Source organism: Streptomyces sp. CG 926 (genome assembly GCF_003148825.1).
In the GTDB taxonomy this organism is placed as follows: Bacteria; Actinomycetota; Actinomycetes; order Streptomycetales; family Streptomycetaceae; genus Streptomyces.
This window is the reverse complement of record NZ_QGGZ01000002.1, coordinates 1-54,553: the sequence shown is the minus strand read 5'-3', so window position 1 is coordinate 54,553 and position 54,553 is coordinate 1. Positions and strand designations below refer to the sequence as shown.

At 71.4% G+C, this 54,553-nt stretch carries 59 protein-coding genes, 1 rRNA gene and 1 pseudogene (1 of these 61 cut by a window edge); 27 read left to right on the top strand and 34 right to left on the bottom strand.

Annotated elements, in window-relative coordinates:
- Positions 1–227: the end of a phage tail protein gene (locus BCL76_RS05260; RefSeq protein WP_109778393.1), read on the top strand. It extends 337 nt beyond the left edge of the window; only the last 227 of its 564 coding nucleotides appear in the window; its start codon lies beyond the left edge, outside the window; its stop codon occupies positions 225–227.
- 73 nt (positions 228–300) lie between these two features.
- On the opposite strand, the gene BCL76_RS38795 is transcribed toward BCL76_RS05260, so the two are convergent.
- Complete coding sequence (locus BCL76_RS38795) at positions 301–771, bottom strand: hypothetical protein (protein ID WP_181382445.1); 471 nt, start codon at positions 769–771, stop codon at positions 301–303.
- A 349-nt stretch (positions 772–1,120) separates the two neighbouring features.
- Here BCL76_RS38795 and BCL76_RS05250 point away from each other — a divergent pair, with 349 nt between their 5' ends.
- Positions 1,121–2,101, top strand: coding sequence for a zinc ribbon domain-containing protein (locus BCL76_RS05250; protein ID WP_258309334.1), 981 nt, complete (start codon positions 1,121–1,123; stop codon positions 2,099–2,101).
- A gap of 39 nt (positions 2,102–2,140) precedes the next feature.
- Positions 2,141–2,749 carry a GNAT family N-acetyltransferase gene (locus BCL76_RS05245; protein WP_109778392.1) on the top strand — a complete coding sequence of 203 codons (609 nt, stop codon included), beginning with the start codon at positions 2,141–2,143 and terminating at the stop codon, positions 2,747–2,749.
- Here BCL76_RS05245 and BCL76_RS05240 read toward each other — a convergent pair.
- On the bottom strand, positions 2,733–3,629 hold the full coding sequence (locus BCL76_RS05240) for an NADP-dependent oxidoreductase (protein ID WP_109778862.1): 897 nt from the start codon (positions 3,627–3,629) through the stop codon (positions 2,733–2,735). The two genes, BCL76_RS05245 and BCL76_RS05240, sit on opposite strands and share 17 nt — an antisense overlap.
- 146 nt (positions 3,630–3,775) lie before the next feature.
- Between BCL76_RS05240 and BCL76_RS05235 the strand changes: the two genes are divergently transcribed.
- Positions 3,776–4,192: a winged helix-turn-helix transcriptional regulator gene (locus BCL76_RS05235; protein ID WP_109778391.1), complete on the top strand. Its 417-nt coding sequence runs from the start codon at positions 3,776–3,778 to the stop codon at positions 4,190–4,192.
- A 55-nt stretch (positions 4,193–4,247) separates the two neighbouring features.
- Positions 4,248–4,976, top strand: coding sequence for a Mut7-C RNAse domain-containing protein (locus BCL76_RS05230; protein ID WP_109778390.1), 729 nt, complete (start codon positions 4,248–4,250; stop codon positions 4,974–4,976).
- A 45-nt stretch (positions 4,977–5,021) separates the two neighbouring features.
- Here BCL76_RS05230 and BCL76_RS05225 read toward each other — a convergent pair whose 3' ends face one another.
- Complete coding sequence (locus tag BCL76_RS05225) at positions 5,022–5,471, bottom strand: hypothetical protein (protein WP_258309333.1); 450 nt, start codon at positions 5,469–5,471, stop codon at positions 5,022–5,024.
- Positions 5,472–5,610: 139 nt separating this feature from the next.
- On the opposite strand from BCL76_RS05225, the gene BCL76_RS05220 reads away from it, so the two are divergent.
- Both BCL76_RS05220 and BCL76_RS05215 read left to right on the top strand, forming a co-directional pair.
- Entirely contained in the window at positions 5,611–5,955 is a 345-nt protein-coding gene (locus BCL76_RS05220; RefSeq protein ID WP_109778388.1) for a YnfA family protein, read from the top strand.
- A 54-nt stretch (positions 5,956–6,009) separates the two neighbouring features.
- Positions 6,010–6,774 (top strand): SDR family NAD(P)-dependent oxidoreductase, encoded by a 765-nt coding sequence (locus BCL76_RS05215; protein ID WP_109778387.1) that lies wholly within the window; start codon positions 6,010–6,012, stop codon positions 6,772–6,774.
- Here the strand turns inward: BCL76_RS05215 and BCL76_RS05210 are convergent.
- Complete coding sequence (locus BCL76_RS05210) at positions 6,771–7,247, bottom strand: polysaccharide deacetylase family protein (RefSeq protein WP_258309332.1); 477 nt, start codon at positions 7,245–7,247, stop codon at positions 6,771–6,773. The genes BCL76_RS05215 and BCL76_RS05210 overlap by 4 nt on opposite strands.
- Before the next feature lie 12 nt (positions 7,248–7,259).
- On the opposite strand from BCL76_RS05210, the gene BCL76_RS05205 reads away from it, so the two are divergent.
- Together BCL76_RS05205 and BCL76_RS05200 are read left to right on the top strand one after the other, a co-directional pair.
- A complete protein-coding gene (locus BCL76_RS05205) occupies positions 7,260–7,871 on the top strand; it encodes a Uma2 family endonuclease (protein ID WP_109778385.1) in 612 nt (203 codons plus the stop codon).
- A gap of 146 nt (positions 7,872–8,017) precedes the next feature.
- A complete protein-coding gene (locus tag BCL76_RS05200; RefSeq protein WP_109778384.1) occupies positions 8,018–8,836 on the top strand; it encodes a hypothetical protein in 819 nt (272 codons plus the stop codon).
- Positions 8,837–8,915: 79 nt separating this feature from the next.
- Here BCL76_RS05200 and BCL76_RS05195 read toward each other — a convergent pair whose 3' ends face one another.
- Positions 8,916–10,109 (bottom strand): RtcB family protein, encoded by a 1,194-nt coding sequence (locus tag BCL76_RS05195; protein WP_109778383.1) that lies wholly within the window; start codon positions 10,107–10,109, stop codon positions 8,916–8,918.
- A 190-nt stretch (positions 10,110–10,299) separates the two neighbouring features.
- Between BCL76_RS05195 and BCL76_RS38460 the strand changes: the two genes are divergently transcribed.
- From BCL76_RS38460 to BCL76_RS05180, 3 genes are all read left to right on the top strand, one after another.
- Complete coding sequence (locus BCL76_RS38460; protein WP_258309331.1) at positions 10,300–11,163, top strand: DUF3558 domain-containing protein; 864 nt, start codon at positions 10,300–10,302, stop codon at positions 11,161–11,163.
- A gap of 115 nt (positions 11,164–11,278) precedes the next feature.
- Positions 11,279–12,049 (top strand): DUF3558 family protein, encoded by a 771-nt coding sequence (locus BCL76_RS05185; protein ID WP_109778381.1) that lies wholly within the window; start codon positions 11,279–11,281, stop codon positions 12,047–12,049.
- A 152-nt stretch (positions 12,050–12,201) separates the two neighbouring features.
- Positions 12,202–13,560 carry a DUF2637 domain-containing protein gene (locus tag BCL76_RS05180; protein ID WP_181382444.1) on the top strand — a complete coding sequence of 453 codons (1,359 nt, stop codon included), beginning with the start codon at positions 12,202–12,204 and terminating at the stop codon, positions 13,558–13,560.
- A 102-nt stretch (positions 13,561–13,662) separates the two neighbouring features.
- Here the strand turns inward: BCL76_RS05180 and lysS are convergent, their stop codons facing one another.
- Together lysS and BCL76_RS38790 are read right to left on the bottom strand one after the other, a co-directional pair.
- Positions 13,663–15,390, bottom strand: a complete 1,728-nt coding sequence (gene lysS / locus BCL76_RS05175; protein ID WP_109778380.1) for a lysine--tRNA ligase — start codon at positions 15,388–15,390, stop codon at positions 13,663–13,665.
- 175 nt (positions 15,391–15,565) lie between these two features.
- Positions 15,566–15,721: a hypothetical protein gene (locus BCL76_RS38790; RefSeq protein WP_181382443.1), complete on the bottom strand. Its 156-nt coding sequence runs from the start codon at positions 15,719–15,721 to the stop codon at positions 15,566–15,568.
- Between the two features lie 118 nt (positions 15,722–15,839).
- Here BCL76_RS38790 and argS point away from each other — a divergent pair, with 118 nt between their 5' ends.
- From argS to BCL76_RS39595, 4 genes and pseudogenes are all read left to right on the top strand, one after another.
- On the top strand, positions 15,840–17,609 hold the full coding sequence (gene argS / locus BCL76_RS05170; RefSeq protein ID WP_109778379.1) for an arginine--tRNA ligase: 1,770 nt from the start codon (positions 15,840–15,842) through the stop codon (positions 17,607–17,609).
- Between the two features lie 447 nt (positions 17,610–18,056).
- Positions 18,057–20,171 (top strand): hypothetical protein, encoded by a 2,115-nt coding sequence (locus BCL76_RS38785; protein WP_181382442.1) that lies wholly within the window; start codon positions 18,057–18,059, stop codon positions 20,169–20,171.
- Between the two features lie 108 nt (positions 20,172–20,279).
- A complete protein-coding gene (locus tag BCL76_RS05160) occupies positions 20,280–21,077 on the top strand; it encodes a VOC family protein (RefSeq protein ID WP_109778860.1) in 798 nt (265 codons plus the stop codon).
- 81 nt (positions 21,078–21,158) lie between these two features.
- A pseudogene (locus BCL76_RS39595) lies at positions 21,159–21,494 on the top strand (DUF3995 domain-containing protein); the annotation flags it as partial.
- A gap of 26 nt (positions 21,495–21,520) precedes the next feature.
- On the opposite strand, the gene BCL76_RS05150 reads toward BCL76_RS39595, so the two are convergent.
- The gene (locus tag BCL76_RS05150; protein WP_109778378.1) at positions 21,521–22,048 is read right to left on the bottom strand and encodes an ATP-binding protein; all 528 of its coding nucleotides are present in this window, start codon (positions 22,046–22,048) and stop codon (positions 21,521–21,523) included.
- 62 nt (positions 22,049–22,110) lie between these two features.
- Here BCL76_RS05150 and BCL76_RS05145 point away from each other — a divergent pair, with 62 nt between their 5' ends.
- Genes BCL76_RS05145 through BCL76_RS05130 form a run of 4 tightly spaced genes read left to right on the top strand, consistent with a single transcriptional unit; the run spans position 22,111 to position 25,102 of the window.
- Positions 22,111–22,896: a helix-turn-helix domain-containing protein gene (locus BCL76_RS05145; protein ID WP_258309329.1), complete on the top strand. Its 786-nt coding sequence runs from the start codon at positions 22,111–22,113 to the stop codon at positions 22,894–22,896.
- Entirely contained in the window at positions 22,893–23,075 is a 183-nt protein-coding gene (locus BCL76_RS05140; protein ID WP_109778377.1) for a DUF397 domain-containing protein, read from the top strand. The genes BCL76_RS05145 and BCL76_RS05140 overlap by 4 nt, the downstream gene beginning before the upstream one ends.
- Before the next feature lie 31 nt (positions 23,076–23,106).
- Positions 23,107–24,345 (top strand): hypothetical protein, encoded by a 1,239-nt coding sequence (locus BCL76_RS05135; protein ID WP_109778376.1) that lies wholly within the window; start codon positions 23,107–23,109, stop codon positions 24,343–24,345.
- Complete coding sequence (locus tag BCL76_RS05130) at positions 24,329–25,102, top strand: alpha-ketoglutarate-dependent dioxygenase AlkB (protein ID WP_109778375.1); 774 nt, start codon at positions 24,329–24,331, stop codon at positions 25,100–25,102. Before BCL76_RS05135 ends, BCL76_RS05130 begins: the two co-directional genes overlap by 17 nt.
- On the opposite strand, the gene BCL76_RS05125 is transcribed toward BCL76_RS05130, so the two are convergent.
- On the bottom strand, positions 25,085–25,846 hold the full coding sequence (locus BCL76_RS05125; protein ID WP_109778374.1) for a TetR/AcrR family transcriptional regulator: 762 nt from the start codon (positions 25,844–25,846) through the stop codon (positions 25,085–25,087). The two genes, BCL76_RS05130 and BCL76_RS05125, sit on opposite strands and share 18 nt — an antisense overlap.
- A 101-nt stretch (positions 25,847–25,947) precedes the next feature.
- Between BCL76_RS05125 and BCL76_RS05120 the strand changes: the two genes are divergently transcribed.
- Positions 25,948–26,883 (top strand): ABC transporter ATP-binding protein, encoded by a 936-nt coding sequence (locus tag BCL76_RS05120; RefSeq protein WP_109778373.1) that lies wholly within the window; start codon positions 25,948–25,950, stop codon positions 26,881–26,883.
- On the top strand, positions 26,880–27,635 hold the full coding sequence (locus tag BCL76_RS05115) for an ABC transporter permease (RefSeq protein ID WP_109778372.1): 756 nt from the start codon (positions 26,880–26,882) through the stop codon (positions 27,633–27,635). The genes BCL76_RS05120 and BCL76_RS05115 overlap by 4 nt, the downstream gene beginning before the upstream one ends.
- A 44-nt stretch (positions 27,636–27,679) precedes the next feature.
- Here the strand turns inward: BCL76_RS05115 and BCL76_RS05110 are convergent, their stop codons facing one another.
- From BCL76_RS05110 to BCL76_RS05075, 8 genes are all read right to left on the bottom strand, one after another.
- Complete coding sequence (locus tag BCL76_RS05110) at positions 27,680–27,952, bottom strand: DUF1876 domain-containing protein (protein WP_109778371.1); 273 nt, start codon at positions 27,950–27,952, stop codon at positions 27,680–27,682.
- Positions 27,953–28,033: 81 nt separating this feature from the next.
- Entirely contained in the window at positions 28,034–28,690 is a 657-nt protein-coding gene (locus BCL76_RS05105; RefSeq protein WP_109778370.1) for a contact-dependent growth inhibition system immunity protein, read from the bottom strand.
- A 12-nt stretch (positions 28,691–28,702) separates the two neighbouring features.
- Complete coding sequence (locus BCL76_RS05100; protein ID WP_030757865.1) at positions 28,703–29,002, bottom strand: RNase A-like domain-containing protein; 300 nt, start codon at positions 29,000–29,002, stop codon at positions 28,703–28,705.
- A gap of 12 nt (positions 29,003–29,014) precedes the next feature.
- Positions 29,015–29,590 carry a hypothetical protein gene (locus tag BCL76_RS05095; RefSeq protein WP_109778369.1) on the bottom strand — a complete coding sequence of 192 codons (576 nt, stop codon included), beginning with the start codon at positions 29,588–29,590 and terminating at the stop codon, positions 29,015–29,017.
- Positions 29,591–29,609: 19 nt separating this feature from the next.
- Entirely contained in the window at positions 29,610–30,200 is a 591-nt protein-coding gene (locus tag BCL76_RS05090) for a hypothetical protein (RefSeq protein ID WP_109778368.1), read from the bottom strand.
- Between the two features lie 16 nt (positions 30,201–30,216).
- Positions 30,217–32,010, bottom strand: coding sequence for an RNase A-like domain-containing protein (locus tag BCL76_RS05085; RefSeq protein ID WP_109778367.1), 1,794 nt, complete (start codon positions 32,008–32,010; stop codon positions 30,217–30,219).
- On the bottom strand, positions 32,010–32,315 hold the full coding sequence (locus tag BCL76_RS05080) for a WXG100 family type VII secretion target (protein ID WP_030757858.1): 306 nt from the start codon (positions 32,313–32,315) through the stop codon (positions 32,010–32,012). The genes BCL76_RS05085 and BCL76_RS05080 overlap by 1 nt, the downstream gene beginning before the upstream one ends.
- A 23-nt stretch (positions 32,316–32,338) precedes the next feature.
- The gene (locus BCL76_RS05075; RefSeq protein ID WP_109778366.1) at positions 32,339–32,725 is read right to left on the bottom strand and encodes a WXG100 family type VII secretion target; all 387 of its coding nucleotides are present in this window, start codon (positions 32,723–32,725) and stop codon (positions 32,339–32,341) included.
- A gap of 127 nt (positions 32,726–32,852) precedes the next feature.
- Here BCL76_RS05075 and BCL76_RS05070 point away from each other — a divergent pair, with 127 nt between their 5' ends.
- Positions 32,853–33,197: a hypothetical protein gene (locus BCL76_RS05070; protein WP_109778365.1), complete on the top strand. Its 345-nt coding sequence runs from the start codon at positions 32,853–32,855 to the stop codon at positions 33,195–33,197.
- 9 nt (positions 33,198–33,206) lie between these two features.
- Here BCL76_RS05070 and hemB read toward each other — a convergent pair whose 3' ends face one another.
- Together hemB and BCL76_RS05060 are read right to left on the bottom strand one after the other, a co-directional pair.
- Positions 33,207–34,208, bottom strand: coding sequence for a porphobilinogen synthase (gene hemB / locus BCL76_RS05065; protein WP_109778364.1), 1,002 nt, complete (start codon positions 34,206–34,208; stop codon positions 33,207–33,209).
- 90 nt (positions 34,209–34,298) lie between these two features.
- Entirely contained in the window at positions 34,299–35,369 is a 1,071-nt protein-coding gene (locus BCL76_RS05060) for a saccharopine dehydrogenase NADP-binding domain-containing protein (RefSeq protein WP_109778363.1), read from the bottom strand.
- 116 nt (positions 35,370–35,485) lie between these two features.
- Between BCL76_RS05060 and BCL76_RS05055 the strand changes: the two genes are divergently transcribed.
- Positions 35,486–36,436 carry a GlxA family transcriptional regulator gene (locus BCL76_RS05055; RefSeq protein WP_109778857.1) on the top strand — a complete coding sequence of 317 codons (951 nt, stop codon included), beginning with the start codon at positions 35,486–35,488 and terminating at the stop codon, positions 36,434–36,436.
- 37 nt (positions 36,437–36,473) lie between these two features.
- On the opposite strand, the gene BCL76_RS05050 is transcribed toward BCL76_RS05055, so the two are convergent.
- The 6 genes from BCL76_RS05050 to BCL76_RS05025 form a co-directional block, all read right to left on the bottom strand.
- Entirely contained in the window at positions 36,474–37,895 is a 1,422-nt protein-coding gene (locus BCL76_RS05050) for a HEAT repeat domain-containing protein (RefSeq protein ID WP_109778362.1), read from the bottom strand.
- 190 nt (positions 37,896–38,085) lie between these two features.
- Positions 38,086–39,753, bottom strand: a complete 1,668-nt coding sequence (locus tag BCL76_RS05045; RefSeq protein ID WP_109778361.1) for a uroporphyrinogen-III synthase — start codon at positions 39,751–39,753, stop codon at positions 38,086–38,088.
- Entirely contained in the window at positions 39,750–40,718 is a 969-nt protein-coding gene (hemC, locus tag BCL76_RS05040) for a hydroxymethylbilane synthase (RefSeq protein ID WP_109778360.1), read from the bottom strand. Before hemC ends, BCL76_RS05045 begins: the two co-directional genes overlap by 4 nt.
- On the bottom strand, positions 40,715–42,433 hold the full coding sequence (locus BCL76_RS05035; protein WP_109778359.1) for a glutamyl-tRNA reductase: 1,719 nt from the start codon (positions 42,431–42,433) through the stop codon (positions 40,715–40,717). The genes hemC and BCL76_RS05035 overlap by 4 nt, the downstream gene beginning before the upstream one ends.
- Positions 42,430–43,236, bottom strand: coding sequence for a redox-sensing transcriptional repressor Rex (locus tag BCL76_RS05030; RefSeq protein WP_030757834.1), 807 nt, complete (start codon positions 43,234–43,236; stop codon positions 42,430–42,432). The genes BCL76_RS05035 and BCL76_RS05030 overlap by 4 nt, the downstream gene beginning before the upstream one ends.
- Before the next feature lie 273 nt (positions 43,237–43,509).
- Entirely contained in the window at positions 43,510–43,797 is a 288-nt protein-coding gene (locus BCL76_RS05025) for a glutaredoxin family protein (RefSeq protein ID WP_030757832.1), read from the bottom strand.
- Between the two features lie 98 nt (positions 43,798–43,895).
- Here BCL76_RS05025 and BCL76_RS05020 point away from each other — a divergent pair, with 98 nt between their 5' ends.
- From BCL76_RS05020 to BCL76_RS05010, 3 genes are all read left to right on the top strand, one after another.
- A complete protein-coding gene (locus BCL76_RS05020; protein WP_109778358.1) occupies positions 43,896–44,870 on the top strand; it encodes an HAD family hydrolase in 975 nt (324 codons plus the stop codon).
- Positions 44,871–45,231: 361 nt separating this feature from the next.
- The gene (locus tag BCL76_RS05015) at positions 45,232–46,047 is read left to right on the top strand and encodes an ECF subfamily RNA polymerase sigma factor, BldN family (protein ID WP_030757828.1); all 816 of its coding nucleotides are present in this window, start codon (positions 45,232–45,234) and stop codon (positions 46,045–46,047) included.
- Positions 46,048–46,275: 228 nt separating this feature from the next.
- Positions 46,276–47,481 carry a DUF5667 domain-containing protein gene (locus BCL76_RS05010; protein WP_109778357.1) on the top strand — a complete coding sequence of 402 codons (1,206 nt, stop codon included), beginning with the start codon at positions 46,276–46,278 and terminating at the stop codon, positions 47,479–47,481.
- Between the two features lie 62 nt (positions 47,482–47,543).
- Here the strand turns inward: BCL76_RS05010 and BCL76_RS05005 are convergent, their stop codons facing one another.
- The 9 genes from BCL76_RS05005 to rrf form a co-directional block, all read right to left on the bottom strand.
- A complete protein-coding gene (locus tag BCL76_RS05005) occupies positions 47,544–48,524 on the bottom strand; it encodes a lysophospholipid acyltransferase family protein (RefSeq protein ID WP_109778356.1) in 981 nt (326 codons plus the stop codon).
- Entirely contained in the window at positions 48,524–49,609 is a 1,086-nt protein-coding gene (locus BCL76_RS05000; RefSeq protein ID WP_109778856.1) for an NAD-dependent epimerase/dehydratase family protein, read from the bottom strand. The genes BCL76_RS05005 and BCL76_RS05000 overlap by 1 nt, the downstream gene beginning before the upstream one ends.
- Before the next feature lie 95 nt (positions 49,610–49,704).
- Complete coding sequence (locus BCL76_RS04995; RefSeq protein ID WP_003948845.1) at positions 49,705–49,803, bottom strand: 30S ribosomal protein bS22; 99 nt, start codon at positions 49,801–49,803, stop codon at positions 49,705–49,707.
- 142 nt (positions 49,804–49,945) lie between these two features.
- The gene (locus tag BCL76_RS04990) at positions 49,946–50,155 is read right to left on the bottom strand and encodes a helix-turn-helix domain-containing protein (protein ID WP_008738568.1); all 210 of its coding nucleotides are present in this window, start codon (positions 50,153–50,155) and stop codon (positions 49,946–49,948) included.
- 114 nt (positions 50,156–50,269) lie between these two features.
- Positions 50,270–51,100 (bottom strand): phosphatase, encoded by an 831-nt coding sequence (locus tag BCL76_RS04985; protein ID WP_109778855.1) that lies wholly within the window; start codon positions 51,098–51,100, stop codon positions 50,270–50,272.
- Between the two features lie 96 nt (positions 51,101–51,196).
- On the bottom strand, positions 51,197–52,345 hold the full coding sequence (locus tag BCL76_RS04980; RefSeq protein WP_109778854.1) for an acetoin utilization protein AcuC: 1,149 nt from the start codon (positions 52,343–52,345) through the stop codon (positions 51,197–51,199).
- On the bottom strand, positions 52,317–53,543 hold the full coding sequence (locus tag BCL76_RS04975; protein ID WP_109778355.1) for an MFS transporter: 1,227 nt from the start codon (positions 53,541–53,543) through the stop codon (positions 52,317–52,319). The genes BCL76_RS04980 and BCL76_RS04975 overlap by 29 nt, the downstream gene beginning before the upstream one ends.
- 43 nt (positions 53,544–53,586) lie before the next feature.
- Entirely contained in the window at positions 53,587–54,252 is a 666-nt protein-coding gene (locus BCL76_RS04970; RefSeq protein WP_030757807.1) for an HAD family hydrolase, read from the bottom strand.
- A 208-nt stretch (positions 54,253–54,460) separates the two neighbouring features.
- Positions 54,461–54,553, bottom strand: a 5S ribosomal RNA gene (gene rrf, locus BCL76_RS04965); the annotation flags it as partial.

Sequence of the window (54,553 nt, the reverse complement as noted above, 5' to 3'; positions counted from 1 at the left end):
GCCTGTCCGCCGACGTCATCGGGGACGGCGGGGCCACCTGGTCCCGCACGGCCGGTGGCGAGCTGCCCGCCGCCCCGGCCGACGAGGTCCTGGTCCGGGTGTGGCCGGGCCGCGAGACGACGGTGGACGTGGACCGGGTCCACGCGCTCGTTCGCACCTTGTGCCCCGTCCACACGGTCTGCCGCGTCGAGGTCCTGTCCGGACCGCCCGCGGACGAAAGGAAGTGACAGCGGTGCGAGCGTGTCCCGTGTGCGGGGCGTCCAACGGCGAGACGGACGACTTCTGCGGCAACTGCGGCGCCTACCTGGGCTGGTCGGGCTCCACGCCCGCACGGAGCTCGGCGGGCTCGGCGGGCTCGGCGGGCTCGGCGGGCTCGGCGGGCTCGGCGGGCTCGGCGGGCTCGGCGGGCTCGGCGGGCTCGGCGACCGACGCCCCCGACCGGGGCGACGACGCCCCGCCCGCTCCCGCCGCCCCGGAGCCGGCGACCGCGACCGCCGCGACCGAACCGCCCCCCTCCGCGCGCCCCGGGACCGCGCCCGCCCCACCCGCACCCCTGGGAGCGGAGCCGGTTCCCTCCGCACCCCCCAGGGTGGAGCCGGTTCCCTCCGCATCCCCTGGCGCGGAGCCGGTCCCCTCCGCACCCCCCAGGGTGGAGCCGGTCCCCTCCGCATCCCCCAGGGTGGAGTCGGTTCCTTCCGCGCTCCCCGGCGCGGAGCCGGTTCCTTCCGCGTCCCCCAGGGTGGGGTCCGTTGCCTCCGCATCGCCCGGCACGGCGCCCCCCGCGGCGGGGGCGGCAGCGCCGCAGGGGGCGACCGGCTCGGCAGCACCCGCGGGCTCCCCGGCGGGGTCGGCCCCGCCCGCGACGGCCGACGCGGATCGCCGGCACGGACCCCACCCCGAGGACGCGGGCGCCGATCGGCGGCTGCCCTGGAAGCGCCGGCGTTCCGCACCTTCCACCCCCGCCGACGCCGGATCCGGCCCGCCGCCCGCACCCCCGGGGGAATCCGCACCCCCGGAAGGGGAATCCGCGCCCCCGGGCGGGGAACCGGCCCGGTCCGCGCCGACCGCGTCGGACCGGCGGCGCGGGCCTGCCCCCGCCGACGCGGGACCGACCTCGGCCATGCCCTCGGCGGCAGCTCCCTCCCCGACCGAGCCCGATCCGGCAGGGCCCCGACCGCCCGCGGGCCGGCAGGACCGGACCGGCCGCGGCGCGCCCGGCGCCCCCGAAGCCGCCGCCCCCCGCGCCGTCGCACCGCGAGTACCGGCACCCGCCGCCCCGCCGCCGGCCGCCGCCCCCCGGGCCGTCGCGCCGCGGGTACCGGACTCCCCGCAGCCCGTCCGGCCCGCGAAGGCCGTCGCGCCGCGCCCGGTCGTGCGTACCGCCGCGGTGAGCGACTCCGGGTCCGGCGTGCCGTGCCCCGCCTGCGGCACCCCCAACCCGCCGGACCGCCGGTTCTGCCGCCGCTGCGCCGCTCCCCTGACGCCCGCCACCACGGCGGCCCCCCTGCCCTGGTGGCGGACGGTATGGCCGCTGCGCCGCCGCACGCGCGGGGGTTCGGGCCGCGCGACGCGCTTCCTGGTGGTGCTGGCCGTCGTACTGGCCCTGTGCGCGGGCGGTTTCCTGCTGCTGCCGGCCGGACGCCACCTGATCGAGGACACCCGCGACAAGCTCGGCAAGGCCAAGGAGGTGACCGCCACCCGGGTCGAGGCGAGCGCCGAGCTGCCCGGGCATCCGGTGGGCGACAGCACGGACGGGCTCAACAACCGCTACTGGGGCGCGCCCGGCCTCGGCGCATCGGCGACGTACACCTTCGCCGAGCCGTTCCGCCTGGTCGACGTGATCATCACCAACGGCGCGTCGGCATCGCCCGAGGAGTACGCGCGGCAGGCGCGGGCGCTGCGCATCGACATGGAGGTGACGACGCGGGACGGCCGGAAGGTCCACAAGAGGCTCGACCTGAGTGACAAGCCCGGCCCCCAGACCTTCCCCACCGGCATCAGCGACGCCCTCACGATCCGACTGACCCTGGACGCACCCGCCGGGGCCGCACCAGAGCGTCATCTCGCGCTGGCGGAGGTGGAGTTCTTCCGGCGCGGCTGACGCCCCCCGGGCCGGGCCCCGCCGCAGTAACGTGGCCGGATGGAGACGCACGTACGACTGGAGCCCTGGTCCGCCGGGGACTTCTGGCTGCTGGAACGCAAGAACGAGCCGATCATGACCCAGTTCCTGGGCGGCCCCGAGCCCGCCGCGAAGCTCGTGGACCGACAGCGGCGCTACGAGGCGATGAGCGCGCGGGAGCCGGCCGCCGGCCGGATGTTCCGCGTGGTGTGGACGCCCGCCGGACAGGGCACCGAGGACGGCGGAAGCTCCGACGGGCGCCCCGACGGACGCCCCGACGACGGCCGACGTGCCGAGAGCGTCGGTAGCGTCGGCTTCTGGGAGCGGGAGTGGCAGGGCGAGCCGGTCTACGAGTCCGGCTGGGGCATCCTGCCCGAGTTCCAGGGCCACGGGCTGGCCGTGGCGGCGCTCACGGAGCTCCTGGCGTACGTCCGTGCCCACGGCTCCCGCGACAGCGTCCACGCCTTCCCCGGCACCGACCACCCGGCGTCCAACGCGGTGTGCCGGCGGGCCGGGTTCGAGTACCTGGGCGACGTCGACTTCGAGTACCCGCCCGGCGTGCCCCACCCGAGCTGCGACTGGCGCTACCGGGTGGAGCGTCCGCGGGCCGGGCTCACACCGTCAGGATGACGCGGCCGCGGACCCCCGGCGTCTCCAGGTGCGCGTGGGCCTCGGCGACCTCCGCGAGCGGGAACGTGGCGGCGATCCGGAGCGTCAGCGCGCCCTCGTCCACCAGCGCGACCAGCCGGGCCAGGTGCGCCCCGTCCGCCGCGACCTCCTGTTCCACGACCCGGACACCGCGCTCCGCGGCCGGGGCGTGGTTCGGGATCAGGCCCACGTAGACCCCGCCGTCGCGTACGGCGCCCAGCGCGGCGTCGCCCAGCACCGCCGCGTCCAGGGCCCCGTCCACGGGTCCGGCCGGCGCCGTGCCGCGCGGGACGAACCCGGTCGCGCCCAGGGACCGTACGAACTCCTCGTCCTCGGCGCCCGCCAGGGCCGTCACCACCAGCCCGGCCCGCACGGCGAGCTGGACAGCCAGCCCGCCGACGACGCCCGCGGCTCCGGTGATCAGCACCGAGGAGCCGGGGGCGAGCCCCAGCAGGTCCACGGCGCGGGCGGCGGTGAGGCCGGCGAGCGGGAGTCCGGCCGCGGCCACCGCGTCCACGGTGGTCGGGGCGGACGCGACGGCGAAGGCGTCGAGCACCACGTACTGCGCGTGGGTGCCCAGCGGCTTCACCGGCCCGTGGTGCAGGCCCACGACCCGCTCACCGATGCGCCGACCGGTCACGCCGGCGCCGATCTCGTCGATCTCCCCGGACACGTCCCAGCCGAGGCCGAGCCGCTGCCCGGCGCCACCGAAGATCCCGGCACGGACGGCGCCGTCCACCGGGTTGAGACCGGCGGCGGTGACCTTGACGCGAAGCTGACCGGCCGCAGGGCGGGGCACCGGGACCTCGGCCAGCACGACCCGCTCCGGGCCGCCGAACTCGCTCACCACGGCCGCCGACATCGTCTGCTCGCTCATCTTCGTCTCTCCCGTTCACTGATGCGCACGCTCGTTCGCGCGTTCTCGATGAGCACTAACTTATGGAGAGGTACTCTCTTTTCGTAAGTACGCACTCGAAGGTGCGTACCCGACCCGGAAGTGGGGCACCCATGGCCACCAGCACCGCCGCGGCCCGCCGCGAGGAAGCCCGATCCGCCTACGACGCCTTCCTCAAGGAATGCCCCACCGGCCAACTCCTGGCCCGCATCAGCGACAAGTGGGTCGGCCTCATCGTCAGCGCCCTCGGCCAGGCCGAGAACCGCTCCCTGCGCTACAGCGACCTCGGCCGCAAGATCCCCGGCGTCAGCCAGAAGATGCTCACCCAGACCCTGCGCTCCCTCGAACGCGACGGCCTCGTCACCCGCACCGTCACCCCCACGGTCCCCGCCCGCGTCGACTACACGCTCACCGACCTCGGCAGCAGCCTCGGCTGCCTCCTGTCCTCCGTGAAACTCTGGGCCGAAAACCACTTCGACGAGGTCAGCGCCCACCGCGACACCTACGACCGCGCCACCACGACGACATGATCGCGACGACATAATTCGGCCGCACCCGCCACCCCGGCAATGGCATGCTGAGCCAGTGAACGGACCCGGCATTCAGCTCACCCTCGCCCCCGAACTACGCCTCTTCGCCCCGCCCAACCGGCGCGCCGAACGCGTACCGACCACCACCGACGGCGCATCCAGCCTCGGCCACGTCGTCGAATCGGCCGGCGTCCCGCTCACCGAGGTCGGCCGCCTCCTCGTCGACGGCCACGAGGTACCCGTCTCCTACGTCCCCCAGGACGGCCAGAACGTCGAGGTGTTCGCCGTCGAGCGACCCCAAAAGGTCCCCGGCGCCCCGCTCCGCTTCCTCCTCGACGTCCATCTCGGCACCCTCGCCCGCCGCCTACGCCTGCTCGGCGTCGACGCCGCCTACGAGAACGAGGACATCGGCGACCCCGCCCTCGCCACCCGCTCCGCCGCCGAGCGCCGCGTCCTGCTCTCCCGCGACCGCGGCCTGCTGCGCCGCCGCGAACTGTTCGCCGGCGCCTACATCTACAGCGACAACCCCGACGAACAACTGCGCGACGTACTGGGCCGGTTCGCACCCACCCTCGCCCCCTGGACCCGCTGCACCGCCTGCAACGGCCCGCTCCGCGAAGCCGACAAGGAGAGCGTCGGCGACCGCCTCGAAGACGGCACGCACCGCTCCTACGACGTCTTCGCGCAATGCACCGCATGCGAACGCGTCTACTGGCGCGGCGCCCACCACGCCCGCCTGGAACGCATCGTCGACGAGGCCCTCGTGGAATTCGGCACCGCCTAGGCCGGGAGAGCGACCCCGGGGACGCCCGGCGCCCTGACGGACGACCTAGAACGCGTACGTGTCGCCCGTGTCCAACGCCAGCACCACATGCTCGTTGTTGGTGTGGTTCCGGTCGGTCGCACCACCGTTCCACCACGTGTCCACCCGCACCGCCACCTCCGGGGCCGGCTCCCGCAGCTCCAGCAGCAGCGCGACATGCCGGCCCCGCCCGTGCAGCGGCAGCGGACCCGTCTCGCACACCACCTCACGCGAACCCGCCCGCGCACACCCCTCCGCCAGCCGCTGCCGGTCCGCGAGATCGGCCGACAGCCGCACCCGCAACGTCGCGTTCGGCAGCGCGGCCGGCCCGTCGTTCTCCGGCACGAGCCAGATCCGCAACCGCGCCCCCGACAGGGCCACCCGACCGTGGTACGCCACATCGGCCTCCGGCCCGTCCGCCACCGACGCCTGGGCCGACCCGGGAACACCCGCGCCGAGCGCCAGCAAACCCGCCACCACCACACTTCGTACGGCACCACGGCGCACCGACACCACCTCCTCGCGCGGAGGCTAGCCACCGACCACCCCCCACCGGTCGGACCATCACACGAACGAGGGCGCGCCCACCCCCATCTGCCATGCGTACCTTTGAGCCATGCCGATCACCCTCCTGGCCCGCTCCGCCGCCCTCTTCCTCCTCGCCGCCCTCCTGGAGATCGGCGGCGCCTGGCTCGTCTGGCAAGGCATCCGCGCCCACAAGGGCTGGGCCTGGATCGGCGCCGGAGTGATCGCCCTCGGCCTCTACGGCTTCGTCGCCACCCTCCAGCCCCAAGGCGACTTCGCCCGCGTCCTCGCCGCCTACGGCGGAGTCTTCGTCGCCGGATCCCTCGTCTGGGGCGTGGTCGCCGACGGCTACCGCCCCGACCGCTGGGACATCACCGGAGCCCTGGTCTGCCTCGCCGGCATGGCCGTGATCATGTACGCCCCGCGCGGCCGCTGAGCCACGCCTATGCTGGCGGGTAATCGCCCGTACGAACGACCGAGGAGCCCGCACATGAGCACGGCCGCCACCCGAACCGCCGTAGTCACCGGCGCGAGCAGCGGCATCGGCGCGGCCACCGCCCGGCAGCTCGCCGCAGCCGGCTACCACGTCGTCCTCACCGCCCGCCGCAAGGACCGCATCGAGGCCCTCGCCGCCGAGCTCACCGAGGCCGGCCACCAGGCCACCGCCTACGCCCTCGACGTCACCGACCGCACCGCCGTCGACGCCTTCGCCGCCTCCCTCGACCGCTGCGACGTACTCGTCAACAACGCCGGCGGCGCCATCGGAGCCGAACCCGTCGCCACCGGCGACCCCGCCGACTGGCGCACCATGTACGAGGTCAACGTCATCGGCACGCTCCACGTCACCCAGGCCCTGCTCCCCGCCCTCACCGCCTCCGGCGACGGCACGGTCGTGGTCCTCTCCTCCACCGCCGGCCACTCCACCTACGAGGGCGGCGCCGGCTACGTCGCCGCCAAGAACGGCGCCCGCGTCCTCGCCGAGACCCTGCGCCTGGAGATCGTCGGCCAGCCGGTCCGCGTCATCGAGATCGCCCCCGGCATGGTCAAGACCGAGGAATTCGCGAAGACCCGCTTCCGCGGCGACGCGGAGAAGGCGGAGAAGGTCTACGCGGGCGTCGCGGAGCCCCTGTCCGCCGACGACGTGGCCGACACCATCACCTGGGCCGTGACCCGCCCCAGCCACGTCAACATCGACCTCCTGGTGGTCCGCCCCCGCGCCCAGGCCTCGAACACCAAGGTCCACCGCGAGCTCTAGAACACCCCCGCCGCCTCCAGGTACGACACAAGGGCCGCCGACTCCACCCCGGCGGCCCTCGCCGCGCCCAGAGCCCGCCGCAGGTCCGCCGCCGGCGTCGGGGTGAAGTGCAGCAGCACGATGTCCCCGGCCCGCAGCCGCGGCGTGGGCGAGGTCTCGCCCCAGGTGGTGAAATCGTGCGTCCAGGTGATCAGCGCCTTCACCCCGCACGCCTTGGCCGCGAGCCGCACCCCGTCGTCCACCGCCCCGTACGGCGGCCGCAACAGCTTCGGCTCCCGCCCGAAGACCTCCTGCAGCCGCTCCCCGGCCCCGCACACCTCGGCGTCCTTGCCGGCCGCGTCGAGCGGGGTGAGGTCGGGGTGGCTGACGGTGTGGTTCTCGACGCCCGCCCGCCCCTCCTCCCCGGGCTCGAACGAGTGGATACACGCGAAACACCGGCGGCCATGACTACGCCCCGGCAGCGTGATCCCCAAGAGGGAGGAAGCATGACCCCGACGCACCACCGGACCACGATCTCCGAGGCCGCCGACCGCCTCACCTACGAGCTTCCCGGACACCGAGTAGAGATCCTCCAGGGAAGACTCACCGCAACACCACCCGCGGACGGGTCACACGCACTGTCGCTCAGCCGGCTCATCGAGAAGTTCTACGACGCCGGCGCCCGAAAGGCGGGGCTGAGATACGTCCAGGGGATCGGCCTCCGGCTGCCGACCGGCTCCGACGACTACGCCATCCCGGACTTCGCCCTCGTCGAGGCCGACTTCCGCGACCACAAGGTCCAGAAGAACTGCTACGCGGCCGACGTCTTCCGCCTGGTCGTCGAAGTGACCTCGTCGAACTGGTCCGACGACATCGGGGTCAAGGTCGACAGCTACGCGAAGGCCGACATCCCGGTGTACGTCATCGCCGACCGCCACCACGACGAGGCCGTCCTCTGCAGCGACCCCCGCAACGGCGCGTACCGCCTGCGCAGAACCTACAAGCGAGGCGAATCCATCCCGCTGCCCCGATCCATCGGAGTCTCCGTCGACCTCCCGGTGGACCTCCTCCTCGACGGCGACGAGCACCGAGAGCCGGACTCCTCACAGGCCATGTGACATTCCGCCATACGTTCGAGTGAACGGCGTTCGTTCGGCCCGCGCCCACCCCGAACCCACACCTACGTTCAGCCATACCAAGCGGCCCCCGACCGGGATAGCAGTCCCGCCCGGGGGCCTCACCATCGAAGGAACGGAACTTCCTCATGGCTGAACAGGACCCTAGCGCCGTCGCGCGCTTCATGGACCTCACGGACCCGCGGTATGCCTACATGTTCGGCTTCCTTCAGGCCGACGGGCACCTCGCACACGGAGCGGGACAGAAGGGCCGACTGACTGTGGAGATCAGCGAGCGCGACATCCACATCCTGCGCGACTTCCAGGCCCTCACCCCGTACTACAGCTCCATCACCGAGCGCACTCGCGCGACCAACTTCACCGAGTCGCACAGCTCCGCGACCTGGACCCTGTGCTCCCTCGAAGCCCGAAGCGTGATCAACGAACTCGGCATCCCCTACGGACGGAAGTCCACGATCATCAGGCCGCCGCGCATCGAGTTCTCCCGCCGCGACTACTTGCGAGGGGTACTCGACGCCGACGGATCCGTAGGTTTCACCGGCAAGGGTCTTCCGTTCGTCTCGCTCACCACCGCCAGCACCGCACTGGGTGCCTACCTGTGCCATTTCGCCAAGAAGATCACAGGAGCGGATCGGACCATCAAGCGCAATGCACGAGACGGCATCTACAACATCCTGTACACCAAGGAGGCGGCACAGGAGCTGGCCGCGCACCTGTACTACGACGATTGTCTGGGCCTGGAGCGTAAGAAGACCAAGGCCTCCGAGATCCGCGGCTGGGTTCGACCGGCGGACATGCGGGTCGCCGCACCCCGCCGCCGTTGGACTCCCAAGGACGACGAGGCCCTGTTGCGCCTGAACGACCCCGCGGGGGCGGCAGTCGCGCTCGACCGGACCGCGCAGAGTTGCGCCATGCGCCTCTGGCGCCTGCGTACCGGCAAGGCTTAGAAGGTAAGACGGAGGGGCCCGGCCCGGTCGTGACGACCGGGCCGGGCCCCTCCATTCCCCCGACATCCGCGCCCGGGTCTCAGCCCTTGATGCAGATGACCTGCTTGAGCTTGGCCACGACCTGGACCAGGTCGGTCTGCTGGTCGATGACCTGCTCGATGGACTTGTAGGCACCCGGGATCTCGTCCACGACGCCCGAGTCCTTGCGACACTCGACGCCCTTGGTCTGCTCCGCCAGATCCCGCGCCGAGAACCGCTTCTTCGCCGCCGTCCGGCTCATCTTCCGGCCCGCTCCGTGCGAGGCCGAGTTGAAGGACTTCTCGTTGCCGAGCCCCTTCACGATGTACGAGCCCGTGCCCATGGAACCCGGGATGATCCCGTAGTCACCGCTGCCGGCACGGATCGCGCCCTTTCGCGTGACCAGCAGGTCCATCCCGTCGTACCGCTCCTCCGCCACGTAGTTGTGGTGGCAGCTGATCTCGCGGTCGAAGGAGACCTTCGCCTTCCGGAACTCCTTCCGGAACACCTCCTTGAACAGGCTCATCATCACGGCGCGGTTGTACTTCGCGTATTCCTGGGCCCAGAAGAGATCGTTGCGGTACGCCGCCATCTCCGGCGTGGCCGCAAGGAAGACCGCGAGGTCCCGGTCCACGAGGCCCTGGTTATGAGAAAGCCCCCGTGCCACCTCGATATGGAACGCGGCCAGTTCGTTGCCGATGTTCCTCGACCCCGAGTGCAGCATGAGCCACACCGAACCGGACACATCTATACAAACCTCACAAAAGTGATTTCCTTGGCCAAGGCTTCCCATTTGCCGCATCGCCCGGTCACGCCGGAACTTCACCGCATCCGTGACGTAGTCGAAGCGCTCCCACAGGTCCCCGAAGCCCGCCTCCGAGAAGCCGTAGAGCCGCGACGGGTCCACCGCCTCCTTGTGCATCCCCGCCCCCACCGGGATCGCCCGCTCGATCTTCGAGCGCAGGCCCGACAGGTCCCCCGGCAGGTCGTTCGCCGTCAGGGACGTCTTCACCGCCGACATTCCGCAGCCGATGTCCACACCCACCGCCGCCGGGCAGACCGCGTCCTTCATGGCGATCACCGAGCCGACGGTGGCGCCCTTGCCGTAGTGGACGTCCGGCATGACGGCCAGGCCCTTGATCCAGGGGAGGGTGGCGACGTTGCGCAGCTGCTGCATCGCGCTGTCCTCGACCGACGCCGGGTCGGTCCACATCCGGATCGGGACCTTCGCCCCAGGTACCTCTACGTACGACATAAGGAATCAATCCCCCGAAAACCACAGAAAAGTCAGAATGCGCAAAAGCCTCGCTCTTGATCCCAAATACGACAGGAGACCGGCGCCGGCACCAGCGTGTGCGATAGACATTGTGTCCAGCCGCGCCCAAGTCGCGGCAACGTATTTTCCTGACCGTCGGGGGCCCGCCGGTCGAAGGGAGCCAGTGGACGTGCAGCGCAAGGCGGTACGGCGGCGAGTCCTGCCAGGCATCGCGATGCTCACCGCGCTCGCGGCCGGGGCGGCCGGTCTGACCGGGTGCACCGGCGGGAGCGGCGGCGGAAGCACCAGCGACTCGAAGGCCGGCGGCGGCTCCGCCGCGCCCGCCCAACCGGGGAAGTACCGCAGTCTGCCCGCGCCCTGCAAGGCAGGCGTCGACAGCAAGAAGATCAAGGGCATGCTCCCGGCCGGCGACAGCCTCACCCCCGAACAGCGCGACCAGATGTACGCCGGGGTCGCCGACACCTCGTACGACGGCGACCGGCACGTCGGCTGCCGCTGGACCGGGCAGAGCCCCGAGGAGACCCGGCTGCTGTCGGTCGGCTTCGAGCGAGTGGTCTCGTACGACCGGACCACGAGCAGCGACGACGACAAGGCCAAGCAGGTCTACGTACGCCGGCTCACCGACGCGAAGCTGCCCTTCCCCGGCCCGACCGCGAATCCCACCCCGGCGGCTCCGACCCCCGCCGCGCCGACCCCCGCCGCGCCGACCCCGGCGGCACCGAACCCGAGCGTGCCCGCGGCCCCCGGGGCGCCGGCGTCCCCCGCCGCGAGCCCGTCGGCCCCGGTCGAGCTCGGATCCCGGGTCCTGGAGGACCTCGGCAGCGACGCCTTCCTGGAGGACAAACTCAGTCCCGCCGGGGCCAGCGCCGCGCAGTCCCGCACCGTGCGCATTGTGTTCCGTACCTCGAACGTCATCGTCACCATCGAGTACAGCGTGCAGCCGGCGCTGCCCGGAACGGTGCCGCCGAGCGCCGAAACCCAGGACAGGGCACAGCAGTTGGCGCAGGCTCTGGCCGAGCGTCTCACCGAGTGAGTGGTGCGCGCCACGCTCTCGCGTGATGGCGCGCACAGCAGGCGGGTACCCGATCGGGCTACCGTTGCCCGGGTCCCGCGTCCGAAGAACAACCGACAATCGTACTGAAGGAACCATGCACCGATCAGCCTCGCGCCTCACCCGCGTTCTCGCCTGCGCAGCCGTCCCGGTGATCCTCACCGTCGCCGGGTGTTCGTCCGACTCGGGCAAGGAGTCGGGCTCGAACGGGGAGAAGAAGTCCGGTTCGTCCTCTTCCTCGTCCTCCAAGCCGAACCCGAAGTCGTCCAAGACCCTGGAGAAGCCGGCCTTCGCCGCGCTCCCGGATCCGTGCAAGGCGCTCGGGACGCCGACGATAGACACGCTCGTCCCGGAGTCGAAGGACAAGGCCGGGACGGCGCCGAAGTCGAACGACCTGGCCACGCGTGCCAGCTGCTCCTGGAACGGTCTGGACGAGGACGGTCTGAAGGGTTCGCAGTACCGCTGGCTGTCGCTCTCCTTCTTCCGCTACGACTCCCAGGCCACGCTCGGCGACGCCAGCAAGCGTGCCGAGGAGCAGTACAACAAGGAGGTCGAGGCGGCGAAGACCGCCGAGGGCGCGCAGAACCCGAAGGCGGAGGCCGTCGGTGAGGTCGGCGACCAGGGGACGTCGGTCGTCTACACGGTGAAGAAGGACGGCAACGACCACTACAACACGACGGTCGTGGCGCGTACCCAGAACGTGGTGGTCACGCTCGACTACAACGGTGCGGGGCTGGAGGGTGCCGCGGCGCCGGACCACGGGAAGCTGCTGCAGGACGCGATCGCTGCCGCCAAGGAGGCCGTGACCTCGGTGGGCGCGGCGAACAAGGCGCCGGCGGAGCAGCCGCAGTCCCCGCAGCCCCAGTAGGAACGGTCGCGGGGCGGGGCCGCCTTGGGCGTTGACATCGGGTCACCCGTACGCTGTGCCTGCTGCCGCTCGGTAAAGGCGCGGTAAGTGCCTGGTACGCAGCGCCGGCAGTCTGCGCTCGGTATGTGCTCGACAAGGGGAGGGGATCGCGGGTGGCCGCGATGCAACTGACTCGTACGCACCGGATACTCATCGGCGTGGTGGTCGCGGGAGCCGTGGTCATCGCGGGGATCGGGTTCGCGGGTTCGTACTCCGCGGTGCGTGCCCTCGCCCTGCAGAAGGGGTTCGGCAGCTTCTCGCTGGTGTTCCCGATAGGTATCGACGCGGGCATCTGTGTGCTGCTCGCGCTGGACCTGCTGCTGACGTGGCTCCGGATCCCCTTCCCGTTGCTGCGCCAGACGGCGTGGCTGTTGACGGCGGCCACGATCGCGTTCAACGGTGCGGCCTCCTGGCCGGATCCGCTGGGTGTCGGGATGCACGCCGTGATCCCGATGCTGTTCGTGGTGACGGTGGAGGCCGCCCGGCATGCCGTGGGTCGGATCGCGGACATCACCGCGGACCGGCACATGGAGGGTGTGCGCATCACGCGGTGGCTGCTGTCGCCGATACCGACCTTCAAGCTGTGGCGCCGGATGAAGCTGTGGGAGCTGCGCTCCTACGAGCAGGCGGTCGGTATGGAGCAGGACCGGCTGATCTACCAGGCTCGGCTGCAGGCGCGGTACGGGCGTTCGTGGCGGCGGAAGGCTCCGGTGGAGGCGCTGATGCCGCTGAAGCTGGCCAAGATCGGTGTGCCGCTCGCGGAGACGACCGCGGAGGCGCTGGCGGCGACGGGCATCGAGCCGGCGGTGTTGCCGCCGGTGGAGCAGCAGGGTCAGCAGCAGCTCCAGCAGGCTCTGGCGCCGGCGGCCGCGGTGTCGGGGCCGGCGCAGCAGGCGCAGCAGGCGCAGCAGGCCGTCGCGCAGGGGCAGCCGGGGCAGCAGGCTCAGCCGGGGCAGCCGCAGCCGCAGCAGGGCCCGGCCGGTGCTCCCGGTGTCGCCCAGCACGCCCCGCCGGCCTTCGCGGTGGACCCGACGGCCATGCCCGCGGCCCACAACAGCGCGTGGTTCGCCGCTCCGCTGGCGCCGCAGGCCGCGTACGAGGGTGGCTACAACCCCCAGTACGTGGAGGGTCTGGAGCCGACCCCGGTCCTGCCCCCGATGGGCCCGGACGAGGAGCGGCCCGCGCAGCAGGAGCTGCCGATCCCGGCTCCGCGCCAGGAGGAGGTCCCGGCACAGGCTCCGGCGGACGGTCCCGAGACGCCGGACGAGGCCGAGTTCGCGGAGGCCGCGTACAAGGTGTTCTGCGCGCTGTCCGACGAGAAGCAGGACTACCCGTCGGTCGAGGCGCTCGACATACACCTGTCGGACGGTTACGGCGTGACGCACCCGCGCAGCGGTTCGCTGCTGCGCCGGATGATCCCGGCGTTCAAGCTGCGGTACAACAAGGACCGCGAGGCCGAGCACATCGCCTGACGGTGACGGTGGTCGCCTCACGGTGATGGTCGGAAGTACATGCGGAAGGGCCCGCACCCCGAGGGGTGCGGGCCCTTCCGCATGTACTTCGGTCCGAGCGGCTCAGACGGCGAGCAGCTTGCGCACGCGGTCGGCGCCCACCGCCAGCAGCAGGGTGGGCAGGCGCGGGCCGGTCTCCCGGGTCACCAGGAGGCGGTAGAGCAGTGCGAAGAAGGTGCGCTGCGCGACCTTGAGTTCCGGGGTGGGCTTGGCGTCGGGTTCGAGGCCGGCCATGACCTTCGGGACGCCGTAGACGAGGGTGGTCAGCCCGTCCAGGGACCAGTGCGAGTCGAGCCCGTCGAGGAGCAGCCGCAGCGATTCGCGGCCTTCGTCGTCCAGGGACGACAGCAGCTCGGTGTCGGCGTCCTCGCGTACGAGGGTCCGCTGGTCGGCCGGGACCTGGGTGGTGATCCAGTTCTCGGCGCGGTCCAGGCGCGGCCGTACCTCGTCGAGGGAGGTGAGGGGCTGCGTCGGGTCGAGGTCGGTCAGGATGCGCAGGGTCTGCTCGTCGTGGCCGGCGGTGATGTCGGCGAAGGAGGCGAGCGTCCGGTACGGGAGCGGGCGCGGGGTGCGCGGCAGCTCGGCGGCGGCGGTGCGCACGGCGCGGGTGTGCGCGGCGGCGTCGGCGGGCAGGACGGAGCCGTCGGCGACCTTGGCCTCCAGCTTGTCCCACTCGTCGTAGAGCCGCTGGATCTCCTGGTCGAAGGCGATCTTGAAGGACTGGTTGGGGCGGCGGCGGGCGTAGAGCCAGCGCAGCAGCTGCGGCTCCATGATCTTCAGCGCGTCGGCCGGGGTCGGGACCCCGCCCTTGCTGGAGGACATCTTGGCCATGCCGCTGATGCCGACGAAGGCGTACATCGGTCCGATCGGCTGCTCGCCGCCGAAGATGTGCACGATCTGGCCGCCGACCTGGAAGGACGAGCCGGGCGAGGAGTGGTCGACGCCGGAGGGCTCGAAGATCACGCCCTCGTAGGCCCAGCGCATGGGCCAGTCGACCTTCCAGACGAGCTTGCCGCGGTTGAACTCGCTGAGCTTGACCGTCTCGGTGAACTCGTCCTCGGTGCAGACGTAGGTCATCTCGGTGGTCTCGTCGTCGTACGAGGTGACCTTGGTGAAGTCCTTGCCGCACTGGCCGCAGTACGGCTTGTACGGGAAGTACCCGCCCTCGCCGGTGCTGCCGTCGTCCTCGGCGGCCGCGCCGGAGCCTTCCGCGGCTTCCAGCTCGGCCTCGTCGACCTGCTTCTGCTGGGGCTTCTTGCCGCCGGGCTTCTGCTTGGTGCGGTACTGGTCGAGGACGGCGTCGATGTCGCCGCGGTGCTTCATCGCGAACAGCACCTGCTCGCGGTAGACGCCCGTCGTGTACTGCTCGGTCTGGCTGATCGGGTCGTAGTCCACGCCCATCTCGGCCATGGCCTCGACGAAGGCGGCCTTGAAGTGCTCGGCCCAGTTCGGGTACGCGGATCCGGCCGGCGCGGGCACGGAGGTCAGCGGCTTGCCGATGTGCTGGGCCCACGACTCGTCGATGCCGGGCACGCCGGCGGGCACCTTGCGGTACCGGTCGTAGTCGTCCCAGGAGATGAGGTGGCGGACCTCGATGCCCCGGCGGCGGATCTCGTCCGCGACCAGGTGCGGGGTCATGACCTCGCGGAGGTTGCCCAGGTGGATGGGGCCGGAGGGGGAGAGTCCGGACGCGACGACGACAGGTTTGCCGGGTGCTCGGCGCTCCGCCTCGGCGATGACCTCGTCCGCGAAACGGGAGACCCAGTCGGTCTCGGTGCTGCTCTGAGCCACGACACGTCCTTCTATCTCGAATGCTGGCTTCAGCCATTCTCCCAGACGGAAGGGGCCGCTTCGGGGTTGCCTGCCGGGCCGCACCGGACCTGTCGTTCGGCGGCGAGCGGGATCCGTCCGAGGCGCCGCGCGGCGGCGAGGATCTGCGGCTACGTGGCGTCCGGCGCCGTGGGCATCAGCACGAGCGGGCCGCCGTACGAGCAGCACGGCGGACGTACGTCGCGGCTCGGCGTTCGGGCCGGCGTTCGGGCCGGCCGGAGCCGGCCGCGCGGAGTTCCAGCGGTCCGACGTCGGGGAGATTCGCTGCTCCGGGCAGGGTGATCCGGTCCATGGCGTCACCGTAGCGGCGGGGAAATGCTGGAATCCGGTCGGTCCCTCCGTGGGATACTCGGCACTTGTCGGAACAACCAAGTGCACCCACCGGCACAACCTCACAGGAACGGCAGCTCATGGCCTCGGTCCCTTCCCTCGCTTCTTCCGTCAATCAGCGCGTCGCGGACGCCCTTGCCTCCGCCCTGCCGGAGGCCGGTGCCGCGGACCCGCTGCTGCGACGAAGCGACCGGGCCGACTTCCAGGCCAACGGCATCCTGGCGCTCGCGAAGAAGGCGAAGGCCAACCCGCGCGAGCTGGCGGCGACCGTGGTCGAGGGCATCCCGACGGGTGACCTGATCCAGGAGATCGAGGTCTCGGGCCCCGGCTTCCTCAACATCACCATCACCGACCGGGCGATCGTCGAGACGCTGGCCGCGCGGGCCGGCGACGACCGCCTCGGCGTGCCGCTCGCGGCGAACCCGGGCACCACGGTGATCGACTACGCGCAGCCGAACGTGGCCAAGGAGATGCACGTCGGGCACCTGCGTTCGGCCGTGATCGGCGCGGCGATGGTGGAGATCCTGGAGTTCACGGGCGAGAAGGTGGTCCGTCGCCACCACATCGGCGACTGGGGCACCCAGTTCGGCATGCTGATCCAGTACCTGCTGGAGCACCCGCACGAGCTGGACCACAAGTCGGACGAGGAGGTCTCCGGCGAGGAGGCCATGTCCAACCTGAACCGGCTCTACAAGGCCTCGCGCGCGCTCTTCGACTCGGACGAGGAGTTCAAGACGCGGGCTCGGGCCCGGGTGGTGGACCTCCAGGCCGGTGACCCGGAGACCCTCTCCCTGTGGCAGCGGTTCGTGGACGAGTCGAAGATCTACTTCTACTCGGTCTTCGACAAGCTGGACATGGACATCCAGGACCCCGACGTGGTCGGCGAGTCCGGGTACAACGACATGCTGGTGGAGACCTGCAAGCTGCTGGAGGACTCGGGCGTCGCCGTCCGTTCCAACGGCGCGCTGTGCGTCTTCTTCGACGACGTCAAGGGCCCGGACGGCAACCCGACCCCGCTGATCGTGCAGAAGTCGGACGGCGGCTTCGGCTACGCGGCGACCGACCTGTCGGCGATCCGTGACCGGGTGGGCAACCTGGGCGCGACCGAGCTGATCTACGTGGTCGACGCCCGTCAGTCGCTGCACTTCAAGATGGTCTTCGAGACGGCGCGCCGGGCGGGCTGGCTGAACGACGAGGTCAAGGCCGTGCAGCTGGCGTTCGGCACGGTGCTCGGCAAGGACGGCAAGCCGTTCAAGACCCGTGAGGGTGAGACGGTCCGGCTGGTGGACCTGCTGGACGAGGCGGTGGAGCGGGCGACGGCGGTGGTACGGGAGAAGGCCGCGAAGGTGGGCCTGACCGAGGCGGAGATCGTCGAGAACGGCCAGTACGTGGGTATCGGCGCGGTGAAGTACGCCGACCTGTCGACTTCGGCGGCGCGTGACTACAAGTTCGACCTGGACCAGATGGTCGCGCTGAACGGCGACACCTCGGTGTACCTGCAGTACGCGTACGCCCGGATCAAGTCGATCCTGCGCAACGCGGGCGACCGCAAGCCGGTCGCGCACCCGGAGCTGGAGCTGGATCCGGCCGAGCGTGCGCTGGGTCTGCACCTGGACCAGTTCGGGGAGCTGATCGCCGAGTCGGCCGCGGAGCACGCCCCGCACAAGCTGGCGGCGTACCTGTACCAGCTGGCGTCGCTGTACACGACGTTCTACGACCAGTGCCCGGTGGTGAAGCCGGAGCCGGAGCTGGTGGTGGGCGAGAACCGCCTCTTCCTGTGCGACCTGACGGCCCGCACGCTGACGAAGGGCATGTCCCTCCTCGGTATCCGCACGCCCGAGAAGCTCTGACCTCGGTCTCGCGCAACCCGCTCAACCCGCGCCAAATACGTACGGCCCCGGCAGCTGCTGCTGGGGCCGTACGCATTTCGTGACCTCCGAGATCTCCGCAGCCTCTTCGGCGCCGTCAGCCTCTTCTCCTGGGGCTCGTCCCAGGTCGGCCCGGACACCCCGACGCCGTGGGCGGACTCGCGTTCCAGGGGCCGCCTGACGACCATCGTCGCCGGCACCGGTCGCCGCCGCTGCACCACCGCCTGAGGCACGACACGCGTTCACCCGTACGGCCCGACCCGGGCCGTACGGGGCCGCGCGGCCCCGTGGACACGGGCGGCGGAGGGACCGTACATATTTCGCAATCCTGTAGCCCTCTGCAAGCCCCGCCGGCCTCACTAACCTTGGCGCCTCCCAAGGGGTTTGGGGTGGCTCCGGACATGTCCGGAGCCCGGGGAGGTAAAGAGCATGCAGTTCAAGCGCATGGCCGTCGTGGCAGCAGCCGCGGTGGCCGGCCAAACACTCCTGATGGCCGCACCCGCGATGGCCGAGGAGCATCCGGCGGTGACCGCGCCGGACGTGGTACCCGCGGACACCGCCGGGCCGACAGGCGAGGCGCAGGCCCCGGCGAAGGAGAAGAAGAACCAGGGGCAGGGACAGGAGAAGGCCGAGAAAAAGGCCGAGCAGAAGGCCGCGGAGAAGGCCCCGGCGAAGCCGGAGCAGAAGACCGGGGGGCAGGCCGAGGAGAAGTCACCGGCCGAGGACACCGGCGCGCAGCAGCCCGCCGTACAGGCCGTGGCGGTACCGGCCGCACCCGCGGCGCCGGCCGCGCCCGAGGCACAGGAGCAGGCACCGGCCCAGACGCCGGCGCAGGCCGCCGCGCCCGAGGCCCTCGAAGCCGATGAGGACACCGGGTCCGACCGGATCCTGATGGGGCCCGAGGTCACGGTCCAGGGCATCCCGGCGGCCGGTTTCACCGCCGACGGCAGCTGGACCCCGCTCACCGTGACCGTCGACAACTCGGGCCACGTCGCGGTCGACGACTACACCCCGATGCTGGGCGTCTCGCAGGCCGCCGGACAGTTCGGGCCGTCCCAGGTCCACGTCGAGTACCGCACCGCGGGCGGGGCTTGGACCGCCGCCGCGTCGGTCCCGAGCGCGGCGCCCACGCTGGGCTACGCCCTCGGCAGCGCCGCCGCGGTCCCCGCCGGCCAGATCCGGACCATCGACGTACGGATCAGCTTCGCCGCCGACACCCCCGTCGTGCCGTTCGACCTGACGGCGGACGGCACGGGCCGGGTCGGGACCTCCACGGGCAGCTCCCCCACGTCCTCGTACGCGACCAGGATCACGGGCGCGCCCGGCGGCGACGAGGACCCCGTGCACGTCGAAGGGCCCGCCCTGACGGTGAGCGGGGTCCCGGAATCGGTACGGGCGGGCGGTGACTGGACGGAACTCTCCGTCCGCGTCGACAACGCGGGGAAGGGCGAGCTGGCCGCGTTCGACCTGGGCCTGGTGCTGGCCCGGCCCGACTTCGTCTCCATGCAGGTCTCGCAGATCACGGTCGAGGTCCTTCGGCCCGCCGCGGACGGACAGCCGGCGGCCTGGCAGTCCGTCGAGATCACCTCGGACGAGGACGGCTACTTCTTCGCGGGCGGCCTCGTACGCGGCCCGATCGGCGCGGGCGCGGCTTTCGACGTCCCGGTCCGCGTCCGCTTCGCCGCCGACGCCCCGACCGGCTCGGTCTCCTTCTTCGCCTGGGGCACGTCCCAGATCGACGCGGAGACACCCCCACCGTGGGCCGGCTCCCGCTCCCCCCGCCGCCTGACCACCCTCCTGGAACCGGCCCCGGCCCCGGGCGGGGAGACTCCGGGCGGCGGGACCCCCGGCGGCGAGACGCCCGGCGGAGGCACCCCCGGCGGGGAAACTCCCGGCGGAGGCACCCCGGGCGGCGAGACGCCTGGCGGAGGGACCCCCGGCGGGGAGACTCCGGGTGGCGGGACCCCCGGCGGGGAAACTCCCGGAGGCGGGACCCCGGGCGGGGAGACCCCGGGCGGAGGCACTCCCGGCGGCGAGACCCCCGGAGGCGGGACCCCGGGCGGAGGGACCCCGGGCGGAGGCACCCCGGGCGGGGAAACTCCCGGTGGAGGGACCCCGGGCGGAGGCACGCCCGGCGGTGAGACTCCCGGCGGAGGCACCCCGGGCGGGGAGACCCCGGGCGGAGGGACCCCGGGCGGAGGCACGCCCGGCGGTGAGACTCCCGGCGGAAGCACCCCGGGCGGGGAGACCCCCGGCGGGGAAGCCCCGGGCGGCAGCACCCCCGGCGGCCAGACGCCCGGCAGCAACACCCCGGGTGGCGTGCCCGGCGGCAACGGGCCGGTGCCGAACGGCGGTACCGGCAGCACCCCGATCAGCAGCGGGAGCAACACCGGCACCACCGCCACCGCCACCCCCAGCGGGAGCGCCCTGGCCGCCACCGGCGCCGACCCCGCCACCAGTTGGGCCCTGAACGGCGCGGGGGTAACCCTCGCCCTCGGCGCCGCGCTGGTCGCCGGCACGGGTCGCCGCCGCCGCACCAACTGACGCCGCCCCACCCGGTTTCACCCGTACGGCCCGATTCGGGCCGTACGGGCCGGGTAGGGGACGGCCCGTCCTTCCCCCCACCCACCATCGGAGGCCTCCGTGCCCGACATGAACGGCCCCTACAAGCCCGGCACTCCCTGCTGGATCGACCTGATGGTCCCCGACCAGCAGGCCGCCCTCGACTTCTACTGCGACCTGTTCGGCTGGCAGGGCGAGGTCGGCCCGGCCGAACAGGGCGGCTACTCCGTCTGCACCCTCAAGGGCCGGCCGGTCGCCGGCATCATGAAGGCGAGCAACCCGGACGGCACCGTCCCGGACCCGATGCCGCCGACCGTGTGGACCACGTATCTGGCCACCGACGCCATCGATCCCACCCTCAAGGCCGTCACCGACGCCCACGGCACGGTCATGATGGGCCCGATGGACGTCATGGACCTCGGCCGGATGGCCGTCGTTGCCGACCCGACCGGTGCCGTGTTCGGCCTCTGGCAGCCGGGCTCCTTCGACGGCGCAGGCATCGTCAACGAGCACGGCGCCCTCATCTGGAACGAGCTCAGCACCAGCGACGTCCCGGCCGCCGCCGCGTTCTACTCCGCCATCCTGCCGATCACCACGGCCGCCTCCCACATGCCCGGCGCCGAGGGGTACACGGAGTTCAAGGCCTCCGGTCGCGTGGTGGGCGGAATGATGAACCTGGACAAGGCTCCCCCCGGCACTCCCCCGAACTGGCTGCCGTACTTCCAGGTCGACAACGTCGACGAGATCCAGGCCGCCGCCGTACGGGCCGGGGCCACCGTCCTCGCCCCCGCCTTCGACATGGTGGCGGGCCGCATGGCCGTCATGACCGACCCGCAGGGCGGCCCCTTCGCCGTCATCACCTCGACGGTCACGGAGCAGCCCGCCTGATGTGACCGGGCCCACAGGAATGTTCCTCCTGTGGGCCTCCTCCTTCTCGGTGACGGTTCGTCCATCACGAAGGGGGCTCACATGAGGAACAAGCGCGCGGGAACGGCTGTGGCCGCACTACTGGCGGCCGACGGACTGGTCCACCTGTACTGGGCCACCGGCGCGACCTGGCCCGCCCCCGACGAACGGAGCCTGTCCCTGGCCGTCCTCGGCCTGGACACCTCCTTCGGGCCGGGCACGGTGCTCCCCCTGGCCGCCGTGCTGCTGACGGGAGCCACCGCCGTACTCGCCCACACCCGAGGCCGCGACGGCCGGGCGACCCGCGCCGTCACCGGGGCGGTCGCGGCCGGCCTGGCCGTACGGGGCCTCGCGGGCCTGGGCTGGGCCGCCGGCCTCCTCGACAGCCCGGCGGACAGCGCCTTCTACGTACTCAACCTGGCGCTCTACACCCCGGTCTGCCTCGCGGCGGCCTGGGCGGCGGCCCAGGTGGCCGCGCAGCGGAACTCGCACCAGACGACCTTCCCGGGGGTCCGGGCCAACACCCCCCAGTCGTCGGAGAGCGCGGCGACGAGCGTGAGCCCGTGACCGTGCGGCCGCTCGGTGATCCGCGAGAACCCGGGCCCGCTGTCGTGCACCTCGACGCGGACGGTCGCGTCCTCGAAGCCGTACATCCGCAGCAGATAGCCGCGGCTCGGCGGGACGCCGTACCGCAGGGCGTTGGTGGCCAGCTCGCTCACGCAGAGCAACACGTCGTCGAGGCGTTCGGGCGCTGCCCATGCGTGCAAGGTGTCACGTGTGAACTGCCGCGCAGCTGCGACGGTTCGGGGTGAGCGCAGGTAGAGACGTTCGCGGACGAGCGCTGCCTGGATAGTTGGATTCACCGGACGATCGTCGCGTTCCGTGACTAGCGTGTGGCTGAGCGCCGACCCGTACTCCTTGATGAGTACGGGTCCGCACGGGGTATTCCGCATGCGTGGGTGGGGAGTTCGCTGTCATGCCACCGAGGAAACGAGTACGGCCGAACGCGACGACCATGAAGATGGTCGGTACGCAGGTGGCCGCCGCCCGCACCGCCAAGAACCTGACGCAGCGGCAGCTCGGTGAGCTGGTCCGGCTCGATGCGGAGACCATCGCGTCGATCGAACAGGGCCGTCGGGCCCTGATGCCGAACGTCGCCGAGTTGATGGACCTGCACCTGGGGCTGCCGGGACTGCTGACCGTGGCGGCACTGGAGCTACCCGACATCGACACGACACCGCCATGGGCCGAGGAGTATCTATCCCTTGAGCTCAAAGCCATCGCCTTGTCCTGGTACGAAGGCCAGCGTGTTCCTGGGCTACTGCAGACAGAGCGCTACGCCCGGGCCCTCTTCAAGTGCCGCGTCCCGGCCCACCCCGAGGAAACGATCGAGGATCTGACCGCCCGCCGCATGGCGCGGCGGGAGATCCTGCACCGCAAGACGCCACCGACCCTCAGCTTCGTCATCTGGGAGCCTGCCGTCCGCCACCGCATCGGCGGCCGAGAAGTACACGAGGAACTGCTTCGGCACCTGCTCGCCTGTACGGAACTGCCGGATGTTTCCATCCAGGTGATGCCATTGGACCAGTCCACCCACGCAGCCCTCGACGGCCCCTTCATCCTCCTGGAAACCCCCGCCCACCAGCACCTCGGATACTCGGAGAGTCAACGTGGCAGCAGGCTCATCTCAGACCCCGACGATGTCAGCATCATGGCTCGCCGATATGCGATGCTGCGGACTCAGGCCCTCAACACCGTCCAGACACAGGGCTTGTTGGACCGCCTGCTAGGAGAGCTATGAGCACCGAACTGAAGTGGTTCAAGTCCAGTTACAGCGGCGGCGACGGCGACGCGTGCGTCGAGGTGGCCCCCGGCCCGGCGGCCTTGGTGCACGTCCGGGATTCGAAGGTGCAGGACGGGCCGATCCTGGCGCTCGCGCCGGCGAGCTGGGCGGCGTTGACCGGCTGGCTGGCTCGATAGCCACGGATTCGGAAAGGGCAGGTGCCGTTCGATGTACCCGGCAGAGCAGGCGGAAGCCTGCATAGATGACGCGCGCAACATCCTGGTCGCGCCGTCGGCATTGCACGGCAGCGACCTGATCAGGGACTTCTTCGGGTCCACGATCACACCGGAGGACCTCGCCTCCGGCTCCCCCGACCTCGCGCGCAAGACCGTCTACCTGTGTGGCGACGTGTCCGGGGTCGATGTCCGCCAACTATCGGCGGCTGAGCGGGTGTTCGTCGTCCGGGAGCTGTCGCACGGCTACGACGGGGACATCGAGGCGGCACCTTGGACCCTGGTCGATGTCGGACGGGTTCCCATCCAGGTGCACGGCGCCGGCGTGTATTACCGCCGCTTCTTCGATCTCGACGCCGATCACTTCGGGCGGATCCGGGCGGAGCACGCCTTCCAGTCCCTGACGGAGTCCACCAAGCCTGGTACGGCCCATCGCAGCGGCATCTATCTGACGCCCGTCGAGCAGAGCGGTGACGAGCTGCATTTCCGCCTGCTGCGGTGTTCCACGAATCTGTCGGGGCCGACCGAGGGATTTCGCGCGACCGACACCCTCATCGTCGAGGCTCTGAATCGCGAGGCCGCCACCGTTTTCCGGGGCCAGGCGCCGCTGAATCATGTGCTCGCGCAGATCTACCACAACACCGGTGCCACGGCCGAGCGCAAGCAGTCCAAGGCCAGGATTTCGGCCCATGCCGACAAGACGAAGGACATGCCCCTCAACGGCGTCATGGCCTTCTGCACCTTCTATGAGGGGCTGGGTCACCTGCGACCCCTGGCCGATGACGCCTTCGACTACGGCCTGAAGCGTGCTGGCGGGCTGACCCAACTTCGTTTCCGCCTCAAGGAGCCGATGGCGGAAGCGGAACATGACGGGGTCGTACTCCCCCCGCAGTTCGACCTGACCCTCTATCCCGGCTCCGTCTTCTTCATGCCGTTGTCCACCAACCGCCTCTATACGCACGAGATCCGGCCCTCGACGTTGGGCGCCGATGTGCTCCCGACCCGCCTCGGGTACGTGGTGCGCTGTTCGAACGCCGAAGCCGTTCACAAGGACGGTCGGACGTTCCTCAAGGCGGGCGGCGATCCGGTGGAGTTGGGACCGCCCACACCGGAGGGCATGGACGAGCTGCGCAGGCTGTACGCCGAGGAGAACAGGACTTCGTCCTTCATCGACTACGGCGGGAAGTTCCTCTTCAGCATGAACACGGGAGACTACGTTGCCCCCCGTGTCTAGGATCTCGGACGAGATCATCTCGCACTCGTTCCCGGCCGATCAGGATCTCTTCGCGGAGCTGTCCGCGTCGGCTCGGCTGGAAGACGTGGGGAAGGGCCGGCAGGGTGCCGTGCTCACCCGGATCGACGAGGCGCAGGGCGTGCCTCTCGTGCGTACCACCACGCGGTACGGCAGTCCGGCGCAGCCTTTCCGCGCGGTGCACGAACGGTTGGCGCAGCGGATCCAAGAACAGACGGCGATCCCGATCGGTTTCAACAACGCTCTCGTCGAGCGCTACACGGACGCGTACCGGACGATGGGCGGTCATTCCGATCAAGCCCTGGATCTGGCCGAGGGGTCCTTCATCGCCGTCTTCTCCTGTTACCGGAATCCCGAGGCGGGTCCATCGCGGAAGCTGATGTTCGCGTCGAAGGCGGGCGGTGGGAGCGACGCGTTCGAGATTCCTCTCGGCCACAACGGTGTCGTCGCGTTCTCCGTGGCATCGAATCGGCGGTTCACCCACAAGATCGTGCTGGACACGTCCGTCCCGGCGACGGACAACCAGTGGTTGGGCGTGACGTTCCGGACGTCGAAGACCCTCGTCCGGTTTCGTGACGGACACGCATACCTGCCGCAGGGTGCGCGCCTGACATCGGCCGACGAGGAGCAGGGGCGCGAGTTCTACCGGCTGCGGCGCCGCGAGAACGAAGAGGTGGACTTCGTCTACCCGCCGCTGACGTACACCGTCAGCGAGAGCGATCTACTGCCGCCGCTCTGACGTCAGGGGGGCCAGGCCGTCCAGGATGCGGTCCAGGCCGAAACGGAACCGGAAGTCCGGCTCTTCGGAGCCGCTGAACGCGTCCGAGGCCAGCAGTCGCGTCACCGCGGGGTGGCTGTCCGGTCCGGTCATGAGCCGCAGGGTGCGGATGTACCGGCCGAGCGCCTGGTCCGGCGCGGTCCCGGACTTGATGACGGCGTCCGTCATGTCGGCGGCCGTCGTGGCCTCGTTCCGTACGAGGCCTCCGATCAGGATGATCGTCGAGAGTTTCTCGCTCTCCTCCAGGTCGGTGCCGGCCATCGAGGCGAGGCCCCGGTCCATCCAGGCCAGCTGGTTGGGGGAGACGGGCGCGGCGGTGATCGGGATGCGCAGGATCCAGGAGTTGGCCATCAGGACGGCCCGCTGCGCGTACGCCCAGTCGGTGAGCAGCTCGCGCCAGCTCCACCCCTGTGCCTCGGGCGGCAGTGGCGGCGGGGCGCCGACGCCCGCGTCCGCCATGAGGACGTGGAGCTCCTCCTTCGCGGCGACGTAGCGGTAGAGGGACATCGTCGAGACGCCCAGTTCCTTGGCCACGCGGCCCATGGAGACGGCGTCGACCCCCTCGGCGGCGGCCAGCGCCACCGCCACGTCCACGATCTTCGGCAGGGTGAGCGTGGGGCGCGGCCCCTTGCCGGGGCGTTCGCGCAGACCCCAGGCCGTTTCCAGGCTCGCCGGGAGCCCTGTGCCGCTGTCCTCGTCCGCCATGACCGCCCACTCCTCGATTGACCCCCATCCTAGTTCTGTGTATGACTTACACAGAAGAGCGTAAGGCATACGCAGAAGACGGGAAGGGAGCACCACTCCCCATGACCACGCACGCCTCCGGCAGCCTCGGCATCCACGCCACAGGCCTGACCAAGTCCTACGGCGACCTCCGCGTCCTGGACGGCATCGACCTCGCCGTCCCGCGCGGCAGCGTCCTCGCCCTCCTCGGCCCCAACGGCGCGGGCAAGACCACCACCGTCCGGATCCTGGCCACCCTCACCGCCGCCGACGCCGGCAGCGTTCGGATCGCCGGGCGCGACACCGTCAGCGAACGCTCCCGGGTCCGCGAACTCATCGCCCTCACCGGCCAGTTCGTCGCCGTCGACGAGCTGCGGACCGGTACCGAGACCCTGCGCATGATGGGCCGCCTGGCCGGGCTCTCCCCGCGCGCCGCCCGGACCCGCGCCGACGAGCTGCTCGCCCGGTTCGGCCTCGCCGAGGCCGCCGGACGCACCGCGAAGACGTACTCCGGCGGCATGCGCCGGCGCCTCGACCTCGCCGCCGGCCTGGTCTCCCGGCCGGAGGTGATCTTCCTCGACGAGCCGACCACCGGCCTCGACCCGCGTAGCCGCCAGGACCTGTGGGAGCTCGTACGGGAACTGCGCGCCGACGGCACCACCGTCCTGCTCACCACCCAGTACCTGGAGGAGGCCGACCAGCTCGCCGACCGCGTCGCCGTCCTCTCGGGCGGCCGCATCGCCGCCGAGGGCACCCCGGCCGAGCTGAAGTCCCGCGTCGCCGGACACCGGCTGGACCTCACCCTCGCCACCACCGCCGCCTACGAGGCCCTCGCCCCGCGCGCCGTCCACCTCGCCCCCGACGAGCTCACCCTCGGCCTGCCCACCGACGGCACCGCCGCCCACGTCCGGTCCCTGCTCGACGAACTCGACCCGGGCCGCACCGACATCGACCGCTTCACCTTGCGCAGCGCCACCCTCGACGACGTCTTTCTCGCCCTGACGGGAGCCGACCGATGACCACCGTGCCCGTGCACGCCCTCGCCCTGGCCGGCCGCAGCCTGCGCATCAGCAGCCGCCGGCCGGACGCGCTGATCGCAGCCCTGATGCTGCCCGTCATGCTGATGCTGATCTTCGTCTACTTCTTCGGCGGGGCCATCGACACCGGGACCACGTACGTGACGTACGTGGTGCCCGGCGCGATGCTGCTCTGCGCGGGCTTCGGCGCGGCCTCCACCGCCGTCAGCGTCGCCGAGGACATGACGACCGGCGTCATCGACCGCTTCCGTACCCTCGACATCGGCGGCATCCCGGTCCTCGCCGGACACGTCGCGGCCTCCGTGGTGCGCAACCTGGTCTCCACCACCCTGGTCCTCGCCGTCGCCCTCGCCATCGGCTTCCGGCCCCAGGCCGGACCGGCGGCCTTCCTCTCCGCGGCCGGGCTGCTGCTGACGTACATCACGGCGATCTCCTGGCTGGCCGCCGCGCTCGGGCTGCTGGCCAGGACGCCGGAGGCGGCGGGCGGTTTCACCTTCCTGATGATGTTCCTGCCGTACCCGTCCAGCGCCTTCGTCCCCATCGACACCATGCCGGGCTGGCTGCACGGCTTCGCCGACCACCAGCCACTGACCCCGGTGATCGAATCCCTGCGGGCGTTGCTCCTGGCGCAGCCCGCCGGCAGCGCCCCCTGGGCGGCCCTGAGCTGGTGCGCGGGCATCACCGCCGTGGCCATGGCCTCGGCGACGGTCCTGTTCCGCGGCAGAACCCGCTGACGAGCTCCGATCGGAACCCCTCAGCGGGTCTGTGAGCCCGCCGCTCAGCGATTGAGCGGGTAGGAATGACGGCCCGTGGCCTCATCGATCTCGGCGTGGGCCTTCTGCAGCATCTGCGACGCGAGATCCATGAGCGCACGAGCGCCCGCGATCTCTTCCCCGACCCTCAGCTGCTCCGGGTCGGAGGGATGACGCAAGGCATATCCCCGCGCCTTGATCTCGGAGCCGTCCCCGAGCCTGACCAGGGCCGCCGCACTGGTGCGGTGGCCCTCCTCGGTGAATTCGAGCTCCACATGCCACCCGACGAGCGTGGCCATGGTGCATCACCTCCAGGGGGTCACCCTTCCCTCCAGGGTGCGCTCGGGGAGGGACGAACGCGAGCGGTGGCTCCGGGGCGGTCAGCCCCCGGTCAGGGTCGCCGCCACCGTCCGGAACCACGCTCCGTACGAGAACGGCGCGGGCGGATTGACCTCCATGCCGAGCTCCGCGGCGGCCAAGGCGTAGTCGCCTTCGTCGAGTGGGAGGGCGAGCAGCTCGTGGAGCTCGCCGACGAGGCGGGCGACGAGCTGTGGGTCGGTGGTGGCAGCGTAGTCCGCGACCGCGGCCTCGTGGTCGGGGAACTCGTCGACGATGTCCTGCGAGAACCAGCCGCCCAGCAGCTGCCCGGTCTCCGGGAACCGTGCGTGCCACTCCCAGTGCGTCTGCGGGGTGGCCGGCGGCGGCACCTCGCCGCCCTCGACGCTCTGCTTGAGGTAGTCGGCGAGCACGAGAAGCCAGTCACCGATGGCTGACTGGGGGATCCCGACGTCGGGGACGGCGTAGAACTCGTCGAGTTCGATTCGCAGGCGCCCCGGAGGGTTACGGCCGTACTCGCGCAGCTGGCGCTCCGCCTCCGCGATAGCCCAGGGGCGGGTGTGCCAGGTGTGGCGCAGATAGGCGTCGAGCGCACGGCTGCGCCGCTCAGCCGTGTCCTCACCTTGCCGGCCGAGGTAGGCGCGCATCACCTGATCCAGCTCGCCGTAGCGCCGGTCGTGTTCGAGGGGCTTCATGGACACGGTCGGTTGCCTCTACAGGTAGAACGGGACGGTGGTCTGGACGACGAAACCGTGCGGACTGGCGGGCTCACGGCGCAGCACGACACGGGCGGCACGGACCTCCACGGGTCCCTGGCCGGCCAGCAGCATCGCTTCCAACTGCACCCGGCCGACGGGCTCCTCACGGGACGGCCAGGCGGCCTCAAGAGTGAGACGGGCCCGGGTTCCCTGGGCGAGCCAGCGGTGGATGACCTGCTCGTTGGCGGTCACCACCTGCTGGGTGGCCCACTGGGCGGTCTCCCGGTCGGGGTAGGTGGCGGATCGGGTCAGCATCGGATCATTGTCTCAATTCGCGTTGAACGACCAGAAGACGCCGACCTCGTCCGCGGACACCGCGATCAGGCCGAGGTCCATCATGTAGTCGGTGAAGGGGTGGCCGCCTTCGAGCTCCCGCGCCAGGAAGTCGGGCGCGTCGCAGGTGCGGGCGAGGAGGGAGGAGGTCCAGAACGCCGCATCGGGGCCGAACCGGTCCAGCAGAGTCCGGGCGTCCGCGAGCACCGCGTCCCGGTCCTCCCGCAACCGGACCGGGGAGTCCTCGAAGAACCACTCCTGCGCGAGCGAGGCGAGCAGCTCGACGGCGGCGCCGGCCGTGATCGGCCGGAGCCCCGCGTGCAGGTCCTCTGCGGTCGGCGCGCGGAACGGGTGGAAGGGATAGCCGCCCTCCCGACCAGCCTTGTCGATCTGCCATTCCCGGTCAGACCAGCCCCGCGGGTCCGCGACCGACCGCTGCGTGACGGCGCGGACGTCCTCGGCCCAGTCCTCGTGCAGCCGGGGCCCGCTCCGAGCGAAGGTGTAGACGTCGTCCAGGAGCCGCACCAGTGCGGCTTCCCAAGTGGCGGCCCCGGTGGATCGGGTCGGCATGGATTCCTCCTCTCAGGGATCAGATGTCGTCGAATGCCCAGAACAGCCCGACCTCGGTGTCGGAGACGACGACCAGGCCGCAGTCCTCCCCGTAGAAGGTCATCGGGGTGTAGCCCCAGTGGGACGCCCCGAAGTCCAGCGTGTCGTCCTTGCGCGCGCCGACGGTGACGTTGGTGTAGCAGGTGAACGTGTCCCCGTAGCGGGCAAGGATGGTGCGGGCCATGTCGTGCAGCTCGTCGAAGCCCTCGGTGAACCTTTCGAGGTTCCGCAGGGTGCAGCCGCCGTCGGTGAGCGCGAGGAGGAGGTTCTCGGCACTCGCCCGGTTGATCTCGTGCAGCCGTTCCCCGATGTCGGTCGGGGTGAGCGGGCGGGACGGATCGGCCTGGAGGGCCGGACGGCAGAACGGGAAGTCGGGGTATTCCGGAGAGCGTTCGTTCGCGGTGTCGTCGAGCCCGGCCCAGCCGCGCGGGTCGGGTACGGCGCGCGCCATGACGGCGAGCACGTCGGCCCGCCAGTCCTCGTGCGCGCGCGGACCGGTGGCGCTGAAGGTGAACGCGTCCTCGTAGAGGTGCCGTACCGCCGCTTCCCAGGTCGTCTGGTCGGTGGTCATGTCCGAAGGGCCTTTCTCAGTCGCTGGGCATGGACGTCATGACGGTGAAGGGAGGATTGCGGTTGCTGTCGTACTTGATCCTCGTGTCGATGCCCTTCACATCATGCGCGTTGGCCCTGACGCCGACGTTCTGCCATCCGGACAGCGGGTCGTTCAGGTCTGCCTGCGTTCTGCTTACGCTGCGCCCGCTGACCTCACCATTGGGCGCCGTCCCCTGGAAGTCCTTCACGGCACCTTCGTCCGGCGGCGGTGGGCCCTTGATCCAGGCGTCGATCGCCGCGGCGTTCTGGTTGAGGTTGTGCTGGGTGAGTTCCTGCGCCCGTTGGTAGTCCGGGAAGGCCGAGGAAGCCTTCGTCTTCGGCTTGCCGAACGGCCAGGTCTGGGTTTGATTGCCCTGCACCTGGTCGCGCAGACGCTGCATCAACTGCTCGTCCGTCTTGCCCACGTGCTTGTCCAGCGTGTGGCCGTCGTTCATGTACTCGTTGGCCGCCAGGTCCAGCACGTACGTGCCGGTGGCCGAGTCGATCTTCAGCCAGGTCTGCGAAGTGCTCTTGAAATCTTCCAGGGCTCGGGCGCCGAAGCCGTGAGCGCGGGCGATACCGGCCTCGTACTTCGGGGCGCTCATGTGCGCTTCGTCCAGGACCTCCTTGAGCGACTCCATGCGCGTGGTGAGGCCGTCCACGATGCCGGTGTACTTGTCCACGATCCGGTTGAGCTTGGCCTTGTCCAGCTTCAGGACCGTGTTGACGTCGAACTTCAGCAGGAGCCCGGTGGCCCCGCCGATCCCGCCGGCCACGCTGCTGATCGCGCCGGCGATGCTCTTGACACTGGGCTTCTCCTTGGCCTTCTCCAGGTCTTCGAGAATGCTCATCGCGGCCTGCTTCATGGCGCGCTTGAGCTCTTCGAAGACGTCGTGGTTCAGCTCGACGGCCGCTTCCGAGTACTCGCGCAGACAGTCGCTGATCTTGATCGCCACGTCGCCCAGTGCGGTCATCACCGGCTGACTGCCCGTGGCCGTCCGCGCCCCGGGCGGCGGGGTGGTGTGCGCCCACTGGATGCCGTGCCGGGACTTCCCCCAGTCCGTCCCGCCCCACAGCGCGCTGCAGAACGTGCGCATGGCGGCTTCCCAGTCGGCCCGCTGGTGATTGGTGATGATGCCGATGATCCTCGTCAGCTCGGCTGCTGTGTTGCCCGGGACGGTCGAGGCGTTCATCCAGCTGTGGCAGTGCGAGTTGAGGTAATGCTGCTGTGGGAAGGGGTGCACGTCCGCCACCTTCCCGACCCGGAAGACGTGCTTCGCGACGGGCTGCAGGAGGTCCCGGACGATCTCCGGTATGCCTTCCATGGCGCCGCGGATCAGGTCGTCGCCGCCGTCGTCGTCACCCCACTTGATGTCGGGGACGCTCGCGAACTTCGGGTCCTTGTCGATCACCGTGGGCAACGGGCGCTGTTCCGGGGCCTGTCCGGCCTTGGGGTGGGACGCCGCATCGGCCTTGGTGTAGGCGTTGGCGGTCTCCGTGAAGCCGACGGCGACACCGCCGATGCTGACCACGCTCTTGCCCAGTACCTCCAGCCAGCGGTTGCCTATCTTCTTGTAGGCCTGCGCGAACTTCTCGGCGCTGGTGCCCGCCCCGCCGGCGTCCGGGTACTCGCGCAGTTCCTGCACGAGGGTGTTCCCGCCGCGCATCATGGGGTCCTGCTGAGCGGCGACCTGTCCGGAGACGTTCCACAGATTCGACGGCTTGACGTCGATGTTGCCGCCGCCGGCGGGCGGCTGCGCCGGGCCGGGGCCCGGGGTGGGGCCGGCCATCAGGCGCCGCCTCCCCAGCCCTGGAGCACGGACTTGTTCGCCGCGGCGTAGTTGAGGTGGCCCTTGACCACGACCTCGTGCAGCCAGGCCTGCGTGGCCTTGAGGTCCTGGGCCGAGCGATCCCACTTGTCCAGCTCGTCGATGAAGGCCTGCCGGGCCTCGCCGTCCCAGCTCAGAACGGCCTTCTTGGCGCGCTCGTAGAGTAGTTCCAGCTTCTCGTTGAGGTCCTTGAGTATCTCCTCCAGGTCACCCGACAGGCGCTGCAGGGTGGCGAAGTCGACTGTTATCCGGTCGTCGTCCGACATGGTGGTGCTGTTCCTCGCTGCTCTCAGATGTCCTGCAGACGGCTCTGCGGGGCGGCCGGCAGATCCGGCACGGTCAGCTCCTCGGCGGACGCCGTCACGTTCTCCTGGCTCTGGACGCGCTTGAACGCGGCCAGGACCTCCAGCTCCTGGGCCGTGAAGCCGTCACGCGAAGCCCTGGTCGCCCGTTCGAGGAGGGAGAGCACCTGCCGGATCCGCACGGCGTCCTCGGCGGCCCCCCGGTGCAGGGCGCGGTACGCCGTGGCCGTGGGCCCCTGCCAGCCCGCCGCGATGCTGTCGACCACCCGGTCCATGTTCCGGATCTGCCGCTCCAGATGACCCTGCATCTCGTCGAGGTCGTCCGCGAGCTTGGTGAGGCCGTCCTCGGAGACCCTGAGATCGCCGTCCTGCATGTCCACCCCTCGTAGGCAATGCCGCATCACATACGTACTTGTACCTATGAGTTTCGCAGGTCATCGAACACATCACGTGAGTACACGCACTCATGTTCGGTATTCTCCGGCGGAGTTCACTGGATCCATGACCCCGGACACCGCCCGCCACCCCCGCGCGTTCGTCGCACCGCTCGTCGCCACGCTGCTCACGCTGCCGATGGCCGCCGTCGCGTTCTTCTTCGTCGGGTTGTCCCCGATGGCCTGCGACTCCTGCGGGGACGCGGCGGGCGACCGGTTCGACGCCTCGTACGACGTCGCCTTCGCCGCCTTCGGGTTCGGCCTGCTGGTGGTGCTGGCCGTACTGCTCGCCGCGTGGGCGCTGCCCTGGCAGCGGCGGTACGCCGCCGCCAGGGTGTGGTTCGCCGTCGCCGCCCCGGCCGCCGTCGTCCTCGACTTCGTCGTCTTCAACGGCCTCGTCGAATGGCCGTAGGACAGACCGTCAGCGGGCCTCGCGCAGCCAGCCGGCGACCTCGGTCGCCCAGTAGGTGAGGATCGTGTCGGCGCCCGCCCGCTTGATGCCCAGCAGGGTCTCCAGGATGGCGCGGTCGCGCTCGATCCAGCCCTTCTCCGCCGCCGCCTCGATCATCGCGAACTCGCCGCTGATCTGGTACGCCGCCACCGGGACGTCCACCGCCTGCGACACCCGGTACAGGATGTCGAGGTAGGGGCCGGCCGGCTTGACCATCACCATGTCCGCGCCCTCCTCCAGGTCGAGGGCGAGCTCTCGCAGCGACTCCCGGGCGTTCGCCGGGTCCTGCTGGTAGGTCTTTCGGTCGCCCTGCAGCGAGGAGGCGACGGCCTCGCGGAAGGGACCGTAGAAGGCGGAGGTGTACTTCGCCGTGTACGCGAGGATCGAGACGTCCTCGTGCCCGGTCTCGTCCAGCGCGTCACGGATGACGCCGACCTGCCCGTCCATCATTCCGCTCGGGCCGACCACGTGGACGCCCGCGTCCGCCTGGACCTGCGCCATCTCGGCGTAGCGCTCCAGCGTCGCGTCGTTGTCGACGTTCCCGTGCTCGTCCAGCACACCGCAGTGGCCGTGGTCGGTGTACTCGTCCAGGCACAGGTCCGACATGATCACCAAGTCGTCCCCGACCTCGGCCTTCACGTCGCGGATCGCGACCTGAAGGATCCCGTCCGGCTCGGTGCCCGCGGTGCCCAGCGCGTCCTTGTTCTCGTCGGCCGGGACACCGAACAGCATGATCCCGGCGACCCCTGCCTCGACCGCCTCGACGGCGGCCTTCCGCAGCGTGTCCCGGGTGTGCTGCACGACGCCCGGCATCGCGGAGATCGCCAAGGGCTCGCTGATGCCCTCCCGCACGAACGCCGGGAGGATCAGGTCCGAGGGGTGCAGCCGGTTCTCCGCGACCATCCGCCGCATCGCCGGGGTGGTGCGCAGCCGGCGGGGCCGCGAACCGGGGAAGGATCCGTACGCGCTCATCTTCAGTCGCCTCTTCGAGCATCGACAGCAGTCCGGACAAGGGTAGAGCCCGGGCCCCCCGCTCCCGGGCTCCCCCCGTCCGCCCCGCGGTCAGTGCGAGAGCTCCACCGACAGGTACGGGGCCAGTGCCCGCAGGAAGTCGGGCGCGTCGAACATCGCGGCGGCCGAGGCCACGCCCGTCGTCCTGGTCCGCCCGGACAGGAGCCGCTCGACGGCCTCGACGGCCAGCGGCGCCGTGACCGCGTAGATGTCCTGGCCCCGGGCCGTGGCCCGACGTTCGAGCCCGCCCGCCCGCACCAGGACGTCGACGACGAAGGTCTGGTCCGAGCGGCCGAGGTCGTCGACGGGCTCCGGCGCCGGCGTGTCCGCCCCGGCGAGGTCCCGCGCGGCCTCGGCGGCCATGTACGTACGTACTTCGGGCACGTCCACATGGCTGGGCACGGTGACGACGTCGGCCATGGTGAACTCCGCGATCACCGTCCGTCGGCCGAGGGGCGCGGGGAAGTCCCATTCCTGCTGCGCCAGTTGATCGTCGTGGTAGCGCAGGGCGCCGTCCGTGAACCGCACCCGGCGGCCCGCGCGGCGCTCGTGGGACACGGTGCCCGCCTCGCGGGTGCCGGCCGTGGGCCGCCAGCTGCTCAGCCCGTACGCGACGTGCACCTCGTCCGCCGCCTCCCATCCGCCCGTGGCCGCGCTCACCAGGAGGTCGCCCAGGCCCCCGTAGAAGGCCATGGCCGGCACCACGGGCACCTCCGCCTTGCGGGCCGCTTCCGCGTGGTCGGCGAACATGGTCACGTTCGCCTCGATCTCCGCCGCGACGTCCACGTACGGGATCCCCGCGCGCAGGGCCGCCTCGACGACCGGCCCGCCCGTCACCGCGAACGGTCCGGCGGCGTTGATGACCGCCGCGGCTCCGGCGAGGGCCCGGTCCAGGGAGGCCGGGTCGTCCACGGTGGCCGGCCGGACGAGCACGTCCGCCCCGCCCTCGGCGGCCAGCGCCGCCAGCCGGGCTTCGTCGCGGCCGGAGACGACGGTGGCGATACCGCGCCTGCGCAGCTCGGCGACGATGAAGCGACCGGTGTGCCCCGTCGCCCCGTAGACCACCACCGCTCCGGTCGTACCCGCCGTGTCCGCCGTGTCCGCCGTACCCACCGTGCTCATCGCTGTCCCCGTTCGCATCGTTCGCGTCGTTCGCGTCGTCTCGATGACCCCAGTCTCGGGGCGGCCCGCACCCGACCGTGATGGTCCGGAACGACAACACCCGTACACTTTCGGACATGCCCACAGTCGCCCTGGCGGCCGCCGGTCACATGCTGCACTTCGAGCTGGCGGTGGCTTACGAGATCTTCGGCAATCCCCCGCTCGACGCCCCGCAGGGCTGGTACGACGTCCTGCTCTGCGGCCCCGGCCCGGTGCGCGTCGGCCCGTTCACCGTCGAGCCCGACCACGGCCTGGAGCGCCTGGTCCGGGCCGACACCGTGATCGTGCCCGCGTGCGCCGACGTGGACGAGCCGCCGCCGCCCGAGCTCGTCGAGGCCGTACGCGCGGCCCACGCGGCCGGTGCCCGGGTCGCCTCCCTGTGCACCGGGGCCTTCGTGCTCGGCGCCGCGGGCCTGCTCGACGGGCGCCGGGCCACCACCCACTGGGCGCACACGGCCGAGCTGAGCGCGCGCCATCCGCGGGCCGAGGTCGACGCGGACGTCCTCTACACGGACAACGGCAGCGTGCTCACGGCCGCGGGCAAGGCCGCCGCCGTGGACCTGTGCCTGCACCTGATCCACCTCGACCACGGCGCCGCCGTCGCCAACTCGATCGCCCGCCGCCTCGTCATGGCTCCGCACCGGACCGGCGGCCAGGCCCAGTTCGTGACCACCCCGGTCCAGGCCACGGGCGGCGACCACCAGCTCACCGACCTGCTCGCCTGGGCCCAGCAGCGCCTCGACCGGCCGCTGACCGTCACCGACATGGCGCGCCGGGCCGGCACCAGCCCGCGCCACCTGGGTCGGCGGTTCCGGGCGGTCACCGGCCAGACCCCGCTGCAATGGCTGCTGACCCAGCGGGTCCGCCGCGCCCAGGAGCTGCTGGAGGCCACCGACGAGACGATCGAGGTGGTCGCCGTCGCCACCGGCATGGGCACCGCCACCACCCTGCGGCGCCAGTTCAAACGGGTCGTCGGCGTCCCGCCCGACACCTACCGCCGCACGTTCCGCACCGCGAACCCCGCCTGACCGGGCCGGCGTCCTCACGCCTGCCGTCGGTTCCCCCTCAGCCCGGCGGCTCGTTGCGCCGGCGCCAGTCCGCGAGTCCGAAGGCCCGGTGATCGGGCTGGCGGATGGGGCCGAGTTCCTCCACCCGCGCGTACGCCTGCGGCGTGTACGGGTGGTCCCGCAGGGCCAGGCCGTAGGCGGCGACCAGGCGCAGGATGCGGTCGTCGGTGTCCAGGAGGGCCAGCAGGACCTCCGTGGCGTCCGCCGTACGGTCGTCGGATTCGGCCAAAGCCTCCGCGGCCCCGCCGCGCATCGGGCTGTGCGGGTCGCGGACCAGGTCGCGTACGACGGCGCCGGGGCCGTCCCGGTCCTCGTGGTCCGCCGCGGGCAGGGAGCGCGCGGCGGCGAAGCGGACCTCGTCGTCCGGGTCCCGCGTCAGGGAGCGCAATGCGGCGGTGGCCTGCGCCGTCAGGGGCCATGCGAGGCAGTCCGGCACCCGGCGGCGCACCCGGGGGTCCGGGTGGTCGGCGTACCGCAGGCCGATGGCCCCCAGCCGGGGATGGTCCTCCGCCTGTTCGGAGAGGGCCCACAGCACGTCGGCGAGCACCACGGCGTCCGTCTCGGTCTCCGCCCAGGTGACGAGGAGATCGCCGTCGTCCTCGTGGTGCGTGGTCGCCAGCCGGTCGGCGGCGAAGCGGCGGTGGTGGGGCGACGGGTGGTGGCGCAGGGCCGTGACCATGTCCCGGGCCCCCTCGCCGAGGCGGTTGCCGAGTTCGAAGCGTGCGGCGGCCCAGTCCACGTGCATGGGGTCGGGGTGCCGGACGGCACGGGCCACCAGCTCCGTGAACGGGGCCGGGGCGCCGAACGTCGACTCCAGGACGGTCAGGACGGCGCCGTGCCCCGCGCGGACGCTCAGCCCGCCGAGCGTGACCTGCTCGACCTCGCACCACTCCTCCTCGACCGTGCCGGTCCACGCCGGGGACGCGGCTCCGGTACGGCGGCGCAGTTCCGTCTCCGCGCCCGTCTCGTACCAGTGCCGGGCCGCCGCGAGCAGCCGCTCGCGCATCGGCCGCTCCAGACGCAGTTCCGGTGCCTGGAGGTCCTGGGACCACAGCAGCGCCCTGACCGTGGCCGGGGAGCCGCCCTCGACGGCCCGAAGCAGTGGGGTCGTGCCGTCCGGGAGCACCCGGTCGGGATCGGCCCCTGCTCTCACGAGGTCCGCGACGGTCCTGTACGCGAACGCGGCCACCGCCGTGCACAGGACGGGCGTACCGTCCGCGTCCACCGCTTCGGGGTCGGCTCCGGCGCCCAGCAGGGCGTCGGCGATCTCCTCTTCGTGTGCGGCCACCGCCGCGCACAGCACCGGCAGCCCGTCCTCGTCGACCGCGTCGGGGTTCCTCCCCGGCCCCAGCAGGGCGTGGACCTCCGGAAGGTCCCCCGCCCGGACCGCCGCCACCAGCCGTGCGTCCCGATCCGTCATCCGCTCCCCGTCCCCGTGTCCGTGTCCCGTTCGGTCCGGCGGTGATCCTCGCGGGGCGACAAGCGGCCGCACAACGGGATTAACGGCGCGGGGCCCGGCGGGACGAACGAAGGGGCCCGGGCGCGGTATCCCTCCGCACCCGGGCCCCTCACCCGTTCCGTCGGCCGGAGTCCGGCCGGGCCTAAGGCGCTCACGTCGTACGACGCCGCCGCGCCCCCGGCCGTCGCTCGCTCGGCCGGAACACCGTCTCGCCGGCCTCCTTGGCCGCCTCGCGGCGCGCCGCACCGTACTCGGCGAGGGCCTCCGCCAGCTTCGACACCGACGGCTCCGGGGACAGTACGTCCACGCGCAGCCCGTGCTCCTCCGCCGTCTTGGCCGTCGCCGGCCCGATACAGGCGATGACGGTGACGTTGTGCGGCTTGCCGGCGATCCCGACCAGGTTGCGGACGGTGGACGAGGACGTGAAGAGAACGGCGTCGAAGCCGCCGCCCTTGATCGCCTCGCGCGTGTCCGCCGGCGGCGGCGACGCGCGCACGGTCCGGTAGGCGGTGACGTCGTCGACCTCCCACCCGAGCTCGATCAGCCCGGCGACCAGCGTCTCGGTCGCGATGTCGGCCCGCGGCAGGAACACGCGGTCGATCGGGTCGAAGACCGGGTCGTACGGCGGCCAGTCGTCCAGCAGTCCGGCGGCGGACTGCTCACCGCTGGGCACCAGGTCCGGCTTCACACCGAACTCCACGAGCGCGGCGGCGGTCTGCTCGCCCACCGCGGCGACCTTGATGCCCGCGAAGGCGCGCGCGTCGAGCCCGTACTCCTCGAACTTCTCGCGGACGGCCTTGACGGCGTTGACCGAGGTGAAGGCGATCCACTCGTAGCGGCCCGTCACCAGGCCCTTGACCGCGCGCTCCATCTGCTGCGGGGTGCGCGGCGGCTCCACGGCGATGGTCGGTACCTCGTGGGGCACCGCGCCGTAGGAACGCAGCTGGTCGGAGAGCGAGGCGGCCTGCTCCTTGGTGCGCGGTACGAGGACCCGCCAGCCGAACAGCGGCTTCGACTCGAACCAGGACAGGTCCTCGCGCCGCGCGGCGGCGCTGTGCTCACCGACCACGGCTATGACGGGCCGGGCGCCCTCGGGAGAGGGGAGCACCTTGCCCTGCTTGAACACCTGGGCGATGGTGCCGAGCGTCGCGCACCAGGTCCGCTGCCGCGTGGTGGTACCGGCGACGGTCACGGTCAGCGGGGTGTCGGGCTTGCGCCCGGCGCTCACCAGCTCGGCGGCGGCCGCCGAGACGGTCTCCAGGGTCGCGGACACGACGAGGATGCCGTCGCTGGCGCCCACCTCGGTCCAGCAGCGCGCCGAGGCGGTCCGCGCGTCGACGAATCGCACGTCCGCGCCCTGCTTGTCGCGCAGCGGGACACCGGCGTACGCGGGTACGCCCACCGCGGTCGCGACACCGGGCACCACCTCGAAGGGGATACCGGCGGTAGCGCAGACGAGCATCTCCTCGGCGGCGTTGCCGTCGAGACCGGGGTCGCCCGTGACGGCACGCACGACCCGCCTGCCGGCGCGTGCGGCCTCCATGACAAGATTGGCCGCGTCCCGGATCACCGGGACCCCGGCGGCTGCTGACACTTCATCAGCAATCGTCAGCTGAGGCGTGTCGACATTCGCCCGCGCATGAGTCCGTACGACCTCGAGCACCTCGGGCTCCGCGATCAGTACGTCCGCGGCGGCGAGCGCCTCGACGGCGCGCAGCGTCAGCAGGCCCGGGTCGCCCGGGCCGGCACCGAGGAAGGTGACGCGTCCGTGGGCGGCGACGGCCGGATAGGCGGAGGTGGTCGGAATTGAGGGGTTCAAAGCGATCGCTCCCCCATCAGACCGGCCGCGCCCTTGGCCAGCATCTCGTCCGCGAGTTCGCGGCCGAGCGCCATGGCCTCGTCGTACGACTGGGGCACGGGACCGGTGGTGGACAGCTGCACCAGCGTGGTGCCGTCGAGGGTTCCGACGACGCCGCGCAGGCGCATTTCATTGACAATCTCCCCGTCCGCCAGCAGGTCGGCGAACGCGCCCACGGGTGCGCTGCAGCCGGCCTCCAGGGCGGCGAGCAGGGAACGCTCGGCGGTCACGGCGGCCCGGGTGTGCGGGTCGTCGAGTTCGCCGAGCGCGGCGACGAGGTCCGTGTCGGACGCGAGGCATTCCACGGCCAGGGCGCCCTGGCCGGGAGCCGGCAGGACGCTGTCGACGGACAGCAGGTCGGTGGCTTCGCCACCGCGCCCGATCCGGTTGAGACCGGCGGCCGCCAGGACGACGGCGTCGAGCTCTCCGTCGTGGACGAAGCCGATCCGGGTGTCGACGTTGCCGCGGATGGGCACCGTCTCGATCCGCTTGCCGAGCGCCAGCGCCAGGTGGTTGAGCTGGGCGGTGCGCCGCGTCGAACCGGTACCGATCCGGGCGCCGTCGGGCAGCTGCTCGAAGGTCAGACCGTCCCGGGCGACGAGCGCGTCCCGCGGGTCCTCGCGGCGCGGCATGGCCGCGATCACCAGGTCGTCGGGCTGCGCGGTCGGCAGGTCCTTCAGCGAGTGCACGGCGAAGTCGACCTCGCCGCGCAGCAGCGCGTCGCGCAGGGCCGTGACGAACACGCCCGTCCCGCCGATCTGCGAGAGGTGCTCGCGCGAGACGTCGCCGTAGGTCGTGATCTCCACGAGCTCGACGGCGCGGCCGGTGACGGCCCGTACCGCGTCGGCGACGTGCCCCGACTGGGACATGGCCAGCTTGCTCCGCCGCGTACCGAGCCGCAGCGGCTGGTCGGGACGTGTGTTCATGATGCCCGTCCTGGGTCGTCGTCGTTCATCGGATCGGCCGCGTCCGCCCGGCTGACGGAAGCAACCGTCTGAGGGTCGAGGTCGAAGAGTTCGCGCAGCGCCTCCGCGTACCCGGCGCCGCCGGGCTCGCTCGCGAGCTGCTTGACGCGCACGGTCGGCGCGTGGAGGAGCTTGTCCACGACGCGGCGCACGGTCTGGGTGACCTCGGCACGCTGCCGTTCGTCGAGGTCGGGCACCCGCCCGTCGAGTCGCGCCACTTCCATGGCCACGACCTCGGCCGCCATGGCGCGCAGGGCGACGACGGTGGGCGTGATGTGCGCGGCCCGCTGCGCCGCCCCGAAGGCCGCCACTTCCTGGGCGACTATCGCGCGTACGGCGTCGACGTCGGCCGCCATCGGGGCGTCGGCGGACGCCTCCGCGAGCGACTCGATGTCCACGAGCCGGACGCCCGGGATCCGGTGCACGGCCGCGTCGATGTCCCTGGGCATGGCCAGGTCGAGCAGCGCGAGCCGGACGGTGGTCGCGTGGGCCTGCGTACGGGTGCTCCTGCGGGGCTGTCGCTGTGCGGCGGCCTCGCCCTGGTCGGCCCAGGTCCCGTGCAGTTCGAGGGAGTTGGCGTCGACCCCGGTCAGCGCGGCGCGCCCGTCCGGGCCGACGGGGCACCCGTCGACCTCGACGGCCCCGGCGATGGTCCGCACGGCCCCGGCGTCGGCGATCCGGCCGTGTGTCTGCGCGGCCGCGGCCAGCCGCGCCACGACATCGGCCATCTCCAGCCCCGCCGGCGTTTGAGGCGCGGGGGTCCGGGGGCGGAGCCCCTGGGAGGCCTGGGGCGCAGCTCCGGCCTCGGCCCGATCGGCCGGCGCGAGCCCGCCCGCGGAGCCCCAGGACACGGCGTCGAGCACGTCGTCGGCGGTCAGCACGAGCCCGGTCGCACCCGTGCACGAGACGACCACGTCGACTCGTGTCAGCTCATCGGCCACGCGAGCCATCGGCACGGCCACCGCCGAGACCCCGGTGCCCGAGGCAACCAGAATCTCCGCCAGTCGCTCCGCCCGGTCCGCGGTCCGGTTCGCCACGACGATCTCGGCGACCCCGACGCGCGCCAGCGTCGCCGCGGCCAGCGAGGACATCGACCCGGCGCCGATGACCAGCGCCCGCTTGCCCACGGCCCACTCGGCCACCGGCGTCCCCACGGCGAGCTGCTCCAGCCCGAAGGTCACCAGCGACTGACCGGCCCGGTCGATCCCGGTCTCGGAGTGCGCCCGCTTGCCGACCCGCAGCGCCTGCTGGAACAGGTCGTTGATCAGCCGGCCGGCGGTGTGGAGGTCCTGCCCCAGTGCCAGCGCGTCCTTGATCTGGCCGAGGATCTGCCCCTCGCCGACGACCATCGAGTCCAGGCCGCACGCCACCGAGAACAGGTGGTGCACCGCCCGGTCCTCGTAGTGCACGTACAGATAGGGGGTGAGCTCCTCCAGCGCCACGCCGCTGTGCTGCGCGAGCAGTGTGGACAGCTCGGCGACGCCGGCGTGGAACTTGTCCACGTCCGCGTACAGCTCGATCCGGTTGCAGGTGGCCAGCACGGTCGCCTCGGTCGCCGGTTCGGCGGCGAGGGTGTCGTGCAGCAGCTTCACCTTGGCGTCGGCGGCCAGCGAGGCCCGCTCCAGGACGCTGACGGGTGCGCTGCGGTGGCTCAGCCCTACGACGAGCAGACTCATGCCGGCATCACCGCCGGCACGTCGCCCTCGGGCCCGCCCTTGCGCTGCTCGGCGGTGGTCCGTCCGGCCGGCGGCACCACGGCCGCGGCGGGTGCGGCGCCGCCCACGGAGGAGCCGCCGGCGGCAGCGGCGGCCGCTTCCTCACCGGCCTTGCGCTGCTCGTGGAAGGCGAGGATCTGGAGCTCGATGGAGAGGTCGACCTTGCGTACGTCCACGCCCTCGGGCACGGACAGCACGGTGGGGGCGAAGTTCAGGATGGAGGTGACACCGGCCGCGATCAGCCGCTCGCTGACCTGCTGGGCCGCGCCGGCGGGGGTCGCGATCACGCCGATCGAGACGCCGTTCTCCGAGATGATCTTCTCCAGATCATCGGTGTGCTGCACGGCCATGCCGGCGACCGGCTTGCCGGCCATCGCCGGGTCGGCGTCGATCAGCGCCGCGACGCGGAAGCCGCGCGCGGAGAAACCGCCGTAGTTGGCGAGGGCGGCGCCGAGGTTACCGATGCCGACGATGACGACCGGCCAGTCCTGGGTCAGGCCGAGCTCGCGGGAGATCTGGTAGACGAGGTACTCGACGTCGTAGCCGACGCCGCGGGTCCCGTAGGAACCCAGGTACGAGAAGTCCTTGCGCAGCTTCGCGGAGTTGACTCCGGCGGCGGCCGCGAGCTCCTCGGAGGACACCGTGGGCACCGATCGCTCGGAGAGCGCGGTGAGGGCACGCAAGTACAGCGGAAGCCGGGCGACAGTGGCCTCGGGAATACCTCGGCTGCGGGTCGCCGGTCGGTGAGTTCGGCCAGTTGCCACGATGCTCCTGCGGGATGAGCGGGGCTGCAGGCGGCCACTTGTCCCAGGACCGCCCCGTCGACAGCAGGCTATGCCTTTGTGAACGCGTGCACAAAGATTGTGTCCGGTTTGTCCGTCCAAAGTGACCGGGGTCACGCACTTCCGGCACCTAAAGCCGGAACCATCGGCACGTCGAACCCGTTCAAATCCCAAAGGGGGCAAAACCGTGCACACTCCTCACAGATACGCCCCCGAGACCCCATAAATCGCCCATGATGCTAACCGGGAAGAGGGTCAGGCCCCCAACGCCCGCCGGAGCCGGTCGGGGTTCACCCTCCAGAAGGTGTGCTGCTCGCCGTCCACGAGCACGACCGGAATCTGCTCCCAGTGCAGCCGGTAGAGATCCTCGTCCTGCGAGATGTCCTTCTTCTCCCATTGCGCACCCGTCTCGGCGCACACCTTCGCGACCACCTCTTCCGCCTCGTCGCACAGGTGACACCCCGGCTTCCCGATCAGCGTCACCGTCCGCTCGCCGGGCTGCTTCTTTTCCTTACGGCGCAACAAAGGGCTCATGCCACCCATTCTCCCGCGCCCTCGCGTAACAGCGCCGCCTCGAAGAGTTCACGCCCGCGCATCCCATCGGTTCGGGAACTCCCGAACACAGTGGCTATGCTCGCGTCATGGCCGCTCTCGGATGGCTCCCCCCTCGTCGGCGCTCCGCCACGGCACGCAGCGTGCTGGCGGGCGAGGCCTCGGCCGAGGCCGCCCGCAAGTCCGCCCTGGCCGAGGCCCCACCACTCACCGAACCGGAAACGGAACCGGAAGCCCTCGCCGAAGAGGGCCCGGACCAGGCCCCGGAAGAGCCCGTCTTCCCGGTCGACGGCGACGATCTCGCCGCCGCCTTCTTCGACCTGGACAACACCGTCATGCAGGGCGCCGCGATCTTCCACTTCGGCCGCGGCCTCTACAAGCGCGAGTTCTTCCGGCGCCGTGAGCTCGCCCGCTTCGCCTGGCAGCAGGCCTGGTTCCGGCTCGCCGGGGTCGAGGACCCCGAGCACATGCAGGACGCCCGCGACAGCGCCCTGTCCATCGTCAAGGGCCACAAGGTCTCCGAGCTGATGTCGATCGGCGAGGAGATCTACGACGAGTACATGGCCGAGCGGATCTGGCCGGGCACCCGCGCCCTGGCCCAGGCCCACCTCGACGCCGGCCAGAAGGTGTGGCTGGTCACGGCCGCCCCCGTGGAGACGGCCACGATCATCGCCCGTCGCCTGGGCCTGACCGGCGCCCTGGGCACCGTCGCCGAGTCCGTCGACGGGATCTACACCGGCCGCCTGGTCGGGGAGCCGCTGCACGGCCCCGCGAAGGCGGAGGCGGTCCGCGCCCTGGCCGCCGCCGAGGGGCTGGATCTCGAACGCTGCGCCGCGTACAGCGATTCGCACAACGACATCCCGATGCTGTCGCTGGTCGGACACCCGTATGCGATCAATCCCGATACAAAACTGCGCAAGCATGCCCGCACCAACGACTGGCGGCTGCGCGACTATCGGACCGGCCGCAAGGCCGTGAAGGTCGGCGTCCCGGCCGCCGCCGGCGTCGGCGCGATCGCGGGCGGCGCGGCCGCGGCCATCGCCCTCCACCGCCGCCGCAAGTAACACCACCAGGCCCGGGGGCCCACGAACCCCGGGCCCGCCCTGGGCGCAGGCAGGACCCCGTCATTCGCTCACCTCTACCCGCGCCCCCGGCGCGGCACTCCGGCATGCCCGACTCGGTCGCGGGACCCCATGGAAGCGTCCATTCCGCGTATCCAAGTGATCAAGAATCGATCACCAACTGCGACTGAATATGCCCTCGACACGCAACGGAAGTGTCGGAACCGGTGATTTGAGCAACTGGGTGTAGCGCCGCCTGTACGAAGCGTTATTCTCCTCAAACGCATGCCACCGGCCATCTGTCGCCACGACGGGTGAACGGTTCCGCACTGCACGTGATGGAAGCTCTGCCTCTGGGAGTCCCGTGTACCCACCTGTCGGGGTTGACGCCTCGGGCCTGGCTCAGCTGCGCGCAACGGTCCTCGACCACCTGCGCGGCTTCGTCCCCACCGCGTACGCCGTCCCCGCCTTCGCCGCCGCGGTCCCTGCCGGCTTCGGCCCGGCCGGTCCTTGCTATGCCCTGACCGACGGCGGCGCGACGGTGGGCAGACGAGGTCGCGCCGCCGGCGGCTCCAACGCCGCCGGCACCGGCACCCAGGCCACCACCCACCGCCGCCCCACGGCGGACAGCGACCAGGCCCGCATGATGGACCTGGTCGAACGCGCCCAGGCCGGCGAGGCCGAGGCCTTCGGCCGCCTGTACGACCAGTACAGCGACACGGTCTACCGGTACATCTACTACCGCGTGGGCGGTAAGGCGACCGCGGAGGACCTCACCAGTGAGACGTTCCTGCGCGCCCTGCGCAGGATCTCCACCTTCACCTGGCAGGGCCGCGACTTCGGCGCCTGGCTCGTGACGATCGCCCGCAACCTGGTGGCGGACCACTTCAAGTCCAGCCGGTTCCGACTGGAGGTCACCACCGGCGAGATGCTCGACGCGAACGAGGTCGAGCGCAGCCCCGAGGACTCCGTCCTGGAGTCCCTCTCCAACGCGGCCCTGCTGGAGGCCGTACGCAAGCTCAATCCGCAGCAGCAGGAATGCGTGACCCTGCGCTTCCTGCAGGGCCTCTCGGTCGCCGAGACGGCCCGGGTGATGGGGAAGAACGAGGGCGCCATCAAGACGCTCCAGTACCGGGCGGTGCGCACTCTGGCCCGCCTCCTCCCCGAAGACGCCCGCTGACCCTCCGACACCACACAACCTCACATTCGGTGACCCCTCGATGACGCTGTGGTCAGATCATCCTTCGTCCGTAACCCAAGTGCCGCGACGCTCGTTGTGCGGAATGCAGGCTCCCTGTGGACACGCTTTGCCCGAAGCCGCTCACCCGAAAGTGTGGATGTGCTCAAGGAAGGCAACCTTCCGGACACCTTGGGGAGTCGATCGTCATGACGAGAGGAGGTGCCGCCAGTGATCGCGAACGTGACCCCGCACCGGCGGGCGAACGCCTTCGCCCAGGCCCTGGAGGATCGGACCCTGTCCGATCTTCCGGATCCGGACTCGGCGGCCGAGCAGTCCGAGGCACCTGCCGAACCTGCCGACCACGACCGGCTGTTGGCCCTGGCGAGCGTGCTCGGCGAAAGAATGCCGCGCCCAGTGCTGGACCCCGAGGTCAAAGTGGTGCAACGAGCCCAGCTCATTGCCGCCATGGAGACCATGGTGCTGGAGGAGAGGGCCGGGGGAGGTGCCGCCTCGGACCCTCAGGTGCCCGAACAGCGGACCGGCCGCGGCGCCCACCGGGCGACCCCGCTCCGGAAATTGCGGCCCCGCTCCCGCTGGTCCAAGGGCATCGCAGCGGGCGGCCTCACCGTGGGTGTGGCCGCCGGGGCCTTCAGCGGAGTGGCCGCTGCCAGCACCGACGCCCTGCCCGGTGACCACCTCTACCCCGTGAAGCGGGGCATGGAGGACCTGAAGCTGGGGATGGCCGACGACGACGCGGACCGGGGCGAGCTCTATCTCGACCAGGCCTCGAACCGTCTGTCGGAAGCCCGTCGGCTGATGGAACGAGGCCGGCTCGGCGACCTGGACCACGAGTCCCTGGGCGCGATCCGCCGGGCCCTGGCAGGGGTGAAGCACGACGCGGAGGAAGGCCACCGCCTCCTCCAGGCCGCGTACGAACGGGACGGCTCGCTCGGCCCGATCCAGAAGCTGTCGTCGTTCACCCGCTCCCACCGCGACGCGTGGGGCAAGCTCCGCGGGAAGCTCCCGGCACAGCTCACGGACGTGGGCGGTGAGGTGGACTCGGTCTTCCAGGCCATAGACGAAGACGTGGCGCCGCTGCAGAGCCTGCTCCCCAAGGCACCGGAGCAGAGCCGCGGTACCGGAGGCACCCCAGGCCCGGCCGCCAAGCCGGGCACCCCGAGCGGTGCCCACCAGTCCGCCCCGGCCGCCGGCACGCCGTCCGGCAGCCCTGCGGCGCCGTCCCCCTCGGGAAGCTCCCGGCCCCCCGCCGGCGGCCTCCTCGGCGGTACGGGCGACCTGCTCAACCCGCCCGCGGGACAGTCGGCGCCGCCCCCTTCGGGCACGCCGGAGAACCCGAAGCCGGACATCACCATCCCGCCCCTGCTCCCGGGGCTCCTCCCGGGCCTGGGCCTGGGCGCGGAGGACGCCGAGTAGCAGGAAGGGGGCGGGGCCGCCGCGGCCCCGCCCCCTTCCTCGTTCCTCGACCCGGCTACGCGTCAGAAGAACACGGACCGCCGCTGCACCAGCAGCTTGTAGAGCGTGTGCTGGATCTGCTCCCGCACCTGGTCCGTGAGGTTGAACATCAGCATCGGGTCCTCCGCCGCCTCCGCGGCGTACCCGTCCGTCGGGATCGGCTCCCCGAACTGGATCGTCCACTTCGTCGGCAACGGCACCGCGCCCAACGGCCCCAGCCACGGGAACGTCGGCGTGATCGGGAAGTACGGGACCCCCAGCAGCCGTGCCAGCGTCTTCGCGTTGCCGACCATGGGGTAGATCTCCTCCGCCCCCACGATCGAGCACGGCACGATCGGCGTCCCGGCCCGCAGCGCCGTCGACACGAAGCCACCGCGCCCGAACCGCTGCAGCTTGTACCGGTCTCCGAACGGCTTCCCTATCCCCTTGAAGCCCTCCGGCATCACCCCGACCAGTTCCCCGGCCTCCAGCAGCCGCTGCGCGTCCTCCGCGCACGCCAGGGTGTGCCCCGCCTTGCGGGCCAGCTCGTTGACCACCGGCAGCTGGAACACCAGGTCCGCCGCCAGCAGCCGCAGGTGCCGCTCCGCCGGGTGGTGGTCGTGCACGGCGACCTGGAGCATCAGCCCGTCGAGGGGCAGCGTCCCGGAGTGGTTCGCCACGATCAGCGCGCCCCCCTCCGCCGGGATGTTCTCGATGCCCTTGACCTCGACCCGGAAGTACTTGTCGTACAGCGGCCGCATCAGGGACATCAGGACCTGGTCCGTCAGTTCCTTGTCGTAGCCGAAGTCGTCGACCTCGTAGTCCCCGGTGATCCGCCGCCGCAGGAACGCCAGCCCGCCGGCGACCCGCCGGTCCCAGCTGTCGCCCGGCGCCGCGGCCGGCGTCGGCTCGGGACCGGCAGGGTCCTCCACCACCGGCTCGGCGGCGGGCACCGCCCGCACCCGGCGGGGGATCCGCCGCCGCGGCCGGTCCTCGCCGAACGGAATGACCTTGGCGTCCGCCACTATCGCTTCGCTCCTTCAGCCGCGTAGGCGTCGTCCTTGAGCCCGTCGAGCCCGTCTGCGTCCAGCATGGCCGCCACCCGGTCCACGACCCGTCCGACCCGCTCCGGGGGCAGCAGCCCGCTCCCCCGGCTCCGCGCGAAGTCCGCGAAGGTCTCGGCGGTCGTGTAGAGCGGCTCGAAGCCGAGGACTTCACGCATCTGCGTGGTCTCCACGACCCGGCCGTGGGTGAGCAGCCTTATCTGTTCCGGAGAGAAGTCGCTGGCTCCGACCGCCCGCAGCGCGGCGCCCACCCAGTTCAACGCGGGCAGCAGCAACGGCAAGGTGGGCCGCCCGAGCCGCCGCGAGCACTGCGACAGCAGCAGGACGCCGTCACCGGCGATGTTGAACGTCCCGCTGTTCAGGGTCCCGCGCCGGGGCTCCCGGGCCGCCAGCCGCAGCACTTCGAGGACGTCGTCCTCGTGCACGAACTGCAGCCGCGGGTCGTACCCCAGCACGGTCGGCATCACCGGGATCGAGAAGTACTCGGCGAGCGCCGAATCCGCGAAGGGCCCCAGGATGTTCGCGAACCGCAGGACGCACACCGCGACGTCCGGCCGTCTGCGCGCGAAGCCCCGTACATAGCCCTCGACCTCGGCGGCGTCCTTGGCGAAGCCGCCCGCCGGCAGGGATTTGGGCTCCGTGGTCTCGGTGAAGACGGCCGGGTCCCGGGGGGTGCCCCCGTAGACGCTGGTGCTGGACTTCACCACGAGCCGCCGTACCGTCGGCGACTTCTGGCAGGCACCGAGGAGCTGCATGGTGCCGATGACGTTCGTTTCCTTGACGGTGCTGTGCGCACCGCCCGTTCCCGCACTGCCTCCGGTGACCGCGAGATGGACCACCGTGTCCACGGCGTGCTCGGCCAGCACTCTGGCGATCGCCGACTGTCTGATGTCCGTACGGACGAACTCCGCCGATCCGAGCCGGTGCGGCGGTGTCATCGCGTCCACCGCGATCACCCGCTCGACGTCCGGGTCACGCTGGATACGGCGCACGAAGCGGCCGCCCAACTGCCGGGCAGCCCCGGTGACGAGTACGACCTTCCCCACGAGCTCAGCGCCTCCCTCGAAGAAGTCCCCCGGCTGCACCGCAGCCCCTCCACCAGGATGGTGGAGGGGCTGCGGAGAACACGTACAGCTGCCGTTTACTTCTTGTTACGGCGCTGGACGCGGGTGCGCTTGAGCAGCTTGCGGTGCTTCTTCTTAGCCATCCGCTTGCGCCGCTTCTTGATAACAGAGCCCACGACTACCCTCGCTCACTTCTCTTCACTGGTGCGGGGCGTCTGGGCCCACACGACCTACGTCGGCCTAGCCTACCCGCCCGAGCTCTGAGCTTGTAATCCGAGCGCTTCCGCGTCGTAGCCAGGGGCTTCCCGAGCCTCAGTCTCAGGCCGACTCCACCCCCACATAGGACTCTCGGAGGTACTCGTGGACCGCGTTCTCGGGGACCCGGAAGGACCGGCCCACCCGGATTGCGGGCAGATGACCGTTGTGCACCAGCCGGTACACGGTCATCTTCGACACTCGCATCACCGAGGCGACCTCCGCCACGGTCAGGAACTGAACCTCACTGAGAGGCCTCTCGCCAGCAGCCATGACACACCTTGACCTTCCGCGCATGACGGGCACCGGCTTCCCCTCCGGTTACTCCTCGTCGTCGCACGCTCACTCCCCAGAGTAGGGGCGCGTGATACGAGTGGGGAAGAGGAGCTACGGCCACTCCTGCCGCCCCGTCAGACTCGCGCGGCCGAGCACGTACCGGGTGAGCGGTCGGTAGTAGTCCGCTCGCACCGCGTCATCAAGTGGAACGGCCACCGAGACCCGCCCCTCGGCTTCCCCGACGAACAGCGCGGGATCATCCGTATCCGCCAACCCGATGGCCTCCACACCCAGCTGACCTGCACCGCAGACCCACCCGTGGTCCCCCACCACCAACTCCGGCAGTGGCCCGCCGGCCTCCGCGAGGACCCCCAGGGCCATCCGAACCGGCAGCGGTGAATGGGTGTGCACGCCGGTCGCACTCCCCGGCACCCGCACGCCGGGTTCCCGCACCAGTGCGACCCCCCGTACGTATTCGATGCTGTGCGTGCGTACGCCGAACCGGGTCGCCATGTCGACACTCACCCCCTGCGCCGGGGTGAGGACAACACATCCCGCCGCCGACATCGCCTGCGCCAAAGCGGCGTAGAAGCCCAGGAGCCGATGCGGATGCCCCGTCCCGAACAGCACCGGCGACCGCGCCCGCGCCGCCTCGCACAGCCGCCCCGCGAAGGCCTCCAGCGCGGCCATCGTCCGCTCCGGATCGATCACGTCCGGGCCGCTGACGTGCGCCGGATCCGCCGAGACCCCGCACTTGTCCGCCATCAGCCTCAGCAGATCACCCTCGCCCCACGCCCACTCCGGATCCAGCCCCAGCATCACCCGCGGATCCCGCGCCGCGAACAGCCGGTAACTGCGCAGGCTCTCCTCCCGGGAGGTGGCGACGGGCCCGGCCAACCGGGCGGCCAGCAGATGCGCACGCAGCGCGCCGGTGCTCAACACCCTCCGATGCTCCCCCAACAGATCTGGCGGCTCATCAATTCCGGCGAACAGCCCCACAGTTGGCGTAACGATGCGGCAGTACGCCGCCCCGGGCGATCAGGTCAGCATGCCGCGCAGCGGGAACACCGCCCGGCGCGTGGCCAGAACGGCCTGATCCGTCCGGTCCGCGGGGTCGTAGCCGGCGTCCCAATCCGGCCACGACGGGGTCCGCCCGTCCGTCATCCGGGCCGGCGCCAACTGCCGCGTCCGCGCGTACACCTCGTCCCGCCACGAGGCGGGCACCGCCGCCTGGGGATCCACCGGCCGGTGCGCGGCGATCCCCACCAGATGCGTCCACGACCGCGGGACGACGTCCACCACCGCGTACCCGCCCCCGCCGAGCGCCAGCCACCGCCCGTCCGCGTATTCGTGCGCGAGCCGGTGACAGGCCTCCTGGACGGCCCGCTGGGCGTCCAGCGAGACCGCCAGGTGCGCCAGCGGGTCCTCGAAGTGCGTATCGGCCCCGTGCTGGGTCACCAGCACCTGCGGCCCGAAGTCCGCCAGCAGCTCCGGCACGACGGCGTGGAAGGCCCGCAGCCAGCCCTCGTCCCCGGTGCCGGCGGGCAGCGCGATGTTCACCGCCGAGCCCTCCGCCTCCGGACCGCCGGTCTCCTCGGGCCAACCGGTCTGCGGGAACAGCGTCCGCGGGTGTTCGTGCATCGAGATGGTCAGCACCCGCGGATCGTCCCAGAAGGCCGCCTGCACGCCGTCCCCGTGGTGCACGTCCACGTCCACGTACGCGACCCGCTCGGCGCCCAGCTCCAGCAGCCGGGCGATGGCCAGCGAGGCGTCGTTGTAGACGCAGAATCCGGCGGCCCCGCCCGGCATGGCGTGATGCAGCCCGCCGGCGAAGTTCACGGCGTGCTCGACCTCACCGTGCCAGAGCGCCTCCGCGCCCGCCACGGACTGCCCGGCGATCAGCGCGGACGCCTCGTGCATCCCGTGGAAGGCCGGATCGTCCATGGTCCCCAGCCCGTACGAACCGTCCGCGACGCCCGGGTCCTCGGACACCTCGCGCACCGCGGCGACGTAGTCCTCCCGATGGACCAGCCGCAGCGTCGAGTCCCCGGCCGCCGGGGCTGCCCGTACCTCCATCGCCCGGTCCAGCCCGAAAGCGCGCACCAGGCCCATGGTCAGCGCCAGGCGCACCGGGTCCATCGGATGGCTCGGTCCGAAGTCATACCTCGTTACCGCCTCGTCCCACATCAACAGGCCGGTGGCCGACTCGCCGCTCATGCCGGACACCGTATCGGGCGCCCTCGGAGCCGAACGAGCGGGCTTGGAAGAGTGTCACCAGGACCAGCGCCATCGGCACCAGCATCGCGCCCCGGTAGCTCCACGCGTCACCCACCGCCCCGACGAGCGGGGACCCGATCAGGAAGCCGACGTAGTTGAAGATGTTGAGGCGCGCGACGGCCGTGTCGGACGCCCCCGGGAACAGCCTCCCCGCGGCCGCGAAGGTCTGCGGCACGATCACGCACAACCCGATCCCCAGCAGGGTGAAGCCGAGCATCCCCACCCAGGCCCCGGGCGCCGAGGCCACCACGGCGAACCCGCCGGCCGCCACCAGCGTCCCGGCCCGCACCACGGTCGCCGCCCCGAAGCGCCGTACGCCCAGGTCCCCGACGGCCCGCCCCACGAGGGTGGTCACCATGTACACGTTGTAAGGGACGGTGGCCATCTGCTCCGAGCTCCCGAGCACGTCCTGGAGGTACTTGGCACTCCAGTTCGCCACCGTCGAGTCCCCGATGTACGCGCACGCCATCACCAAGCAGAGCGGCAGCAGCAGCTTGAACCCGCCGGCCCCCAGCCCCTTCCCGTCGGCCTCCCCCTGGCCCGCCGTCCCGTCGACGTAGCGCTGGCTCCCCAGGAAGGCCAACGGCAGCAGCACGACCACGGCCGGCAGATAGCTGACGAAGAGGTCCAGTTCCCAGTGCGCGCCCGCCCACGCGGCCGAGGCCCCCAGGATCCCGCCGAGGCTGTACGCGGCGTGGAAGCCGAGCATGATGCTCCGCCCGTACGCCCGCTGCAGACTGACCCCGAGCATGTTCATCGAGGCGTCCAGCGCACCCACCGACAGCCCGAACGCCCCCAACGCCACCGCCACGTGCCACATCTGGCCGCCGGCCCCGACGCCGAGCAGGGACAGCAGCACCAGCGGCTGCGCCCACCGCAGTACGACGCTGGGCGCCACCCGCTTCACCAGGTGCTCGGTGGCCACGCTCGACGCGCCCGCGAGGATCGGCACGGCCGCGAGGAAGGCGGGCAGCAGGCCGTCGGATATCCCGTACCGGTCCTGGATGGCCGGGATCCGTGTCACGAGCAGCGCGAAGGCGACGCCTTGCACGAAGAAGCTGAACCCCAGAGCGCCGCGGCCACGCCGCAGCCGCACATCATCCGTCATGGCGGGTCAGCGTAGGCCCACGGGCTACCCGTGGGTAGAGAGATCACATACCCAGTCCTGCTTCCAGCCCGAGCAGTCCGGTGAGCTGCTTCATGTCACCGAAGTGGCCGGTGGCTCCGGGGAGCCGGTCGGCGGGGAGCATCGCGGTGAACCCGTAGACGTCCATGCCCGCGGCGCGGGCGGCCTGGATCCCGAGCGGACTGTCCTCGACGACCACGCACCGGGCGGGCTCCACGCCCATCTGCCGCGCCGCGTGCAGGTACAGATCGGGAGCGGGCTTCCCCTGGCCCACGTCCTGCGCGCTGAAGATCCACTCCTCCTCGAACCACCCGTCGAGCCCGGCGACCCGATGCCCGACCCTGATCCGCTCGTGGCTCCCGGAGGAGGCCAGGCAGTACCCGATCCCCTGCGCGGTCAGTGCCCCCAGCACCTCCTCCACGCCGGGGACGGGCTTCAGCTCCTGCTCGAAGGCGGCGACGGTCCGCGCATGCAGGGTCTCGTCGAAGTCGGCCGGCAACTGCTGCCCGGTCCGCTCGAGGACGAGGTCGTGCACCCGGTGCACGGCGGAGCCCATGTAGTCGCGGACCGACTCCTCGTAGGTGGTCGGGTGCCCCAGCTCGGTCAGGTACCCGGCGAGGGTGCTGTTGGCGAGCGGCTCGCTGTCCACCAGCACGCCGTCGTTGTCGAAGATGACGAGGTCGTAGCCCATACCCCCACAGTACGAACTAAAGGGACGTAGGGCCCGTCTCGCCGGGCCGCCGACGACGCGTCACCGGGCTGCTGCGGCCATTCGGACGACAGCCGGCAGGCGCGCGGCGGGCCCGATCGGGCCGGCGCCCTCGATTCCGGCCCGTGAACGCAGAAAAGCCCCGCACCGAACCCGTGAAGGGTTGGTGCGGGGCTTTCCCACAATGATTGTTCGGCGGCGTCCTACTCTCCCACAGGGTCCCCCCTGCAGTACCATCGGCGCTGAAAGGCTTAGCTTCCGGGTTCGGAATGTAAACCGGGCG

Excerpts from the sequence above, each read along its gene's own strand:
- BCL76_RS05250 (WP_258309334.1), top strand. The coding sequence starts at position 1,121 with ATGCCCTCGGCGGCAGCTCCCTCCCCGACCGAGCCCGATCCGGCAGGG.
- BCL76_RS05245 (WP_109778392.1), top strand. The coding sequence starts at position 2,141 with ATGGAGACGCACGTACGACTGGAGCCCTGGTCCGCCGGGGACTTCTGG.
- BCL76_RS05240 (WP_109778862.1), bottom strand. The coding sequence starts at position 3,629 with ATGTCGGCGGCCGTGGTGAGCGAGTTCGGCGGCCCGGAGCGGGTCGTG.
- BCL76_RS05235 (WP_109778391.1), top strand. The coding sequence starts at position 3,776 with ATGGCCACCAGCACCGCCGCGGCCCGCCGCGAGGAAGCCCGATCCGCC.
- BCL76_RS05220 (WP_109778388.1), top strand. The coding sequence starts at position 5,611 with ATGCCGATCACCCTCCTGGCCCGCTCCGCCGCCCTCTTCCTCCTCGCC.
- BCL76_RS05215 (WP_109778387.1), top strand. The coding sequence starts at position 6,010 with ATGAGCACGGCCGCCACCCGAACCGCCGTAGTCACCGGCGCGAGCAGC.
- BCL76_RS05205 (WP_109778385.1), top strand. The coding sequence starts at position 7,260 with ATGACCCCGACGCACCACCGGACCACGATCTCCGAGGCCGCCGACCGC.
- BCL76_RS05200 (WP_109778384.1), top strand. The coding sequence starts at position 8,018 with ATGGCTGAACAGGACCCTAGCGCCGTCGCGCGCTTCATGGACCTCACG.
- BCL76_RS05195 (WP_109778383.1), bottom strand. The coding sequence starts at position 10,109 with ATGTCGTACGTAGAGGTACCTGGGGCGAAGGTCCCGATCCGGATGTGG.
- BCL76_RS05185 (WP_109778381.1), top strand. The coding sequence starts at position 11,279 with ATGCACCGATCAGCCTCGCGCCTCACCCGCGTTCTCGCCTGCGCAGCC.
- BCL76_RS38790 (WP_181382443.1), bottom strand. The coding sequence starts at position 15,721 with ATGGACCGGATCACCCTGCCCGGAGCAGCGAATCTCCCCGACGTCGGA.
- argS (WP_109778379.1), top strand. The coding sequence starts at position 15,840 with ATGGCCTCGGTCCCTTCCCTCGCTTCTTCCGTCAATCAGCGCGTCGCG.
- BCL76_RS38785 (WP_181382442.1), top strand. The coding sequence starts at position 18,057 with ATGCAGTTCAAGCGCATGGCCGTCGTGGCAGCAGCCGCGGTGGCCGGC.
- BCL76_RS05160 (WP_109778860.1), top strand. The coding sequence starts at position 20,280 with ATGAACGGCCCCTACAAGCCCGGCACTCCCTGCTGGATCGACCTGATG.
- BCL76_RS05150 (WP_109778378.1), bottom strand. The coding sequence starts at position 22,048 with ATGCGGAATACCCCGTGCGGACCCGTACTCATCAAGGAGTACGGGTCG.
- BCL76_RS05145 (WP_258309329.1), top strand. The coding sequence starts at position 22,111 with ATGAAGATGGTCGGTACGCAGGTGGCCGCCGCCCGCACCGCCAAGAAC.
- BCL76_RS05140 (WP_109778377.1), top strand. The coding sequence starts at position 22,893 with ATGAGCACCGAACTGAAGTGGTTCAAGTCCAGTTACAGCGGCGGCGAC.
- BCL76_RS05135 (WP_109778376.1), top strand. The coding sequence starts at position 23,107 with ATGTACCCGGCAGAGCAGGCGGAAGCCTGCATAGATGACGCGCGCAAC.
- BCL76_RS05125 (WP_109778374.1), bottom strand. The coding sequence starts at position 25,846 with ATGGCGGACGAGGACAGCGGCACAGGGCTCCCGGCGAGCCTGGAAACG.
- BCL76_RS05120 (WP_109778373.1), top strand. The coding sequence starts at position 25,948 with ATGACCACGCACGCCTCCGGCAGCCTCGGCATCCACGCCACAGGCCTG.
- BCL76_RS05115 (WP_109778372.1), top strand. The coding sequence starts at position 26,880 with ATGACCACCGTGCCCGTGCACGCCCTCGCCCTGGCCGGCCGCAGCCTG.
- BCL76_RS05110 (WP_109778371.1), bottom strand. The coding sequence starts at position 27,952 with ATGGCCACGCTCGTCGGGTGGCATGTGGAGCTCGAATTCACCGAGGAG.
- BCL76_RS05100 (WP_030757865.1), bottom strand. The coding sequence starts at position 29,002 with ATGCTGACCCGATCCGCCACCTACCCCGACCGGGAGACCGCCCAGTGG.
- BCL76_RS05095 (WP_109778369.1), bottom strand. The coding sequence starts at position 29,590 with ATGCCGACCCGATCCACCGGGGCCGCCACTTGGGAAGCCGCACTGGTG.
- BCL76_RS05090 (WP_109778368.1), bottom strand. The coding sequence starts at position 30,200 with ATGACCACCGACCAGACGACCTGGGAAGCGGCGGTACGGCACCTCTAC.
- BCL76_RS05085 (WP_109778367.1), bottom strand. The coding sequence starts at position 32,010 with ATGGCCGGCCCCACCCCGGGCCCCGGCCCGGCGCAGCCGCCCGCCGGC.
- BCL76_RS05080 (WP_030757858.1), bottom strand. The coding sequence starts at position 32,315 with ATGTCGGACGACGACCGGATAACAGTCGACTTCGCCACCCTGCAGCGC.
- BCL76_RS05075 (WP_109778366.1), bottom strand. The coding sequence starts at position 32,725 with ATGCAGGACGGCGATCTCAGGGTCTCCGAGGACGGCCTCACCAAGCTC.
- BCL76_RS05070 (WP_109778365.1), top strand. The coding sequence starts at position 32,853 with ATGACCCCGGACACCGCCCGCCACCCCCGCGCGTTCGTCGCACCGCTC.
- hemB (WP_109778364.1), bottom strand. The coding sequence starts at position 34,208 with ATGAGCGCGTACGGATCCTTCCCCGGTTCGCGGCCCCGCCGGCTGCGC.
- BCL76_RS05060 (WP_109778363.1), bottom strand. The coding sequence starts at position 35,369 with ATGAGCACGGTGGGTACGGCGGACACGGCGGACACGGCGGGTACGACC.
- BCL76_RS05055 (WP_109778857.1), top strand. The coding sequence starts at position 35,486 with ATGCCCACAGTCGCCCTGGCGGCCGCCGGTCACATGCTGCACTTCGAG.
- BCL76_RS05050 (WP_109778362.1), bottom strand. The coding sequence starts at position 37,895 with ATGACGGATCGGGACGCACGGCTGGTGGCGGCGGTCCGGGCGGGGGAC.
- hemC (WP_109778360.1), bottom strand. The coding sequence starts at position 40,718 with ATGAACACACGTCCCGACCAGCCGCTGCGGCTCGGTACGCGGCGGAGC.
- BCL76_RS05035 (WP_109778359.1), bottom strand. The coding sequence starts at position 42,433 with ATGAGTCTGCTCGTCGTAGGGCTGAGCCACCGCAGCGCACCCGTCAGC.
- BCL76_RS05025 (WP_030757832.1), bottom strand. The coding sequence starts at position 43,797 with ATGGGTGGCATGAGCCCTTTGTTGCGCCGTAAGGAAAAGAAGCAGCCC.
- BCL76_RS05020 (WP_109778358.1), top strand. The coding sequence starts at position 43,896 with ATGGCCGCTCTCGGATGGCTCCCCCCTCGTCGGCGCTCCGCCACGGCA.
- BCL76_RS04990 (WP_008738568.1), bottom strand. The coding sequence starts at position 50,155 with ATGGCTGCTGGCGAGAGGCCTCTCAGTGAGGTTCAGTTCCTGACCGTG.
- BCL76_RS04980 (WP_109778854.1), bottom strand. The coding sequence starts at position 52,345 with ATGTGGGACGAGGCGGTAACGAGGTATGACTTCGGACCGAGCCATCCG.
- BCL76_RS04975 (WP_109778355.1), bottom strand. The coding sequence starts at position 53,543 with ATGACGGATGATGTGCGGCTGCGGCGTGGCCGCGGCGCTCTGGGGTTC.
- BCL76_RS04970 (WP_030757807.1), bottom strand. The coding sequence starts at position 54,252 with ATGGGCTACGACCTCGTCATCTTCGACAACGACGGCGTGCTGGTGGAC.